General features: G+C 54.4%; 56 protein-coding genes (1 of these 56 only partly in view). 19 read left to right on the top strand and 37 right to left on the bottom strand.

Going from position 1 to position 56,829, the window contains the following annotated elements; all coding sequences use genetic code 11:
• The coding region (gene tssI / locus ACNQ6O_RS10355; RefSeq protein WP_418053136.1) for a type VI secretion system tip protein TssI/VgrG at nt 1-1,257 on the bottom strand (1,257 nt) is incomplete at its 3' end.
• Nucleotides 1,258-1,425: 168 nt separating this feature from the next.
• Between tssI and ACNQ6O_RS10360 the strand changes: the two genes are divergently transcribed.
• From ACNQ6O_RS10360 to ACNQ6O_RS10385, 6 genes are all read left to right on the top strand, one after another.
• The gene (locus tag ACNQ6O_RS10360; protein ID WP_418053137.1) at nt 1,426-1,854 is read left to right on the top strand and encodes an SRPBCC family protein; all 429 of its coding nucleotides are present in this window, start codon (nt 1,426-1,428) and stop codon (nt 1,852-1,854) included.
• A 69-nt stretch (nt 1,855-1,923) separates the two neighbouring features.
• Nucleotides 1,924-2,649 (top strand): YebC/PmpR family DNA-binding transcriptional regulator, encoded by a 726-nt coding sequence (locus ACNQ6O_RS10365; RefSeq protein ID WP_418053138.1) that lies wholly within the window; start codon nt 1,924-1,926, stop codon nt 2,647-2,649.
• A 56-nt stretch (nt 2,650-2,705) separates the two neighbouring features.
• Complete coding sequence (locus ACNQ6O_RS10370) at nt 2,706-3,431, top strand: glutamine amidotransferase (protein WP_418053139.1); 726 nt, start codon at nt 2,706-2,708, stop codon at nt 3,429-3,431.
• 40 nt (nt 3,432-3,471) lie between these two features.
• Entirely contained in the window at nt 3,472-4,917 is a 1,446-nt protein-coding gene (locus ACNQ6O_RS10375; RefSeq protein WP_418053140.1) for a phospholipase D-like domain-containing protein, read from the top strand.
• 96 nt (nt 4,918-5,013) lie between these two features.
• Entirely contained in the window at nt 5,014-5,415 is a 402-nt protein-coding gene (locus ACNQ6O_RS10380; protein ID WP_418053141.1) for a PA2779 family protein, read from the top strand.
• Complete coding sequence (locus ACNQ6O_RS10385; protein WP_418053142.1) at nt 5,403-6,422, top strand: PA2778 family cysteine peptidase; 1,020 nt, start codon at nt 5,403-5,405, stop codon at nt 6,420-6,422. Before ACNQ6O_RS10380 ends, ACNQ6O_RS10385 begins: the two co-directional genes overlap by 13 nt.
• Before the next feature lie 11 nt (nt 6,423-6,433).
• Here ACNQ6O_RS10385 and ACNQ6O_RS10390 read toward each other — a convergent pair whose 3' ends face one another.
• Nucleotides 6,434-7,111, bottom strand: a complete 678-nt coding sequence (locus ACNQ6O_RS10390; RefSeq protein ID WP_418053143.1) for a class I SAM-dependent methyltransferase — start codon at nt 7,109-7,111, stop codon at nt 6,434-6,436.
• A gap of 11 nt (nt 7,112-7,122) precedes the next feature.
• Nucleotides 7,123-7,656 (bottom strand): RNA 2',3'-cyclic phosphodiesterase, encoded by a 534-nt coding sequence (gene thpR / locus ACNQ6O_RS10395; protein WP_418053144.1) that lies wholly within the window; start codon nt 7,654-7,656, stop codon nt 7,123-7,125.
• Nucleotides 7,657-7,781: 125 nt separating this feature from the next.
• Between thpR and ACNQ6O_RS10400 the strand changes: the two genes are divergently transcribed.
• On the top strand, nt 7,782-8,837 hold the full coding sequence (locus ACNQ6O_RS10400; protein WP_418053145.1) for an alpha/beta hydrolase: 1,056 nt from the start codon (nt 7,782-7,784) through the stop codon (nt 8,835-8,837).
• Nucleotides 8,838-8,865: 28 nt separating this feature from the next.
• Here ACNQ6O_RS10400 and ACNQ6O_RS10405 read toward each other — a convergent pair whose 3' ends face one another.
• From ACNQ6O_RS10405 to ACNQ6O_RS10420, 4 genes are all read right to left on the bottom strand, one after another.
• Nucleotides 8,866-9,351, bottom strand: a complete 486-nt coding sequence (locus ACNQ6O_RS10405) for a DUF4442 domain-containing protein (RefSeq protein WP_418053146.1) — start codon at nt 9,349-9,351, stop codon at nt 8,866-8,868.
• A gap of 100 nt (nt 9,352-9,451) precedes the next feature.
• Entirely contained in the window at nt 9,452-10,060 is a 609-nt protein-coding gene (locus tag ACNQ6O_RS10410) for a LysE/ArgO family amino acid transporter (RefSeq protein ID WP_418053147.1), read from the bottom strand.
• 34 nt (nt 10,061-10,094) lie between these two features.
• Complete coding sequence (locus tag ACNQ6O_RS10415) at nt 10,095-10,679, bottom strand: CPBP family intramembrane glutamic endopeptidase (protein ID WP_418053148.1); 585 nt, start codon at nt 10,677-10,679, stop codon at nt 10,095-10,097.
• Between the two features lie 3 nt (nt 10,680-10,682).
• Complete coding sequence (locus tag ACNQ6O_RS10420) at nt 10,683-11,537, bottom strand: crotonase/enoyl-CoA hydratase family protein (RefSeq protein WP_418053149.1); 855 nt, start codon at nt 11,535-11,537, stop codon at nt 10,683-10,685.
• Nucleotides 11,538-11,793: 256 nt separating this feature from the next.
• Between ACNQ6O_RS10420 and ACNQ6O_RS10425 the strand changes: the two genes are divergently transcribed.
• Nucleotides 11,794-12,213, top strand: coding sequence for a universal stress protein (locus tag ACNQ6O_RS10425; RefSeq protein WP_418053150.1), 420 nt, complete (start codon nt 11,794-11,796; stop codon nt 12,211-12,213).
• A gap of 1 nt (nt 12,214) precedes the next feature.
• Here the strand turns inward: ACNQ6O_RS10425 and ACNQ6O_RS10430 are convergent, their stop codons facing one another.
• Nucleotides 12,215-12,442 (bottom strand): hypothetical protein, encoded by a 228-nt coding sequence (locus ACNQ6O_RS10430; protein WP_072677829.1) that lies wholly within the window; start codon nt 12,440-12,442, stop codon nt 12,215-12,217.
• A gap of 24 nt (nt 12,443-12,466) precedes the next feature.
• On the opposite strand from ACNQ6O_RS10430, the gene ACNQ6O_RS10435 reads away from it, so the two are divergent.
• Nucleotides 12,467-14,653: an OsmC domain/YcaO domain-containing protein gene (locus tag ACNQ6O_RS10435; protein WP_418053151.1), complete on the top strand. Its 2,187-nt coding sequence runs from the start codon at nt 12,467-12,469 to the stop codon at nt 14,651-14,653.
• 33 nt (nt 14,654-14,686) lie between these two features.
• Here the strand turns inward: ACNQ6O_RS10435 and ACNQ6O_RS10440 are convergent, their stop codons facing one another.
• A complete protein-coding gene (locus ACNQ6O_RS10440; RefSeq protein ID WP_418053152.1) occupies nt 14,687-15,571 on the bottom strand; it encodes a diacylglycerol/lipid kinase family protein in 885 nt (294 codons plus the stop codon).
• Nucleotides 15,572-15,650: 79 nt separating this feature from the next.
• Between ACNQ6O_RS10440 and ACNQ6O_RS10445 the strand changes: the two genes are divergently transcribed.
• On the top strand, nt 15,651-15,950 hold the full coding sequence (locus ACNQ6O_RS10445; RefSeq protein ID WP_418053153.1) for a SelT/SelW/SelH family protein: 300 nt from the start codon (nt 15,651-15,653) through the stop codon (nt 15,948-15,950).
• A 20-nt stretch (nt 15,951-15,970) separates the two neighbouring features.
• Here ACNQ6O_RS10445 and ACNQ6O_RS10450 read toward each other — a convergent pair whose 3' ends face one another.
• The 5 genes from ACNQ6O_RS10450 to ACNQ6O_RS10470 form a co-directional block, all read right to left on the bottom strand.
• Nucleotides 15,971-16,492, bottom strand: a complete 522-nt coding sequence (locus ACNQ6O_RS10450) for a copper chaperone PCu(A)C (RefSeq protein WP_418053154.1) — start codon at nt 16,490-16,492, stop codon at nt 15,971-15,973.
• 109 nt (nt 16,493-16,601) lie between these two features.
• Nucleotides 16,602-17,726: a dihydrolipoamide acetyltransferase family protein gene (locus ACNQ6O_RS10455; protein ID WP_418053155.1), complete on the bottom strand. Its 1,125-nt coding sequence runs from the start codon at nt 17,724-17,726 to the stop codon at nt 16,602-16,604.
• Nucleotides 17,727-17,737: 11 nt separating this feature from the next.
• Nucleotides 17,738-18,730, bottom strand: a complete 993-nt coding sequence (locus ACNQ6O_RS10460) for an alpha-ketoacid dehydrogenase subunit beta (RefSeq protein WP_418053156.1) — start codon at nt 18,728-18,730, stop codon at nt 17,738-17,740.
• Entirely contained in the window at nt 18,727-19,806 is a 1,080-nt protein-coding gene (pdhA, locus tag ACNQ6O_RS10465) for a pyruvate dehydrogenase (acetyl-transferring) E1 component subunit alpha (RefSeq protein WP_418053157.1), read from the bottom strand. The genes ACNQ6O_RS10460 and pdhA overlap by 4 nt, the downstream gene beginning before the upstream one ends.
• A 192-nt stretch (nt 19,807-19,998) precedes the next feature.
• Complete coding sequence (locus ACNQ6O_RS10470) at nt 19,999-20,337, bottom strand: zinc ribbon domain-containing protein YjdM (RefSeq protein WP_418053158.1); 339 nt, start codon at nt 20,335-20,337, stop codon at nt 19,999-20,001.
• A 119-nt stretch (nt 20,338-20,456) separates the two neighbouring features.
• Here ACNQ6O_RS10470 and ACNQ6O_RS10475 point away from each other — a divergent pair, with 119 nt between their 5' ends.
• Complete coding sequence (locus ACNQ6O_RS10475) at nt 20,457-20,915, top strand: YaiI/YqxD family protein (RefSeq protein ID WP_418053159.1); 459 nt, start codon at nt 20,457-20,459, stop codon at nt 20,913-20,915.
• Between the two features lie 175 nt (nt 20,916-21,090).
• Here ACNQ6O_RS10475 and ACNQ6O_RS10480 read toward each other — a convergent pair whose 3' ends face one another.
• Together ACNQ6O_RS10480 and ACNQ6O_RS10485 are read right to left on the bottom strand one after the other, a co-directional pair.
• On the bottom strand, nt 21,091-21,504 hold the full coding sequence (locus ACNQ6O_RS10480; protein WP_114333085.1) for a GFA family protein: 414 nt from the start codon (nt 21,502-21,504) through the stop codon (nt 21,091-21,093).
• A 90-nt stretch (nt 21,505-21,594) separates the two neighbouring features.
• Nucleotides 21,595-22,365 (bottom strand): glutathione S-transferase N-terminal domain-containing protein, encoded by a 771-nt coding sequence (locus ACNQ6O_RS10485; RefSeq protein ID WP_418053160.1) that lies wholly within the window; start codon nt 22,363-22,365, stop codon nt 21,595-21,597.
• 360 nt (nt 22,366-22,725) lie between these two features.
• On the opposite strand from ACNQ6O_RS10485, the gene dacB reads away from it, so the two are divergent.
• The gene (gene dacB / locus ACNQ6O_RS10490) at nt 22,726-24,171 is read left to right on the top strand and encodes a D-alanyl-D-alanine carboxypeptidase/D-alanyl-D-alanine-endopeptidase (RefSeq protein ID WP_418053380.1); all 1,446 of its coding nucleotides are present in this window, start codon (nt 22,726-22,728) and stop codon (nt 24,169-24,171) included.
• Nucleotides 24,172-24,178: 7 nt separating this feature from the next.
• Here the strand turns inward: dacB and ACNQ6O_RS10495 are convergent, their stop codons facing one another.
• From ACNQ6O_RS10495 to ACNQ6O_RS10520, 6 genes are all read right to left on the bottom strand, one after another.
• Nucleotides 24,179-24,337, bottom strand: a complete 159-nt coding sequence (locus ACNQ6O_RS10495; RefSeq protein ID WP_418053161.1) for a DUF2798 domain-containing protein — start codon at nt 24,335-24,337, stop codon at nt 24,179-24,181.
• A gap of 84 nt (nt 24,338-24,421) precedes the next feature.
• Nucleotides 24,422-25,192, bottom strand: coding sequence for an SDR family oxidoreductase (locus tag ACNQ6O_RS10500; protein WP_418053162.1), 771 nt, complete (start codon nt 25,190-25,192; stop codon nt 24,422-24,424).
• 15 nt (nt 25,193-25,207) lie between these two features.
• Complete coding sequence (locus tag ACNQ6O_RS10505) at nt 25,208-25,897, bottom strand: histidine phosphatase family protein (protein ID WP_418053163.1); 690 nt, start codon at nt 25,895-25,897, stop codon at nt 25,208-25,210.
• Nucleotides 25,897-26,961 carry a phosphotransferase family protein gene (locus tag ACNQ6O_RS10510; protein WP_418053164.1) on the bottom strand — a complete coding sequence of 355 codons (1,065 nt, stop codon included), beginning with the start codon at nt 26,959-26,961 and terminating at the stop codon, nt 25,897-25,899. The genes ACNQ6O_RS10505 and ACNQ6O_RS10510 overlap by 1 nt, the downstream gene beginning before the upstream one ends.
• 37 nt (nt 26,962-26,998) lie before the next feature.
• Entirely contained in the window at nt 26,999-27,820 is an 822-nt protein-coding gene (locus ACNQ6O_RS10515) for an SDR family oxidoreductase (protein WP_418053165.1), read from the bottom strand.
• Nucleotides 27,821-28,223: 403 nt separating this feature from the next.
• Nucleotides 28,224-29,432 (bottom strand): acyl-CoA dehydrogenase family protein, encoded by a 1,209-nt coding sequence (locus ACNQ6O_RS10520; protein ID WP_418053166.1) that lies wholly within the window; start codon nt 29,430-29,432, stop codon nt 28,224-28,226.
• A gap of 150 nt (nt 29,433-29,582) precedes the next feature.
• Here ACNQ6O_RS10520 and ACNQ6O_RS10525 point away from each other — a divergent pair, with 150 nt between their 5' ends.
• Entirely contained in the window at nt 29,583-30,482 is a 900-nt protein-coding gene (locus ACNQ6O_RS10525; RefSeq protein WP_418053167.1) for a LysR family transcriptional regulator, read from the top strand.
• Here the strand turns inward: ACNQ6O_RS10525 and ACNQ6O_RS10530 are convergent.
• Nucleotides 30,479-30,835, bottom strand: a complete 357-nt coding sequence (locus ACNQ6O_RS10530; RefSeq protein ID WP_418053168.1) for a hypothetical protein — start codon at nt 30,833-30,835, stop codon at nt 30,479-30,481. The two genes, ACNQ6O_RS10525 and ACNQ6O_RS10530, sit on opposite strands and share 4 nt — an antisense overlap.
• A gap of 188 nt (nt 30,836-31,023) precedes the next feature.
• Between ACNQ6O_RS10530 and ACNQ6O_RS10535 the strand changes: the two genes are divergently transcribed.
• Nucleotides 31,024-32,178: an isocitrate/isopropylmalate dehydrogenase family protein gene (locus ACNQ6O_RS10535; RefSeq protein WP_418053169.1), complete on the top strand. Its 1,155-nt coding sequence runs from the start codon at nt 31,024-31,026 to the stop codon at nt 32,176-32,178.
• Between the two features lie 44 nt (nt 32,179-32,222).
• A complete protein-coding gene (locus ACNQ6O_RS10540; RefSeq protein WP_418053170.1) occupies nt 32,223-33,482 on the top strand; it encodes an aspartate aminotransferase family protein in 1,260 nt (419 codons plus the stop codon).
• 83 nt (nt 33,483-33,565) lie between these two features.
• On the opposite strand, the gene ACNQ6O_RS10545 is transcribed toward ACNQ6O_RS10540, so the two are convergent.
• Together ACNQ6O_RS10545 and ACNQ6O_RS10550 are read right to left on the bottom strand one after the other, a co-directional pair.
• Nucleotides 33,566-34,135: a DUF1439 domain-containing protein gene (locus tag ACNQ6O_RS10545; RefSeq protein ID WP_418053171.1), complete on the bottom strand. Its 570-nt coding sequence runs from the start codon at nt 34,133-34,135 to the stop codon at nt 33,566-33,568.
• Between the two features lie 68 nt (nt 34,136-34,203).
• Complete coding sequence (locus ACNQ6O_RS10550; protein WP_418053172.1) at nt 34,204-35,430, bottom strand: pyridoxal phosphate-dependent aminotransferase; 1,227 nt, start codon at nt 35,428-35,430, stop codon at nt 34,204-34,206.
• Between the two features lie 157 nt (nt 35,431-35,587).
• Here ACNQ6O_RS10550 and ACNQ6O_RS10555 point away from each other — a divergent pair, with 157 nt between their 5' ends.
• A complete protein-coding gene (locus tag ACNQ6O_RS10555; RefSeq protein WP_418053173.1) occupies nt 35,588-36,565 on the top strand; it encodes a D-2-hydroxyacid dehydrogenase in 978 nt (325 codons plus the stop codon).
• Nucleotides 36,566-36,656: 91 nt separating this feature from the next.
• Here the strand turns inward: ACNQ6O_RS10555 and ACNQ6O_RS10560 are convergent, their stop codons facing one another.
• The 3 genes from ACNQ6O_RS10560 to ACNQ6O_RS10570 all read right to left on the bottom strand — a co-directional run bounded on the left by ACNQ6O_RS10560 (nt 36,657) and on the right by ACNQ6O_RS10570 (nt 41,069).
• Complete coding sequence (locus ACNQ6O_RS10560) at nt 36,657-37,322, bottom strand: LuxR C-terminal-related transcriptional regulator (protein ID WP_418053174.1); 666 nt, start codon at nt 37,320-37,322, stop codon at nt 36,657-36,659.
• A gap of 43 nt (nt 37,323-37,365) precedes the next feature.
• A complete protein-coding gene (acs, locus tag ACNQ6O_RS10565; protein WP_418053175.1) occupies nt 37,366-39,315 on the bottom strand; it encodes an acetate--CoA ligase in 1,950 nt (649 codons plus the stop codon).
• Nucleotides 39,316-39,530: 215 nt separating this feature from the next.
• Entirely contained in the window at nt 39,531-41,069 is a 1,539-nt protein-coding gene (locus ACNQ6O_RS10570; protein ID WP_418053176.1) for a fatty acyl-CoA reductase, read from the bottom strand.
• Nucleotides 41,070-41,511: 442 nt separating this feature from the next.
• On the opposite strand from ACNQ6O_RS10570, the gene ACNQ6O_RS10575 reads away from it, so the two are divergent.
• Entirely contained in the window at nt 41,512-42,165 is a 654-nt protein-coding gene (locus tag ACNQ6O_RS10575) for a class I SAM-dependent methyltransferase (RefSeq protein ID WP_418053177.1), read from the top strand.
• Nucleotides 42,166-42,209: 44 nt separating this feature from the next.
• Complete coding sequence (locus ACNQ6O_RS10580; RefSeq protein ID WP_418053178.1) at nt 42,210-43,217, top strand: DUF2156 domain-containing protein; 1,008 nt, start codon at nt 42,210-42,212, stop codon at nt 43,215-43,217.
• Here ACNQ6O_RS10580 and murI read toward each other — a convergent pair.
• Both murI and nudC read right to left on the bottom strand, forming a co-directional pair.
• Entirely contained in the window at nt 43,209-44,039 is an 831-nt protein-coding gene (gene murI / locus ACNQ6O_RS10585) for a glutamate racemase (RefSeq protein ID WP_418053179.1), read from the bottom strand. The genes ACNQ6O_RS10580 and murI overlap by 9 nt on opposite strands.
• Before the next feature lie 2 nt (nt 44,040-44,041).
• Nucleotides 44,042-44,869: an NAD(+) diphosphatase gene (nudC, locus tag ACNQ6O_RS10590; RefSeq protein WP_418053180.1), complete on the bottom strand. Its 828-nt coding sequence runs from the start codon at nt 44,867-44,869 to the stop codon at nt 44,042-44,044.
• Between the two features lie 136 nt (nt 44,870-45,005).
• Between nudC and plsB the strand changes: the two genes are divergently transcribed.
• Nucleotides 45,006-47,477, top strand: a complete 2,472-nt coding sequence (gene plsB / locus ACNQ6O_RS10595) for a glycerol-3-phosphate 1-O-acyltransferase PlsB (protein ID WP_418053181.1) — start codon at nt 45,006-45,008, stop codon at nt 47,475-47,477.
• A gap of 31 nt (nt 47,478-47,508) precedes the next feature.
• On the opposite strand, the gene ACNQ6O_RS10600 is transcribed toward plsB, so the two are convergent.
• The 7 genes from ACNQ6O_RS10600 to relA form a co-directional block, all read right to left on the bottom strand.
• Entirely contained in the window at nt 47,509-48,333 is an 825-nt protein-coding gene (locus ACNQ6O_RS10600; protein WP_418053182.1) for a class I SAM-dependent methyltransferase, read from the bottom strand.
• 18 nt (nt 48,334-48,351) lie between these two features.
• Complete coding sequence (gene tsaB / locus ACNQ6O_RS10605) at nt 48,352-49,059, bottom strand: tRNA (adenosine(37)-N6)-threonylcarbamoyltransferase complex dimerization subunit type 1 TsaB (protein ID WP_418053183.1); 708 nt, start codon at nt 49,057-49,059, stop codon at nt 48,352-48,354.
• Nucleotides 49,060-49,091: 32 nt separating this feature from the next.
• Complete coding sequence (gene adk / locus ACNQ6O_RS10610) at nt 49,092-49,745, bottom strand: adenylate kinase (protein WP_418053184.1); 654 nt, start codon at nt 49,743-49,745, stop codon at nt 49,092-49,094.
• Nucleotides 49,746-49,973: 228 nt separating this feature from the next.
• Entirely contained in the window at nt 49,974-51,344 is a 1,371-nt protein-coding gene (locus ACNQ6O_RS10615) for an HDOD domain-containing protein (RefSeq protein WP_418053185.1), read from the bottom strand.
• A 65-nt stretch (nt 51,345-51,409) separates the two neighbouring features.
• Nucleotides 51,410-54,055: a phosphoenolpyruvate carboxylase gene (gene ppc / locus ACNQ6O_RS10620; protein WP_418053186.1), complete on the bottom strand. Its 2,646-nt coding sequence runs from the start codon at nt 54,053-54,055 to the stop codon at nt 51,410-51,412.
• Between the two features lie 81 nt (nt 54,056-54,136).
• Nucleotides 54,137-54,976: a nucleoside triphosphate pyrophosphohydrolase gene (mazG, locus tag ACNQ6O_RS10625; protein WP_418053187.1), complete on the bottom strand. Its 840-nt coding sequence runs from the start codon at nt 54,974-54,976 to the stop codon at nt 54,137-54,139.
• On the bottom strand, nt 54,973-56,829 hold the 3' portion of the coding sequence (relA, locus tag ACNQ6O_RS10630; RefSeq protein WP_418053188.1) for a GTP diphosphokinase. The gene runs 381 nt beyond the window's last position; the window shows 1,857 of its 2,238 coding nt (coding positions 382-2,238); the start codon falls outside the window, past its right edge; the stop codon is at nt 54,973-54,975. The genes mazG and relA overlap by 4 nt, the downstream gene beginning before the upstream one ends.

The raw sequence follows: 56,829 nt of genomic DNA on the forward strand, positions 1-56,829 counted from the left end.
AGCCCAGCCTTGGGACACGCGGAGCCAAGCGCTGCTGTGTTCGTCATTCTTTGAATAGCGGTCCCACGAGAATCGCGCTTTCACACGGCCGTATTGGTCGCAGTGAATCTCTTCGCCTTCGGGGCCGGTCACGATGGCCATCTGGGGGCCGTCCATCATGGGCTTGTGTTCACAGATGGGGCACCAGGTTTTATCGGCGGGAATGGCGGTAAATTCGTTGGTATAGCTGGTCGGTTCGCTACCGCCTTCTTCTTCCAGCGCTTGTGGTTGTTTGCCAGTGTGGGTGATGGCGGTGAGCAACCATTCCCGGTTCAGGCTTTGGCTGTCGTGTTCTTGCAGTTCCACTTTGGCACCGGCGGTAAAATCCGGGCGGTTGCTTTTACCTTTGGCAACAGAAGCATCGTTTCTCAGTGCGTCTAATCGGGCGAGGGCAAACGGCTGGCCGCTGGCGTCGGCTTTGTAGCGGCCGGGGTAGTCGTAGTGCTGGTAGTCGTCGCGGTGGTTCACCCCACCGGCACTCTGTTCGTGCATCAGAGCGTAAGCCGGGTTCTTGAAGGTGTAATCTTTCATCGCAACCGATGAAGCCCGCACCCGTTCTTCGTAGGCGAAGCTGAATACACAGGCGTGCTGGGTGCTGCCGCCGGCTTTGGTGTTGCACTCTACGGGATCGAGTTTGGGCGCATCACCGTGATGGTCGGCCAGTACTAACGCCGGTTGTTCTTCGCCGTCCACGCTGCCGTGCTGGTAGCGGCAGTGCCAGCCTTCTTCCGCAGCGAGTCGTTCCAAGAATTTCAGGTCGCTTTCACGGTGCTGTACGCAATATTCCCGCTCTTCTGGCGAACGCTTCAGGTCGAACACCGTATCCACAATGCCCCGCTCTTCCAGTAGCGTGCGCACAATGGCATCGGGGGTCTGTGCCTGGAAAATCCGGCTGTTGTGCATCAAGCCCAAACGCCACACCGGGGGTTGGATCACCACTTCGTAATGGGTGCGGCGGTGGCCGGTGTTGCCCCGAACAAATTCGTTCACCACGCCAGTAAAGCGGCGCAGGGGCTGGCCGTCTTGCCGCACCACCAGATCAACCGGCTGTTCCAGTACATCCGCTGCTTGCACGTCCGGGTCGGTGCTGGCCAGTTTCAAACGGCCATGGGAAAGCGTTGATAAACCTTCGGTGAGCACAAAGCTGGCAACCACGAAGTGGTCTGAGGGGAATTCGCCAACTCGGGCGGTGAACTGCAATCCGCTTGCCTGGGGCATGACTTCGGTCCCTGAAGTGAGTGATTTTGATCCTGCTCATCCTGAGCGAGAGGGATTATAACGAGTGCAATCCACAAGACCAACCAGGTACCCACCCCACCGAGCACCTTTAGTTAAACAGTGTGAACCGTTACTCTTGGGCCAACACTTAAGAACAAGAGAAGCAAAATGGCTGTTTACACAATCGAGATTAATGAAACCTTCAACGTGCCCCGCAAAAAAGTGTTTGCCTTATTCGCAGACCACCATCGCTTCGGCAAAATGATTGGCGCACCGGTCAAGCGCATTAAAGACAGCGATCAAGCTGATCCAAACGGTGCGGGTTCGGTTCGGAAGATTGGCTTAGGGCCTTTAAGTATTGAAGAGACGGTCCTTGAGTTTGAACCCTATACCCTGATCGAATACGCAATCACCAGCGCAGGCCCGATCAAAAACCATCTGGGCCGCATTCATTTCAGCGACACCAGCGACGGTCAAACACGCCTTCGATACACCATCAGTTTTGAAGATATTGTTCCATTTTCCGGCAAGCTGATTCGCTCCTCACTGGAGTTGGGGCTTCGCCGCGGAATCCGACGAGTTCCCGAACTGGCGTAACAAAGCTGTTGTATTGTCCTCAGGTTCAGTAAAATCACGCTCTTTATAGCAAGCAAGGGGCATAGAAATATGGGCAGAGCCTATCAGAATCGCAAAGAGTCCATGGCCAAAACGGCTGCGGCAAAAACCAAGGTCTATAGCAAATACGGTCGGGAAATTTACATGTCGGCCAAGTCTGGCGGCGTTGACCCTCAGGCCAACCTATCTCTGCGAGGGCTGATTGAGCGCGCGAAGAAAGACCAGGTTCCCACTCACGTTATTGAAAAAGCTATTGATAAAGCCAAAGGCGGCGCGGGCGAAGACTATTCCACCGCTCGCTACGAAGGTTATGGTCCCGGCAACTGCATGGTCATCGTCGACTGCCTGACCGACAACCCGAACCGCACCTTCGGTGATGTTCGCCTGGCTTTCACCAAAACCAAGTGCAAAATCGGCACCCCCGGCGCCGTTGCCCACATGTTCGACCACTGCGCCATTTTTGTATTTAAAGGCCAAGACGAAGAATCCGTTCTTGAAGCCTTGATGGAAGCCGATGTCGACGTCACCGACATCGAGAATGAAGACGAAACCATCACCGTCTTCACCCCGAACACCGAGTACGCCAAAGCTAAGCAAGCCTTGGAAGATGCCTTCGATGGCATTGAGTTTGAGGTAGACGAAATCCAATTCCTGCCGAAAACCACCACGCCGGTAGAAGGCGATGACATCCCGATGTTCGAAAAGTTTATGGACATGCTGAACGACCTCGACGATGTTCAAAACGTTTTCCATAACGCTGAATTGCCGCAGGAATAATCTGCGCAAGGCTTTAGCTTCAGACGAGGTGACGCATGGCTGGTAAAGATGAGGGAATGAAACCTCGTGTCGTGATCCTGAAAACGGGCACAACCTACCCTCAAATCAGAGATCAGTTTGGAGATTTTGAAGACTGGTTTGTGAGCAAGCTGTCCAGCCAGCTTGACCTAACTGTCGCCGACGTTACTCAAGCGCCCCCACCCGGTCAGCCGGAGGATTGGCACGGCGTAGTCATCACGGGCTCTCCCGCTATGGTTAGCGACCGTGAACCTTGGAGTGAGCAAGCGTCAGATTGGTTAAAAGGTGCCGTACAGACAAACATTCCAACGTTTGGTGTCTGCTACGGCCACCAATTACTCGCCCACGCTATGGGCGGTAAAGTCGGCTACCATCCGAAGGGACGCGAGACCGGCACACACAACGTTACTCTGCTTGAAAGTGCAAAGTCTGACCCGCTGTTCCGCCACCTTCCGCAACAGTTTTCTGCTCAATTAACGCATAAACAGTCCGTTCTGGAGCTACCTCCAGGAGCGGTATTGCTCGGCGCGACGGATTTCGAACCACATCAAGCGTTCCGGGTTGGCGAGAATGCTTGGGGCGTCCAGTTCCACCCCGAGTTCACTGACGATGTGATGAAAAGCTACCTTCATGTCCAAAGCCCTGAATTGGAACAAGAAGGGCTGGAAACTGAGTCGCTCCTAAACTTGGTGAAGCCGGCTCCCCATGCCTCCCAGCTTCTTGAACTTTTCTCCGCGTGGGTTATCGACAAACAACGCGAGTAAACCGGCCCATCGTGGGCTGGTTCGACGGATCGAATTAACTATGACGATGAAGTTAGTAGCCTGTACGTTGCTGTTGGTATTGATCGGCCTGGGTGTCTGGCACTCTTACAAGCCTCTTCCGGAAGGCATCCGATATACTGGCAATCCGGCCCCCCTCGTTTCACCTCGCTTGTTGACCGACACCACTCGGCACTTTCCAAGTGGCGAAACATCACTAGAGCACGAAGTTTTCGATGAGGTTTTTAAACTCATTGCTCAAGCCGAGCAATTCATCCTTATCGATATGTTTCTTTATAACAGCACCGGTTCGGAAAACGTGGAGCTTCGTCCCCTCGCCAGCCAACTGACTCAGGCGCTGATCAAAAAGAAGCGCGCCACCCCCAACATCGATATTGTAGTGATATCCGACCCACTGAATACGTTTTACGGTGGCACACGCTCACCGGCCTTTGAAGCGTTGAAAGAAGTCGGCGTCGAATTGATTGTTACCAAACTCGAACCGCTTCGGGACAGCAACCCTACTTGGTCCGCCCTGTGGCGTGTGTGCTGCCAATGGCTCGGCAACAACCCGGACGGAGGCTGGTTGCCAAACGCTCTCGGCACAGAGAAAACCACGCTGCGCAGCTATCTGGCGCTCCCGAACTTCAAAGCCAACCATCGTAAAATTTTAGTCGCTGACGCAGGCGATCAGTTCCGCGCGCTCATCACCTCTGCCAATCCCCACGACGGCAGCAGCCGGCACAGCAACATCGGGCTCACCTTCAGCGGGCCGGCAGTGCAAGACGTGATTCAGAGCGAGCGCGCAGTCGCCCAAATGTCCGGTGCCAGCACGCAAACGTTTGACCGGTGGCTCAACAAAATGGCCACCTCTCAGCAGCCTGCCCCCGAAACATCAGGCACCATAAAGCTGCTCACCGAGTCCGCCATTCGCGATCAAGCGCAGGACATGATCGCGCGCAGTCAAACAGGCGAAACCATAAACATCGCCATGTTCTATTTCTCTCACCGGCCGATCATCGAAGCGCTGAAAGCTGCACAACAACGAGGTGTACATATCCACCTGTTGTTGGACGCGAACAAGGACGCCTTCGGCCATGAGAAGAACGGAATACCCAACCGCCCCGTGGGACACGAACTGCACCAAGCCGGCATTCCGGTTCGATGGTGCAATACTCAGGGCGAACAATGCCATAGCAAGTTGCTCAGCTACACCCGTCAAGACGGGCAACAAGAGCTGCTGCTGGGTTCTGCCAACTTTACCCGAAGAAATCTGGACGACCTCAATCTTGAGTCCAATGTTTGGCTGAGTGTAGCTACCGAAAGCCCTGTTGCCAGAAAAGCCTCAGAGTTCTTCAATAAGCACTGGGCAAGCGAACAAACAGACAGCGTGCCGCTCAGCTTGCCCTATTCCGACTGGGCTGATGACTCTCGATTGAAGTACTGGCAATACCGGCTTATGGAAGCCACCGGTCTTTCAACCTTTTGATAGTGATCCTTGTATCTATGAACGTTTTGTATGTTGAATCATAAGCCTGAGCGTTCTACGGTTAAGGAAACTAAACAAACGAGTAAGGAGTCTGCAATGAACGGCATTCGACGCTATGCCAAGCAGTTTTCGCTTGTAATGGCCATCCTGATGGCTTTTGCCACCACCTTCTCCGTCTCTGCCCATGCGGGCATGGTCGGGACAGGCGAGTTGATCCAGCAGCAACAGGTCAACCTTGATCGCCAACAGCTCCTGAACATGCTGGAGCAGCAGGAAGTGAAAGAAAAGCTCGCTGAGCTTGGTGTCAGTGAAGACCAAGTGGCTGAGCGCATCCAGAATCTGACCCCTGCCGAACTGGCAGACTTTGAACAGCAGTTGGCTGAAGCCCCCACCGGGGAAGGTGTTGTCGGGATCATCGTGTTATTCCTGTTGGTGTTCATCATCACCGACATGCTGTGTGCAACTAACCTGTTCTCCTTCATCAATTGTATTCGCTAACCCACTCCCTTTTTCAGACGGTAGTCGTTCGATGCAGCAGACTGGCAGCCCTTCTCGGGCTGCTTCTGCTGGCCGGCTGTGCAACCACCCCGCCTTGGCCCGATTCGTCCATCGCCGGGCAAGCTGACTTCCAAAGCCAGCAACTGTTGGGTGATGTTCCCTTTTTCCCGCAAGAAAAGTATCAGTGTGGCCCGGCGTCCTTGGCCACTATGCTGAACAGCCAAGGCCTTAACACCGATCCGGATATCCTGAAAGAACTGGTATACCTACCCGAGAGGGAAGGCTCGCTACAAATTGAGATGGTTGCCGGTGCGCGGTCACACAACATGGTGGTTTACCCGTTGCAACCAGACATCGAAACGCTGCTGGCAGAAGTCTCGGCCGGCAACCCGGTGCTCGTGATGCAGAATCTGGGATTCGATTGGTGGCCGCAGTGGCACTTTGCGGTGGTTGTTGGTTACGACCATCAGGACGAAACCCTGATACTCAATACCGACACCCGTAAACACCACCGCCAGCCTTACAAGGTGTTCCACTCTACTTGGAACCGAGCCGACCGTTGGGCCGTGGTGATCCTTCCACCAGACGAGCTACCCGCAACCGCCGAGGCCCTTCCGTGGTTGCGTGCTGCCCACGATCTGGAGACCACAGGCCACACATTCGCGGCAGAAACCGCGTATCAGACCGCAGCGCGTCAATGGACTGATGAGCCCGCGCCGCTTTTAGCGCTGGGCAATCTGGCGTACAGCCAAAACCGGTTTGACGCAGCCGCCAACCACCTGCGCCTTGCGACTGAGCGGTTTCCGGAGTTTGCTGAAGGCTGGAACAACCTAGCGTATGCGCTTTCGGCTGCTGGCTGCTATCAACAAGCCAATCAGGCAATGGCCTGCGCGGCCCATCTGGCCGGCGACCGCTTCCAAGTGGAAAATTTCCAACCCGGCACCACCTCGCCAGACACAACGCTCACATGCCCGAAACTTCCTGCCTGCGCGGCCGAGACCGACTAACACTCATCGAGTTAAAGCGGTTTGCGCAGCAGGACAACATCTTTAGCCGGAACCTCCAGTTGCCAACCATAGTGCCCCGCCAACCACTCAAAGGTGTCTTCCCGATAGAAAACCACGTGTGTCGGGTCGCGCCGATAGTGCCAGTTGTCGAACCGATCATCGTCCGTCTGAAAACAGGTCATGATGCCTAGCACGCCCCCGGGCTTCAGAAACTGATCAAACTGGGCAAATACCCTGGCCGGCTCGAACAAGTGCTCAACCACTTCAGTACAGGTGACGAAATCGTAGCGTTTCTCCAGCACAGACAACTCTGGATAGAAAAACAGATCGTAGAGCGCAACGGAAAAGCCCGCTTCTTCAAACATCCTAGCCAACGCTGGCCCCGGGCCGCACCCGAAATCAAGCCCTGCCGCGCCTTCTGGCAATATTGCCATCATAGGGTCCGCCAGTTTCGAGAGGAAACGCCGGTAACCGGCATCGTCCGGATCATTATCGTGCAGGTGATAAACCGCGCGTTCCTCGTCGGGTGTCAATCGGCATTCCGGTGCCATAACCGTCGCCTTACAGTTACCGCAACGAAGATAGCGCTTTCGCTCTATCTCTCGAAACGTCTCCAATTCAGCCAACTCGCACACCGGGCACATCAAGGCATCTTTATTCACCAGCACACCCCTTGAGCTTGATTCCATGTAACCCTCATTTATCCCAAAGGAAACCGCTTCAACACGGTGTAAACCGAACCAGATGACCCTTGGGTACTGTCATACAAAACGAATTCCCGGACAGCCATAACGCCATAGCTTTCCCTATCATGAGCATCGATCAAACGCCTGACCGAACCCGCGCCCCACCCAAACCGACTCAACGTAATGTGCGGTCGAAAGTTGCGGTGCTCAACGTTAAAGCCGGCCACCAACAGCTTATCCACCAATTGCCGGTGCAGATTAACTATCGTGGTCTCAGGAGAAACGCCCGCCCAGAAAATCTTTGGTCGCTCTGGTGAGCCAAAACACCCCAACCCGCCGACATCCAGCTCAAACGTCCTCTCCGATACCTTCTCCGCCGCCTCGCACAAAATCTGCACTGAGTCTTCAGCCACCTCCCCCATAAACACCAGGGTCAAATGCAGTTGCTCATAACGCTGCCAGCGCGCAGACTGGACCGGCGCTTGAATTTTCAACAAACGCTGTTTGATGTCCGGCGCAATCTCAACACCAAAAAACACCTTGGGCATGGACGGCCTCCTTTGGGCAGTTGAGCCAATGGCAACACATTGTCACTCTGAAATAGTTGCCGTGATAAGAACATAACGCCAGCATAATATGCACGCCAAAACGAGGCACTCAAAAAGGAACGCCCATGCTTTGGATTTTTCTCGCCATCGTTGTACTGCTTGTTGTCGCCACCTTTGTGCTGTTCCGGGTTCAGGACCTTTCGCACTTTGACGGCAACGAGTGGGCCACCACTGAAGTTAGCCCCCACCCCACTCATGACGAAGTACTCGCACGCATTAAAGAGATGGGCCGTGCATCTAAGGGGCTGAAAGGCAAAGCCCGGCTAACCGCTGTGCGTAACCACTTTGACCGATTGGGGGAAGAGGCCGAAATCGAGTCAGACATTCTCCCTTGCCAGCATCCTAAGGGGGAATGGGTCATTGCCCCAGGGGTAAACACCAAACGGCGGGTGCTCTACATTCATGGGGGTGCGTGGAGCGTTGGCAGCCCGAAAAGCCATCGTGCAGTAACCAACCGGTTCTCCCGACTTGCCAATGCCGCGGTGTTTGCGGTGGATTACCGGTTGATGCCAGAACATCGCTTCATGGACGGCATCATTGATTGCCGGGACGCGTATACCTGGCTTCTGGATCATGGACCCGAGGGCAAAGCGGAAGCTGAGTTTATGGTCGTGGCCGGGGATTCTGCCGGTGGCAGCCACACCCTGTCGTTGATCGCCTGGTTACGTGATAGCGGTGTTCGCCAGGCAGACGCTGCGGTCGCTCTGTCTCCATCGACAGACCTGACACTGACGGCCCCCAGCAATCGTGACAACATCCGAAGCGATGCCATGCTGGGGCCAATATTTGGCGGGCTTTCAAAAGTACCCCTGCCGGTTATCTGGTGGGGCACACTGGCTGCGTTCCGATTGTCTCCGACCAACCCGGTGGCGTCTCCGCTGCGAGGGAACCTTGCTAACCTGCCTCCTACCCTGATTCACGCCAGCACCACAGAAATGCTGCTGGATAATGCGGCTCGATACGCCGCCAAAGCAAAGGCGGAAGGGTCACTGGTGGAGCTGCATACCTGGCAGAACATGGTTCATGTCTGGCACATATTTACCCCGTTGTTACCCCAGGCCGAGGAAGCGTTCGAAGATATCGCACGCTTCCTGGAGCGGGTCGAAGCCAACTCTGACTAGCCAACCTTTAGTAACTGATAAGCCCGGATCAGCTATTGGCCCGGTTTTTTTTCTTCCGTACGTATAGAACTTTATTCACTTTGGCGACAACCTCACCGGCTTCATCAACAATATCCAGTGTCCACTCTGGCAGGTATTTATCACCGCCTGCGGTTGCCTGCCGGATTTCCTCCAGCCTCTCCTCTGTCAGTTCAAAATGAGCCGTGACACGCCCTTTACCCGGCCGTACGAATTCAATACTCGCCGCTTTGTCCCACACCACGTAGTCATTACCCAATCTGCGCATGAGCAGTAGCATGTACATGGGATCCACCATGCTGTACAGCGATCCGCCAAAGTGAGTCCCCACGTAATTGGTGTTGTACCAACGCTGCTTCATTTCGACCGTGGCTGTGGAGAAATCATCCGCAATATGGGTGGCCTTAATGCCGGCACCCAGGTATGGCGCAAAGGTATTCATCACGTGGCGCATCGAGCTGGCACTGGCAAACCAGCGGCGAATCGTTGAATTCATAGGGTTCCTCGACGTATTAGGAGTCTGGCGACATTTAAAAGCGCGCTATCTTCCTGCAAGATAATCGAAGACTCAACCTAATTTCATACAACCGTTTGAATTATTCCAAGCCGACGAGAGCAAGCTGCAGCGCAATGGCCAACATCATCAACCCGATCAAGCCATCAATAACACGCCACACCTTCGGGCGCGACAGCACCGGTGCCATCGATGACCCGAACCAGGCTAGCCCCCCAAACCACAAAACAGACGCACTGCTTGCCCCGAGCAGAAACCCGGTACTACTCGACTGCTGAGCACCCACCGCTGGAACCAGCAACAAGGTATCCAGATAGACTTGCGGATTCAGCAGGGTAACCGCCAGCGTGGTCAGCAAGACGCCTTTCAAACTACGCCGCTCTTGCTGCTTTGCCGTCAGCGCTCCCCGGCCCCAGATAACCCGAATAAATGCCTGAACCGCCAGCCAGCCTAAAAACACCACACCCAGCCAACGAAGAATTTCCAGCCCCTGTGGCATGGCCGTCAACGCTGCGGACACACCAAACATACCGAGTGTGAACAACACGATATCGGAGGCCATGCACACCCCAGCAGACCACCAATGGTGCTCTCGGCGAATAGACTGACTGAGCACATAAGCATTCTGGGCGCCAATGGCCACAATAAGGCCACCACCCACTAAAAAACCGGTCAGATAGCTTTCAAACACGCGTTATTCCAAAATTCGTGAGTATAAGGATGGGTTACCGGCGAACGCCGAACCATGAAGGAAAGTTCAAGAGAAAATACAGAGCTAAAAGGTCGTACACAGCGTGCCAGACCATCACCATCGTCAGACTACCGCTGAGTTGATAGGCAGTTCCCAAAACCAACCCTAGCCCTGTTGCCATAACAAAATAGGTAAAGGAGACATAGTGCACCAACCCAAATAGCAGAGAAGCCGCGATCACAGCGGTCCACGGGCCGGTATGCTGGAGCAGCCAACCTTGAATGGCGCCCCGGAAGAGTAGCTCCTCACCAACGCCCGCTAGCAGGGACAGCAGCAGAAGTACCGGCCAGCGGTAACTGGCCGCGAACTCGTACAACGCCTGCATTTGCTCACTGAGGTTATCCGGGAAGAGCCAAGTCAGCTTAGTGAGCTGCAGCAGAACCAAGTAGGTTGCTGCTGCCCCCAAAGTGCCGTAGACAAGCGCCTCGGTCACACCAAAAACGCCCGAGAGTACCGGGATTTCGAACAACCAGAGCGCAATAGCTCCGACCACACCAATACCACCCTGAAACAACAGGGCGGCGACTGTGGAGATTGAGGAGTCTTGGCGTTCCGTCATGAATCAGTTAGAGAACAGATCCTTGACTGGAAATAGATCATCGTAGGTCGGCGCCTGCTTCTGAGCCTTGGCTTGGAAGGTCTTCATCATGTCGGTCGGGCGGAACATACCTGCCTGCCACGTAGCCATGTACTTCAGGCTGTCCTCTACGCTGTGGTCACGACTGAAGTTCAACATTTCTTTACAGCCAGTCACTGCTAGCGGGGAGTTAACAGCAATTTGTGCAGCGATCGCCAGCACACCCTCGACCATCTCTTCCTGAGTGTCATACACATTATTCACAAACCCAAGACGCTGGGCTTCTTCCGCGCCAAACTTCCGGCCGGTATAGGCCAGTTCGCGCACCACACCTTCAGGCATCAACTTCGGCAAGCGCTGTAGCGTACCCACGTCTGCCGTCATGCCCAGCTCGGTTTCTTTAATGGTGAAATAGGCATCTTTGGTGCAATAACGGCTGTCCGCGGCACAGACCAAATCCAGCGCACCACCAATGCAACCACCGTGAACGGCCGCCAGCACGGGCAAACGCACTTTTTCCAGAGACGTCAGTGTGTCTTGCAGCTGTAGCACCACACGGCGCAGGTTCTCCGCCATACGGCCGGGGTCGCCGCTCATAGGTACAGATTTCGGATCAGAGAAAACCGCCAGATCCATACCGGCAGAGAAATGCTTACCAGTAGAGGAAATAACAATAACCCGGGCGTTGGTGTTGGCTTCAATATCCTGCACGCAGCGAGGCAGCTCCAACCAGAACGCTTTGTTCATGGAGTTCATGGCCTCAGGACGGCTGAACTGCACGTGCGCAACGTGGTCTTTGACTTCGACATTAAAGCTTTCGTAGTTGGCGAGTTCCGACACGGTGTATCTCCTTTAACTGTATGTCTCTTATGACGTTATTATCAGTAGCTAGTAAACAGCTCTATATTCGGTAGGACGCACATTACCTCGAAACGAGTTCCGAGGGAACGTCCTCGGCAACTCCTTGAGACTCCAGCTACGTTTTGCCAGCTCAAAGGTATCCGTCATTATTCTGCGCTCTAACTTGCAGATCATGATGATCATGGTCCAGACTCAGAAGAATTAGTTCATTTTTTGAACAATCGGAGTTTGAGCCATGTACCAGCATATTCTCGTGCCAGTAGACCTCGCCCACCTGAACAAGATGGCCAAAACGCTCAACACGGCCATCGACATGGCTAAGCACTATCACGCAACACTCTGCTACATCACAGTGACCAACAGCACCCCTGGCGCTGCAGCTCATAATCCCAAAGAACTGGCGAGCAAGCTTCAGGAATTTGCCGAGGAGCAGGGAAAGTCCCACGGCATTCAAACGGACGCCAAAGTGCTGGAATCTGTGGATACGGCGGTCGAGCTTGATGACAAGCTGCTGAAAGCGATTAAAGAGACCGGTACGGATCTTGTCGTCATGGCATCCCACCCGCCGGGGTTGGGAGACGCATTGCACCTGCTCCGCTCCAACGCAGCGGAAATTGTTAGGCACAGCAATATATCAGTCTTTGTAGTGCGCTGAATCAACGCCCATCGCCCTTAACACCCAGCCGATCCAAATACAGGTGCAACTCCTGCTCGCTGATGTTCACGTATTCCAGTACCCGGCCATAGAGCATCACGGTAGGCACGTTGCGCCCACCCAGTTCCTTTTGGGTTTCGCTGAGAACGTAGAGTATCGTCCTCTCTGTTTTTGTGAGACCATCCCGCGCATCGGGGATAACCTCGTCAATTCCGCGTAAACTGCTCATATTTCTGAATCCGGTAAGCTGCCCATGGAAATCAAAGTCAATTATCTCGACAACCTGAGGCTTGAGGCCAAGTTCGACGATTTCACCGTCGTCTCAGACCAACCCGTTCGCTACAAAGGGGATGGTTCGGCGCCCGGCCCGTTTGATTACTTTCTGGCTTCTTCAGCCATGTGTGCCGCTTACTTTGTAAAGGTTTACTGCAACACTCGGGACATTCCGACCGACAACATCCGTCTGTCCCAGAACAACATTGTAGACCCGGAAAACCGCTACAAACAGATCTTCAAGATCCAAGTGGAGTTGCCGGAAGATATTTCCGACAAAGACCGCCAAGGCATTATCCGTTCCATCGACCGCTGCACCGTGAAGAAAGTGGTGCAAACCGGCCCGGACTTCCAGATTGAAGTGGTGGAAAATCTGGATGAAGACGCTCAAGCCCTGCTTAACGTTGGCTCCAGCGACAACACAAGCACCTACATCGAAGGCAAGGATCTGCCGCTGGAGCAGACCATTGCTAACATGACCGGGATCCTTGCGGATCTGGGCATGAAGATCGAGATCGCTTCGTGGCGCAACATTGTGCCCCACGTCTGGTCACTGCATGTGCGCGATACCGCTGCGCACATGTGTTTCACCAACGGGAAAGGGGCCACCAAGGAAGCCGCGCTGGCTTCAGCTCTGGGTGAGTTCATCGAGCGTTTGAACTGCAACTTCTTCTATAACGATCAGTACTTCGGTCAGGACGTTGCCAACAGCGAGTTCGTGCATTACCCGAACGAGAAATGGTTCCAGCCGGGCCCCGAGGGCGAGCTGCCCGAAGGCATTCTGGACGACTACTGCCTGGACATCTACAACCCCGACGGCGAACTACTGGGCACGCACCTGTTCGACACCAACTCCGGCACCCCGGAGCGCGGCATCTGCAGCATTCCCTACGTGCGCCAGTCCGATGGGGAAACCGTTTACTTCCCATCTAACCTGATCGAAAACCTGTTCCTCAGCAACGGCATGAGTGCTGGCAATACCTTGCAGGAAGCTCAGGTTCAGTGCCTGTCAGAAATTCTCGAGCGCGCGGTCAAGAAAGAAATCATCGAGAACGAAATCGCACTTCCGGACGTACCGGACGAAGTTCTGGCCAAATACCCGGATATCGTGGAAGGCCTCAACGCACTGGAAGAACAGGGCTTCCCAGTTCTGGTGAAGGATGCCTCATTGGGCGGCCAGTTCCCGGTCATTTCGGTCACCGTGATGAACCCGAAAACCGGCGGCGTATTTGCCTGCTTTGGCGCTCACCCCAGTTTTCAGGTAGCGCTGGAGCGCAGCCTTACCGAGTTGATGCAGGGCCGCAGTTTTGAAGGTCTGAACGATCTGCCAGCGCCCACCTTCAACACCATGGCGGTGACAGAGCCCAACAACTATGTGGAGCACTTCATCGACTCCAGTGGTGTGGTGTCCTGGCGTTTCTTCAGTTCCAAATCCGACTATGACTTTGTGGAATGGGACTTCTCCGGCACCACAGAGGAAGAGGCCGAAGCCCTGTTTGGCATCATTTCGGACATGGGCAAAGAGTGCTATATGGCGGTCTTTGAAGACCTCGGCGCACCGGTTTGCCGGATTCTGGTACCCGGTTACTCTGAGGTGTACCCGGTGGAAGATCTCGTTTGGGACAACACCAATATGGCGCTGGCCTTCCGGGAAGACATCCTCAACCTGCACCGTTTGAATAAAGAACAGCTGGCGTCTCTGGTCGAACGTTTGGAAGAAGCTGAGCTGGATGTGTACATGACGATCGTTACGCTGATCGGCATTGAGTTTGATGAAAACACGGTGTGGGGCCAGCTCACTATTCTGGAGTTGAAACTGCTGATTTATCTGGCTCTGGGCGAGCTTGAAGAAGCTCTCGAGCTGGTCGAGATGTTCCGGCAGTTTAACGACAATACGGTTGAGCGCGGCTTGTTCTATCAGGCCATGCAGGCCTCTCTGGAAGCCACGCTGGACGAAGAACTGGAACTGGAAGATTACCTTTACAACTTCCGCCGGATGTTCGGAAACGAGGTTATGGATGCGGTTGTCGGCTCCATCGATGGTTCAGTTCGCTTCTTCGGGCTGGAAGAAACCAGCATGAATCTGGAAGGTTTGGACAGGCACCTGAAGATGATCGAGAGCTACAAAAAGCTCCATGCCGCTCGAGCGAAAGCAGCCGGCCTGTAATATCGAGGCCGAGCCTCAAGGCCGGAGGGCATGTCACATTGCCCTTCCGGCCCGCACCACTTCCCGTCCGATCACTCTCAACGCACCCTTCTTGCAGACCGCCTCAAAAGGCGTGGTGCCGGCCTCGTCACCATCAACCGTGACGGATTTAGATTGCTGGGTGTGCACCTGACACACCGGGCTTTTCACCTGAACCACCGTACTGGTACGCTGAGGTGTCTCGCCATTCAACCGCACCATCAGAAACGCAAACAGCAACTGCAGCAGCGGCCTCGGTTTCACGGCGATGAGGTTCAGTTGCCCATCGTCGGCTGAGGCTCCGGGAATTTCATGGCCTCCGCCAAAAAAAGCCCCTGAAGCGATCGCAATCGACAACCAGCGCCCCTTCATGGCCGACTTATCCGTTTGTATTTCAGCATGAAAACCTCGCTGCTCGCCTATCTGGCGAAACAGCGTGGCCACGTAACTGAATTTCCCAAGCCATTTCTTTGTTGGTGAATCCGCCTCACGGGCAGGCAAGGTTCCGAGCCCAATGTGGGCAACGTTCAAGAATATCCGTTTACCGGCTACCGCAACATCAATGTGTTGGATTGGCCCTTCCGCGACAAGCCGGGCGACCTGCTCTGGCTCTGCAGGTATATTCAGATTACGGGCGAAATCGTTGGCGGTTCCGGACGGTAGTATGGCCAGAACCGCACCGGTCTCTAAACATATTTCAGCAGCACCATTGACCGTGCCATCCCCACCAGCAGCCATTAGGCAATCGCCTTTCGATACCCTGTCGCGCCACTGGTTTTGCTCATCCAGGTGGCAAACCTCAACATCGCTTATCCCCTGTGCCTGCAAGTGCTCAAGCCAGAAATCTGCATTCCGGGTGCCGTCTCCAGACCCTGGGCTGTCCACAAGCCAGTGGGTCATCACGCCTCCTCCAAAAGAATTGACCATCTTTATTTGATAGCATGATTAACTCATTAATTCCTGCAGGAAGCATTACCGTATGGCAACTCGAATCACTCTACACTACTGCACCGGCTGCAACTGGCTATTGCGCTCCAGCTGGATGGCGCAGGAATTGTTGACCACCTTTAACGGCATGATCGACGAGCTAACCCTGAAACCGGGCAATGGCGGGATTTTCGAGGTGTACGTTAACAATACCCGGATATGGTCGCGCAAAGAACAAGGCGGTTTTCCTGAAATAAAACAACTTAAACAACTGGTTCGGGATCAGATTGCCCCTAATCATTCATTAGGGCACTCGGATTCCCACGCTCAGGAATCTGACCGCAATTCCTGAACCAGGGAATCCTCCGCGCTTCAATGATCCATTGTTGAATGGCCCATGTGATGCGAGTGGTCCATGCCATCCAGCGATTGAACGACCAGCTGGATCGTGATGTCTTCGGCACCGTCAAAATCCAGCCGGACCGGAATCATCTCGCCTTCCATCAGAGGCTTCGTGAGCTGTTCCAGCATCAGGTGATAACTGCGGGGCTTCAGCTCCACCGTACTTCCTGCCGGAATCGCCAAACCACCGTCTAGCGGCTGCATCCGCATCATCCCTTCATGCATCGAGGTTTCGTGGATCGAGACATGAGAAGCTCGCGGGCTTTCGACCGCTACCAGCGACACCTCTTCGGCTCCGTTATTGGTGATGGTCAGATAGCCCACTCCCATGGGAGCGCCCGGCGGTGTAGGCCGACTCCAGGCATTGTGGATGTGAACGGCACCGGTTGCATGGTGGTCGTTATGGTGTTGATGATCTGCCGCTAACACTGGGGTAACCAGAGTGGAGCAGGACAGCAAAAAAGCGGTTGTCAGGGTCTTCCGTTGATTCATAGTGTCTCGCGCAGTCAGGGGTGTCTGTCTTTGTGGCCCCTAGTGTTGTTGCCACACGATCATTTGGCAAGACGCTCAAGCAATCCGCGGGACTCAATCCGCCGGATTCTCAACTCGCTTTTTTCAATGCAGCGATTAACGCACCCAAGAACCGCGAGGCTTCCCCGCCCGTGGCAGCCCGGTGATCGAAGGTCAGCGACAAGGGTAAAATGCGACGAATAGTCGCAGCCCCCTCATAGGGAACAACCTTGTCCCGCATACGGCCAGCTCCGACAATCGCCACCTGTGGTGGGCTCACAATGGGGTTGGCGTATTGTCCCGTCATGGTGCCAAAATTGGACAAAGTGATGGTCGCGCCCTGCATTTCCTGTGGAGGAATTTTGCGCGAGGCAACCGACTCTCTTAGGTTTTCCAACCCTTGCCTCAAATCTTCTAAGCTTCGGTGCGTAATATCCCTGAGCACCGGCACAAACAAGCCCTCTGGCGTATCGACAGCAATCCCCACGTGAACTTCGTCGAGCAATTGACGACTGAGGTTATCGCCATCAAACCAACAATTAAGTTCTGGAACGGCAGCACAAGCTTTGCCAATGGCCTGAACCAGCCTCATGGTGGTGTCAGTCCCTTTTTTCCAGCCCCCCACATCCACATCCTCAAAAATAGACACGGGCACAACCTGAGCGTGTGAGAGCGTCATGTTCTTCGCCATGGTGCGTCGAGTGCCTCGCAACGCCTCCGCATCCCCCAACTGTTTCTGGTGGCTGGCTTGCTTGTATACGTCATCGTTCGTGATCAAACCGCCGGGGCCGCTGCCTTTGATGCTTTCTAGGTTAACCCCAAGCTGCTGAGCCAGCGCCCGAACCCCCGGGGTTGCACGGTTCGATCGCGCCCGCTTACTGGACGCGGCCGCACCGACAATGAAGGTATCTTGCTGGACGGCTTTACCCTCCCCCTTTCCAGACGATTCAAGCTTACCCACAACAGTTCCGGAATCTTCATCCTCGCCTTCATAAGCCAGCAAGGGCTCACCGGTGTGAATGATATCGCCCGCTTCACCATAGAGTTTGGCAATCACGCCTGCTTGCGGCGAAGGCACTTCGACAATGGCTTTGGCGGTTTCTACGCTGACCAACACCTGATCTACTTCTACGGTATCGCCCACCTTCACATGCCATTCAACGATTTCGGCTTCCGGTAGGCCTTCACCCAGATCTGGGAGTCTGAAATTTTTCATTATTGTGCCTCCTACAACCCAATAACCTGCTCCACGGCGTGTACGATGTCGCCTACTTGCGGCAGATAGCTCTGCTCATTCCGGTAGTACGGCATCACCGTGTCATACCCTGTCACTCTGATTACCGGGGCCTGTAAATCCAGAAATGCTGATTCAGCAATGGACGCAGCAATCTCGGCACCAACTCCGCCATTGCGGCAAGCTTCATGGACGATCACCGCCCTACCCGTTTTCGCAACGGAGCAAAGTAAGGTCTCCCGGTCCAGTGGGCTAACAGTGGCCACGTCAATCACCTCACACCCCACGCCTTGTTCTGCCAATGTATCCGCCGCTTTCAGAGTTTCCATGACGCAAGCGCCCCAGGTAATCAGGGTAACGTCGTCGCCTTCGCGTAAGGTAAAACAGGTGTCCAGAGGCAGCGCCTCGCCATTGTTTTCAACGCTTTGAGTAACGGCTCGATAGATTCGTTTCGGCTCAAGGAAGATAACCGGATCCGGATTGCGAATTGCCGCTAACAGCAGGCCGTAGGCGCGTTGCGGGGAGCTGGGAATGACCACCCTTACTCCCGGGATATGAGCAAACAAAGCTTCGGTACTTTCGGAATGATGCTCCGGCGCATGAATTCCACCGCCAAACGGGGCGCGGAACACCAGTGGACAATGCAAGCGGCCTCGTGTGCGATTGCGCATCCGCGATGCGTGACAAACAATCTGCTCCATCGCGGGATAAATAAACCCCATAAACTGAAATTCCGCTACCGGTTTCAAGCCTTGGGTCGACATGCCGATCGCGGTGCCGGCAATCAGATTTTCCGCCAACGGCGTGTCCATCACCCGCTTGAACCCGAAGGCGTCTTTCAGGCCCAAGGTTGCTCGAAATACCCCACCATTAGTCGCAATGTCTTCGCCCAACACCACCACGTTGTCGTCTTGCGCCATCTCCCAGTGCAGGGCCATGTTGACCGCTTCTACCAAAGTCACATCACAAACATCTGACTGACTCATGCCGGACCTCCACGATACTTTTTGGCGATCTGATCGCGCTGTCCCTGCAGCACAGCGGGGAGGGTTTCAAACAGATAGTCGAGCATGGCGGTGGGTGGTTCCGCCTCTGTCGCCAAATAGACTTCTACGGCCTCATCGACCGTCTTCTTGGCGTCCGCTTGCAAGGTCTTTTCCTGCTCAGGGCTCCAGAGGTCGTTATTGTACAGCCAGTTTTGCAGGCGCTTTACCCCGTCCTTTTCCCAGGCCTGTTTGAGTTCTTCAGCGGAGCGGTAGCGGGTAGCGTCATCGGCGGTGGTATGGTCTCCAAGCCGGTATGTTACCGCTTCAATGACCGTTGCTCCTTTGCCGTCGTGGGCGCGCTTGAGCGCATGGTCCAGGGCTTCGGCGCAGGCGAAATAATCGTTACCGTCGACAACGTGGCCGGGCAAACCAGCACCGATCGCTTTCTGAGCAATGGTTTCTGCAGCACTTTGCAGGCTACGAGGGGTGGAGATGGCCCATTGGTTATTGATGACCACGAACACCACTGGTAAATGCCAAGCACCTGCAAGGTTCAGGCTTTCCATAAAGTCGCCTTTTGAGGTACCGCCATCACCTATGCAGCAAACAACGGCCCTTTCCTCACCTCGAATCCGGAACGCCGATGCGACCCCTACCGCATGACCGCACTGGGTGGCGATGGGGACGGCGATTGGCAGGTCTTCGGGGCAATGTTGCCACGCACAACCTCGCTCATCACCACCCCAATACAGCAGCAACTCCGTCAATGATACGCCTCGAAGAATATGAGCGGCCTGATCGCGATAATAAGGAACAAAAACATCGGTTTTGGCCATGCTCTGGCCAATGGCCGTGCCGACCACTTCGTGACCCAATACAGACGGGTAAGTACCACATTTCCCGGTGCGTTGGAGTGCGATGGCTTTGGAATCTAAGGTACGAGCGAGGACCATATTGCGGTAGGCGGCCAGAACCCGGTCGGTGTTCTCGGCTTGGCGCGGCAATTCACCCAGCGGTTTGCCGCCATCATCCAGATAGCAGGTGCTATCCACATGAAACTCATGGATTTCTCTCATCCCATCCTCCTGCCCCCGGCTGTGCGATATAAGCCTAGCTGAGGTATTACCTGCTTGTGGCGGGCATAACCAGCGTTGGGGTGTTCGTCTTATTGTTAGCGTAGGTTGCACGCTGCGGGATTAAACAGAGTGCCAGCTGACACTCTGTTTAATATTTAGACGATGGGGGGCAATAGATCAAATGGGGGGCTATCAGGCTTTCTTAACGAACTCGGATTTCAACTTCATGGGGCCGATGCCGTCAATCTTGCAGTCGATATCGTGATCGCCATCAACCAGACGGATGTTTTTCACCTTGGTGCCCACCTTCACAATGGAGCTGGAACCTTTCACTTTCAGGTCTTTGATCACTGTAACGGTATCACCATCCTGAAGCTCATTACCGTTGGCATCCCGAATCACCTTTCCGGCTTCAGCTTCCGCTTGCTCCGCTTCAGTCCATTCGTGAGCGCACTCTGGGCAAACCAGCTGAACGCCGTCTTCATAGGTAAACTCAGAGTTACACTTGGGGCACGGTGGCAATTGCGACATTATCATTTCCTGTTAATTGAATGAGATCTGCATTATAACACTACGCCCAAAGTTGTTCTCACAGCCGCTGCAAGAACAGGTAAACTGCCACTTTAGCCAATGAACGAAAGGACACTGACATGCCTATCTGGGTCGATGCCGATGCTTGCCCCGTACCCGTCAAGGAAATCATCTGTCGTGCAGCCACTCGCTGGAAGGTACAGACCACCTTCATCGCCAACCACGCCATTACTTTGCCGCCAAGCCCGTTCATCAGCCGCCGTCAGGTGCCTCAAGGCTTCGATGTTGCCGATAATGAGATTATGGATCAGATGACAAAAGGGGATTTGGTCATCACGCAAGACATCCCCCTGGCTGCAGAAGCCATCGAAAAAGGAGCAACCGTATTTAATCCCCGTGGGCAGGCATTTACAAAAGAGAACATTCGCCAGCGCTTGGCAATGCGGAATTTTATGGAAGAAATGCGAAGTGCGGGACAAGTCACCGGTGGCCCGGCACCGTTCGGCCAAACAGACCGTAAGGAGTTTGCCAACCAACTGGACCGTTGGTTACAGCGAAACGCTCGAAAAACAAATTAGAGGAACGCCATAACAGCAACGGCGAACACGGCCAACGCCACAGCGCACGCGGCCAGCTTGATACCTTCTAACGCTTCTTGCTGCATATAGCCCCCTTAATTAATCTCCAGCTTACGAGCCAAATGATAATCAATATCATTTCTAGGCACAAGAGGATCTTTAGAGGGCACCACGGTCAGAACGGATCGTTCGTGCGTTCCGTTTTTTCGTACTGGGGCAGCTCGTCAGTAATATCGAACCACTCTGCTTTTGAGCCGACATAGATATGCCGAGCCGGCTTGGCCGCAATCGGTTCGTTGATCACACCGATCCTCAGACGAAGAATCCCCGAAATGGCATCCAGCCTGCTGTAAAGGTGACTGCCGCAACGGCTACAGAAAGCACGATATTTGCCCGGCCGGGATTCATACTCTGTAACCTGCTCCTCGCCGGCCACATACCGAAAACGTACTTTTTGTACCGGCGCACTGGCCGAGAAAGCACTGCCATGGGCCCTCCGGCATTGACTGCAATGGCACAAGGATATCGGGCCAAGGGCGCCTTCATACTCGAACCGCACATCGCCACACAAGCATCGACCTGTATACATCACATTCTCCGAAAGCAGCTGAAATAACCGGCGAAGATCATACCGGCTCGGGGCGGAAATACTACCCCGCAGCCAGCTTAATCTAGGGGCTTACAGGGCGTATTCTTTTTCTAAATAATCGACGATCTGCTTAGACTCGAACAATTTCACTCCGGTGTTCGGATCTTCCAGATACGGCACCTGAACCCGACCGTGTTCTTGGAAAAAAGCGTCGCGCTTACCACCGGGCTGCGGCTTGTATGGGCCCGGTTTGATGCGCTGGAATGCAGGGCCGAATTCTGTCCAGTGTTCTTTGCCCAGATTGTGCAGGGTATACGGAAGCTCGAACTCACACAGCTTTTCACGAACCAGTCGCGAAAACGGACTACCTTCGAAACTCCACAGGTGCAGGCCCTGCTCCGGACGCTTGGCACGCTCAACGCGCATACCTCTCAGCTCACTGCTCGCTGAAGCAGCCGCCCCCCAAAAGAACTGCCCCGCTTTTGCCTCATAGTAGCCGGGCACTGAACGGCCACCGTACTGACTAAATAGGTACTCGATAATCTGTTCTGACTCGTACATCACTTGGTCTGTATTCGGATCTACCAGCAATGGAAATTGCTGCTTTCCGCCCAGCATCTCGGCCTCACTCCGGAACACCTCGCCGCCTTTCGGACAAGGCCGGATGTCCACATCCAAATGAAGGGCAGTGAATACTTCACGCACCTTTCGGCAGTAGGGACAGGCTTCGATGTCGTATAAAACCAAGGACTTCTCCGGCTGAACAGCCGGTTTCACGACTAAGCACCCACGCCACGCTGAGAATGAAGACGTTGCAACAGATTCCAAGACGTTAACGGAATGTTTGAGAGCTCGAAGCATGGTGTATTCCTATAGAAAACGAAGATTTTTGCCATTGTCACACAATTGTCCCAGGAACCATTGGCCCGTGAGGCCACCGTCCAATTCCACTGTAACCCACTGATTCACAAAACCTTGCCAGCCAACACAACAAAAACCTTCAGAAACAATACACATAACGTCATTTTTTAACGTCATACGTAATGTTTCTGCATAGTAGAAATACATGGAATCAGCTATGGTTAGAAAAAACACTACTCACGGGTTCAAGGTATGCAGCGGCTGCATTCACAGGCTAGGATTCGCCTGCAAAGGATACTATCCACACCAAAAAACCTGCTTGCGGCGGTGGCTGTGCTCAGTTCTCTGGCTACACCGATCATGGCGCAAGAGGGCAGCAACTTCGCCAACGCTCGCCTGTGGACGTCAGAGATCCGCGCGTATGCCGAAAAATCCCTGAACAATGATGAAGCACTAAGCGTCGCCGCCGTCCCCCTAAACGGGCCGGGCATTGAACAGTATGTAAACGCTGACCAACTCATGAGCCCCGGCTCCATCATGAAGCTGGTGACCACCTATGCGGCTTTGGAATTGCTGGGGCCCACCCATCACTGGAACACCGATTTTCTGACCGATGGGGATATGGTTGGGGACACGCTTGAAGGCGACTTGTACGTTCGCTTTGGCGGCGACCCAAAGCTGAACCTTGAACGTCTGTGGAGCACACTCCGCGAGCTCAAGGATATGGGTATCCGACAAATCGCGGGTGACCTTGTTCTGGATGGTAGCCATTTCCGGATCGATGGCGGGCTTCCTGTCTTTCACGACAACGGCAACAACCCATACGCGCCGTTTCTGGTGGAGCCTTCAGGCTACCTAACCAACTTCAACCTGTTACACATGCAGGTAAGAGCCGACGAACGCGGCACTCAGGCCTGGACGACACCAAATTTAAGCGAAGTCACCATTGATAACCGGATAACCGCTGTGGCGGAAGGCCCCTGCCCTTCCCGGAAAAACTTCAAGTGGCAACCGGTGTTTCACGGTGATCAGAAAGTTACCGTAAAGGTAACAGGCGAACTGCCCCAAGGGTGCCGAGCGACGAGCTATATGTCACTGTTACCCCATGACCGTTACTCTGCATCCACCATTCGCTCTTTGCTGTCTGAGCTGGGCGTTGCCATCCGTGGTGTAAACCGGTTTGAAAAGACGCCTGAGCATGCCCACCTTGTGATGCGCACAACGTCACCGGACTTAGTAACCATGGTGCGCGACATCAATAAATGGAGCAGCAACGTGATGGCGCGGCAAATGCTGCTCAGCATTGGCTCAAAGCTGCACAAAGACGATGAACGTGACGATCGCGTAGCAGGTATTCGAGCCATCTATGAATGGCTCGAGGAAAAAGGCATAAACACCAACGGTATGGTGATCGACAATGGCGCTGGCCTCACCCGCCATGGTCGCCTTTCTGCGCGGCAAGGTGCCCTGATTCTGCAGCACGCCTGGGAAAGCCCTTACGCCTCAGACTTAATGACGTCCATGCCAATCATTGCGATGGACGGCACCATGGCCCGCAGACTCAGAAATACCGGTTTGAGAGGCGAAGGCCGTATCAAAACCGGCTACCTGCAAGATGTTCGCTCTATTGCCGGTTTTACCCGCGATGAAAACAACACTACCTGGGCGATTGTAGGGATGGTTAATAACGATCCCGCATGGAATGGCCAAGCGGTTCTGGATAAGGTGCTGCATTCTCTGCACTACAAACCACCAACGGCTACCACCTTGTCGCAGTCCAAGGCTGCCAACCGCTCAATACAATAACGGCTCCCTAACCATCGACCGGAGCTGTCCTCACCGGAGAGCTGATGGATTGTTGCATCCGCCTGCCTGCAAGCGGAGCGATAAAAATCACCAGCGGAAACCCCACAGCCCACGCCACCACAAAAGCACTGCCCCGGCGCGCGCGGCTAACGTTAAATTTTGACATCAGAACTTCCCGGCTCGTTTCCCCTAAAACAAAAAGGCCGGAAGAGCTTTAACCCTTCCGACCTTGTCATCATACCTCGCCTGATTAGATAGTCAGGTAACCACCATCTGCGTTGATGCACGCGCCGGTGGTGTAGCTGGAGGCGTTCGACACCAGATACAGCACCGTACCGGCCATCTCGTCCGGATCCGCCACGCGCTTCATCGGAATGTGAGCCATGGCTTGTTTCTTGATGGCTTCGTTGGTGGTCAGGGCGCTGGCGAACTTGGTGTCCGTCAGGCCGGGCAGCAAGGCGTTAACTCGCACATTCTGCTGCCCCAGCTCCATCGCGAAGGATTTGGTCATCGAGATGACCGCTGCTTTGGTTACTGAGTAAATGCCTTGGAAATGCCCTGGATTCACACCGTTCACAGACGCTACGTTAACGATGGAGCCACCGCCGTTTTTCTTCATCAACTGGGCACCGCGGGCGCACATGAAGAAGTAGCCGCGAATGTTTACGTCAACGGTCTTCTGGAAGGCACCAAGGTCGGTGTCTTCAACCGGGCCAAAGTAGGGATTGGCCGCCGCGTTGTTCACCAGAATATCCAGCTTGCCGTGGGTCTTGGTGATGTGTTCCCAAGTGGCTTCGATCTGGTCCATTTCACCAATATGACAGGCCACAGCTTCGGCACTGCCGCCAGCGTCGCGAATACTGCTGGCAACCTTTTCGCAGTCATCCACTTTACGGCTACTGACAATCACGTGAGCACCGTAGGTCGCCAAAGTACGGGCAATGCTTTCGCCGATGCCACGGCTAGCGCCGGTTACCAGGGCGACTTTGCCAGTCAAATCAAACAGGTTCGCGTTGCTCATAGTTGTTCCTCAGTGTTATCGGAAGGTCACCAGAGCGGGGTTCTCCGCTTCTAGGTGGCTATAGTTATTGAATACGGCCAGGCTGCGCCGTGAGCCGGAGTAAAGAATTCGGGAAACGCTGGTATTGGCAATCACACTGTTTACTTCCAGCGTTTTTTGGTCGGACAGCTCCAGCAAGTTTTGGGCAATCACGGCAATAGGACCACCCGAGGTGGAGACAACCACATCCGCGCCATCGGCCATTTCGGTCAGCTGATCCAGTGCGTGGTTCACCCGTTGTTTGAAGCCTTGCCAGGTTTCAGCGTACTCGTCATCGTAGTCACCGCTGACCCAGCGTTTCACGGCCTTTTCAAAAGCCATCTGAAACGCCCGGGCCGGCTTTGGAAAGCTCGCCAGATCCCGCGCCATCGTTTGTTTATCCGCCCATTCCGGGCGCAGGCGTTCGACCACTTCAACGTGGTCAAACTCGTTCAGGCCTTCTAGCACCTGCATATCCGGCAAGGCAGTGCCATAGCCGGTCGCCAGCGCTTCAACGGTCTCCCGATGGCGCTGTAGGTTGCCACCGAAGATGGCCCCTAGCTCCACTTTGTCCGCCAGCCAACGGCCGAGCACCTTGCCCTGCTCCCAACCGCGTTTGGAAAGCTGGTCGTAATTTTCTTTCCCAAAACTCGCTTGGCCGTGGCGCACCAAATAAATCGTTGCCATTACAGACTGCTCTCACTGATCAGGCGCAGACAACGCTTCTCGAGATAGTTCGCAGCGTGGCCAAAGGCGGCAAAGCGCTTGTCTTTGGTTTGGCCGTTGTAGAAGCGGTAATAGATTTGCTGGACAATAACCGCCAACCGGAACAGACCATAGATTTCATAGAAATCGAAGTTATCAGCCCGGAACCCGGATTTTTCCATGTAGTACTCCACCACTTCCTTACGGGTCAGCATGCCCGGCTGATGGGTGGGCTGACGGCGCAGCATCTGGAACGGCCCTTCGTCATCGGCCTCAATCCAGTAGGCCAATGTATTGCCCAAATCCATCAGTGGGTCGCCAATAGTGGCCATCTCCCAATCCAGCACACCGATCACTTCGAACGGGTTGTCGGGGTTGAGCACCACGTTATCAAAGCGGTAATCGTTGTGGATAACCACTTGCGCAATATCGTATGGCATCTTGTCGTTCAGCCAGCTCATCACGGCTTCAAAATCACCCACGTCTTCGGTGCGCGCTTTGCGGAATCGATCGCTCCAGCCACCAATCTGACGCTGCACATAACCGGCACCTTTACCCAACGTGTCCAAGCCTGCAGCTTTCGCATCAACGGTGTGAAGGTCAACCAGCTTGTCGATCACGTTCAAACACAGTTTGCGGGTGTCTGCTTCACTTAGTTCCAGGTCACTGGGGAAATCCTGACGCAGAATGATGCCTTTGAGCCGCTCCATCACGTAGAAGTCGCAGCCCAGAACGCTGTGATCATCACAGATGGCGACAATGTTCGGCACGTACGGGTAAACCGGCTTCAGCGCCTCCATCACCCGTGCTTCCCGCAGCATGTCGTGGGCAGATTTGGCGATCTTCCCGAACGGCGGCCGGCGCAGTACGTAGGACTGGTCACCGTAGTCCACCTGATAGGTCAGATTCGATGCGCCGCCCGGGTACTGTTTGATGGTTGGCTGGCCTTCCAAACCGGAAATGGCCTGTTTCATGAACTGGTCTACCGCTTGGACATCCAGTTCTTCACCTTCCCGGATGTCTACGGCCTGATCAATCTGTGTCATTCATTCTCTCCTGTGATCCTCGAGCAAGCTCGGCCATTCAGGCGTTGCTTTTTTTACCCATCTTGCCCATCCAGCGTTTGGTTTCCTGGTGCATCAACCAGTCAAACGCTTTCGGCGCATGGCGCTTGAGCATCCACATACGGCGCTCTTTAACGTGGGGCAGCACCCAGAAATCTTTGCCTTTCACGCTGCGGTAGATATCGTCTGCAACGTCTTCTGCGGTAATGCTGGAACGCTTCATCAGTTTGTTCACGTTCTGCTGGATGCCTGGGATATCCGAGCGCATTCCGTTTGTCAGGTTGGTCTGGAAAAACGCTGGGCATACGCAACTCACGTGTATTCCGGAATCCCGAAGTTCTTGGCTCAGGGTTTCAGACAGTGCGATCACGCCGGCTTTGGAGACGTTGTAGCTGTTCATCAAAGGCGCAAGCATGAGTCCGGCCATGGAGGCGATGTTAACGAACGCGCCGGAACCTTGTTCTTTAAACAAGGGAGTAAAGGCCTTACAACCGCGAACTACGCCCAGTACGTTGATATCGAGGATCCATTCCCAGTCACCGATGGTGGTGTCTTCAATAGCCCCTGCGGAGGCCACGCCGGCGTTGTTGACCACAACGTCTACACCGCCCCACCTTTCCACCAGGTCGTCCCTGACTTTCTCGAAATCGCTCAGGCGGCGAACATCGCACTCCACGAAGTAACCTTCGCCACCGGCATTGTTCAGTTCTTTCTCAACCGCGATTCCCTGCTCCGGGTTAATGTCCCCAATGCAGACCTTGGCACCTTCTTTCGCGTACCGCAATGCAATCGCCCGGCCCAAGCCACTAGCTCCGCCGGTTATGAATACTCGCTGTGTCATTCGTATTTTTCTCCGTTTAGTTTGGAGTTTGTTATCTTCATTCGAGTAAGAGCTGGTGCCGGATAGAGCTTTCCAAAAACCGCTACGAGCACATCCATGTGCGCTTCTCTCCGGCCATCCATGGCCTACGACATTTTTGGAAAGCTCTATCCGGCACCAACTCCCAAACTTTTCAGTAAGCTGCTCAAAAGCCATCACTGAAACATCATGGGTTTTCTTGGCATCCCACAAAAGTCCGATAGGGGACGGCGGGGTGATGCTTCTGAAAATGTGCGTAGCCATGGATGGCGAAGCAGAAGCGTCACACGGACGTGCCGAAGGAGCGGTTTTCAGAAGCATCACCCCGCCGGCACCCAGCACCCCAACCTTCAGGCTAGGATGCCCCAATCACCCAAGTTAGAACTTACTTATACTTCCGAAGCTCAAGGCGGGCCACCATCGCCCGATGGACCTCATCAGGACCATCCGCCAACCGAAGAACCCGAGCATAGGCAAACAGTGCTGTCAGCGGGAAATCATCATCGCTGACACCACCACCACCGTGCATCTGAATCGCATCATCCACAATCTGCTGCAACATCGCAGGCACCACCGCCTTGATCATGGAAACCTCCTGCAACGCCCCCATGATGCCCTTGGTATCCAGCGCCCAGGCACACTTCAGCGTCAACAAACGCGCCTGCTCGATGTTCATACGGGCATTGGCGATCACATCCGGGTTGCCACCGAGTTTCGCCAGCGGACGACCGAACGCCTCGCGGCTCATGGAACGTTTAACCATCAACTCCAGAGTACGTTCAGCAGCGCCGATTGCACGCATGCAGTGGTGTACACGGCCCGGCCCTAAACGACCTTGGGCGATTTCGAATCCACGGCCCGGGCCGGCAATGATGGCGCTCTTCGGCAAGCGGACGTTTTCGAACAATACCTGACCGTGACCATAAGGCTCATCATACGCACCGAAAACCGGCAGCATGCGCTCGATGGTGATGCCCGGAGTGTCCATTGGCACCAACACCATAGAATGGCGGCGGTGTTTTTGGGCGTCGGGATCGGTGACGCCCATAAAGATACCGACTTTGCAGTCGGGATGACCAACGCCGGTGCTCCACCACTTGCGGCCGTTCAGGACCACTTCGTCGCCATCAACAACCGCAGAGGCTTCCATATTGGTGGCGTCAGAGGAGGCAACGGCCGGCTCGGTCATGAAAAACGCCGAGCGGGCTTCACCGCTCATCAGCCGGGGTAGCCATTCCGCTTTCTGTTCGTCTGAGCCGTAGTGGATCAGCACTTCCATATTGCCGGTGTCGGGCGCGTTGCAGTTGAAGATCTCCGGAGCAATGAAGCTGCGGCCGGTTTCTTCGGCAATCAAGGCGTAATCGGAGTTCAGCAGACCACAACCGTGCTTTTCATCCGGGAAAAACATGTTCCACAGGCCTTGAGCCTTGGCCTTTTCTTTCAATTCTTTGATGATCGGCAGGACGACCCAGCGGTTTTCCTGGGCAGCCAGGTCTTTATGGTATTGCTCTTCAATCGGGTAGATCTCATCACGCATGAACGCTTTCACGCGCTTCAGGTAATCTTGGCCTTTCTCGGAAATATTGAAATCCATGGTGCAGCTCCTCGCGCTTACCGGCCCCATTTTCCGGGGCGCACTTTCGATCAGATGGCAAACAGTCTAGGAGGCAATACGCTATTACGCGACTGAATTGTTCTTATCGTTTATCATTAGTCTGACTTATTCTCAAAGTGGACGCTCATTATGGCCCTGAATCGACTCGACCTTAACTTGCTGCACGTGTTCGACACGATTTACCGGGAAGGCAGCCTGACTCGCGCGGCCAAGTCCTTGCACCTGACTCAGCCGGCGGTGAGCCACTCTCTTGCCCGGCTCCGGGACCATTTCGACGACCCACTCTTCACCCGCCAAGGCAATCAAATGGTGCCGACCCCGCTGGCGCGGCGTTTTCTGGAGTCCATGCGGCCCGGGCTGAATCAAGTTCAAAGTGCCGTGAATCAATTCCACGCATTTGATCCCGCCAGCCAACGCAAGACCTACGCCCTCGGGTTGAGGGACGTTTTGGAGTCCACGTTTCTGCCGAAACTTATGAACCGGTTGGCGCCCTACCCGGACATGGAGATTTCCAGCCAACGCGTGGCAAGGCGAGAAATGGAAACTCAATTGGCGGCCGGCAAGCTGGATTTTGCCATTGATGTGTTGCTGCCCGTCAGCAACCAGACCAGTCATGAACTGCTGCGGCAAGACAGATTTGTGGTGATGGCCCGTAAGCAGCACCCGGCAATTCGGAAGGGGCTGACCATGGACGCCTACCTGAGCGCCAAGCACGTGCTGGTATCGTCTCGGAGCGAAGGCCCCGGTCTGGAAGACTTTGCTCTGTCTCGTCAGGGTGCGCAACGTGATATCCGACTACGCTGCCAGCACTACTATGCAGCTTGTCGTGTGGTGGAAGCTTCGGACCTACTGCTGACCATGCCTGAGACTTACGCCAAAATCATTGCCGAGCGCGCAGAGGTACAAGTAATGGCCCCACCCGCAGACATGCCATCCATTGATGTTCATCTTTACTGGCACAAAGCCTACGAAAGAGAGCCAGCACTGATGTGGTTCCGCGAGTTGCTTCGCGACCTGCCGGCGGGTTAGTAGGCCCCGACCAGCATCAGGAACCCCATAAAGCTCGCGGCCGTGATGCCCAACGACAACACAACAATGCCAAAACCCCACCAGACAGCTGCCCCGCTGGATATGTTCACACCGTGGCCCAAGAGCGTGCGGTAGAACGCCCAGGGCCCCAGAACAAACGCCCCCACCACGGCAAACACAAGGCCGACGGCAATGCCGGCGAAGGTCCAGGTTGCCAGTGCCGTGGCCCGTTCTGATACCTGATCCTGCACGCCATGATGCTCAAGGAACTTCTTGCAGAAGAACCAAATCAAGCCAAACAGAGCAACCACAAATACGAGCGCGCCTATAAGCGTGACAATCCGGTAGAGCACTTGGAGATCCTGTTTTCGGGAAGTTGATCGAAGCCTAAGCCATGTGCCGATCACTATAACCAGCATCCATCATACGGCACAACAAGCCCTTTTCTCCGTTGCCGGAGCGAACTGGCATCTATCCGCTTCAGGGCTACACTAGGGTTGTTGAATTCGCTTACCCCACACCGCATCCAGGAGGTTCGGGAATGGCCCAAACCACTCGCATTGCAGTCACCCCCGGCGATGGCATTGGCCCGGAAGTTGTTTCTGCTGCTATCCACTGTCTGGAAACCCTGCGCACAAAACACCAACTGGCTCTGGAATGGACACGATTCCCCTGGCCTTCACACGCCTGGCACGAAGAGCACGCCGAAAGTTGGCCGGCCGACGCCTTAGCGCAACTCAAACCCTACGATGCGATTTTGCTGGGCGCGCTTGGCGACCCCGGCCCGATAAACGACCCTAAACGTTATTTGCTGTCGGACAGCGTTTCGCTCTCGCCTCTTCTTGAAATGCGCAAAGGCTTTGATCAATGGGTTTGCGAGCGCCCCGCCAGGCTCTTGCCCGGCGCACGCCAGTATCTGAAAGATGATCGAGCCAAAGACATCGACATGCTGGTGATCCGGGAGAACAGTGAAGGCGAATACGTCAGCCAAGGGGGCCGCCTGCGACAGGGGACCACGGACGAAGTCGCCACCCAGATGGAAGTGTTCACCCACCACGCCACCGAACGCATCATTCGATACGGCTTCGAGCAAGCGAGAAAGCGTGCGTCTGAACGCGCCGAACACGGGCGCGTCAGAACCTTCAAAACATTGGATGGGCGCACCTGTGAAAGTCAGGTGTGTGTAATCACCAAGCGCAACGCATTAAAACATTGGGGTGATTTGTATACGGAAGTCTTTGAGGAAGTCAGCAAAGACTATCCCGATGTCGCGACTCATCACGAACTCGTTGATGCAGCCTGCATGAAGTTCGTGCAGTGTCCTTGGGCGTTCGACGTAGTGGTTGCCAGTAATTTACAGGGCGACATTCTGACCGATCTGGCCGCAGTGCTTTCCGGCGGTATGGGCGTCGCCCCTTCCTGCAACCTGAACCCAACAAACCCCGACATGCCATCGATGTTCGAACCAACTCACGGCAGCGCACCCGACATTGCAGGCAAAGGCATTGCAGACCCCACCGCCATGCTGTTCACCACAGCTCGGATGCTGGAATGGCTGGGGCAAAAAGACCCGAAACTCACGGCTGCCGGCAAAGAATTGTTTGATGCTGTGGCCGCCGATCTTGCCGAAAAAGGTACCGAACAACGGGACACACAGGAAATCAGAGATGCCATTTGTAAACGGCTTACCCCGTGACTAGGCTGCTAGTGAGTTTTCAAATTCATTCCGGGAGGTAATCAATGACCGACCATAAGGGCAAGCTATCCCCTTTGCTGAAACAAGCCACAGGTGTCACTGCCGCCAAAGGCGAAGGTGCTTACATTATTGACCCGGAAGGTCGTCGATATCTGGACTTCACTTCCGGAATCGGGGTAACCAGTACCGGCCACTGCCACCCGAAAGTGGTGGAGGCTGCCCAGAAACAAGTAGCCACCATGGTTCATGCTCAAGCCACTACGGTCATGAACCCGAGGCTGCCTGAATTAGCGGAGAAGCTGGGCGAACTCACGCCCGATCCGCTGAATGCCTTTTTCTTCTCCAATGCCGGTACCGAGGCTGTCGAAGGTGCCATTCGCTTAGTGCGTCAAGCCACGGAGCGCCCGAACATCATCGTATTCCACGGCGGGTTTCATGGCCGTACGATGGGGTCTCTTTCATTAACCACCTCCAGTGTTGGTTTGCGGGCCGGTGTCAGCCCGATGATGAGCGGTGTGGTCGTTGCCCCGTTCCCACACGCGTTTCACTATGGTTGGAGCGAAGAAGAAGCAACGGACTTCTGTTTGCGAGAGCTGGACCGAATTTTTGTCACCTACTCGGCTCCCAAAGAAACCGCTGCCATGTTTATCGAGCCTGTCCAGGGTGAAGGCGGCTATGTACCGGCGAACACGCGGTTCATGCAAGGATTACGAGAACGTTGCGACAAACACGGCATCATGCTGGTGTTTGATGAGGTTCAAGCAGGCTTCGGCCGCAGCGGTAAGTTCTGGGCTCACGATCACTTCGGGGTCACCCCCGATGCCATCCTGATCGCTAAAGGCTTGGCCAGCGGCTTCCCTATCTCCGCATTGGCCGCATCAGAAGAAACCATGGCGAAAGGCTGGCCCGGCTCTCAGGGCGGCACCTACGGCGGCAATGCGGTTTCAGCGGCAGCCGCCATCGCCACCATTGACGTGATCCGCGAAGAAGGTCTCGTCGAGAATGCAGACCGGATGGGCAAACGCCTACGCAGCAATCTGGAAACTCTGAAAAAAGATTATCCAGATATGGCGGACATTCGGGGCATGGGCTTGATGCTGGGCGTGGAAATGCGCCGTGGCGATACGCCGGATGGAGAACGGGCCGGTAACATTCTCAAAGAGTGTGAAAAGCGCGGCCTGCTGATGTTGCGCTGTGGCCCGTATCAGGAAATCGTCCGCTGGCTGCCACCCCTGATCGTAAATCAGGAGCAAATTGACGAAGCCACCCGAATCTTTGAGGAAGCGCTGCAAGCCACCGCTTGACCAAGCTTTCGAAGCAGCAACAAAAAGGCCGGATGAAACACCTTCATCCGGCCTTTTTACTAGCTAATGACTAAGACTGAGTTCTATTCTGCCATCACAAGTTCCAATCGACCGCGGGCAACCCGGATATCCATCGGCACGACACCTAGCAGGCGCTGAGCTGTATTTGTCTCATCCAACCGATACACCGGCATGGTTTCCAGCATCTGGGCCACCACCCGCATGACCGAGTCGGTCACCGGCCCCAGATCGCCCTTAAAGAACGGCGAATCAATCGAGCTTTCCAGCAGTTGTAGGCGTCGAATGTAGATTGCCTTTTCCTGACTGTCATAGACCGGTGCACCTTCTACTTTCAGAGCCAGATCGACAGGCAACTTGGCCAGAAGTGCATTCAGAGCCACCTGCCCTTTCAGATCAATCACCGCCACATCACGACCATCCGGGCCTAGGGTGATGTCGGCATCGGTCAAGCTAAGACTAAGCGGCGAGCCGGTTTGAAGCTGTTCGCGATCGTATTTGGCCACCGAGTTCTTCAGGTACTGCTCTACTTCGCCTTCGGTAATGGAATACGGGGAAAAGCTGGCACACCCGCTGGCTAGAACAACCGCAAACATTAATGCCAGACGTACAATTGGTTTTAGCATTTCACTCATGTAGCACTCTCCTCGGAAGAACCCTATAGTGCGGCATCTCCCTGGAGCTGACAACTTACATTCCTGTATCAGAATTTCTGCTTGGCCATCCACGGAATAATCCGGCTGAAGGCTTCGTCCATTCGTTCACAGCTCAATGCAAAGCTGAACCGGAGTGCGTTGGTGCAGCTGTCTCCGAAGGCATCGCCCGGTACAGCACAGACACCGGTTTCTTTCAGCAACCGTAATGCCACGTCCGAGCCGTCTACGTGGGGCGGCAAATTCGGGAACGAGTAAAATGCGCCGCCCGGCTTATAGCCGGTCAGGTGTGGAGTTTGTTCGATCAGTTTCACAATATTGTCTCGTCGCTCCCGGTAGGTGCTCACCATGTCGCGTACGCACTGCTGGTCACCGGTCAGCGCCGCTACGCCCGCAAATTGTGCAGGCGTGTTGGCCACCGAGGTGGTGAACATGTGGTAGCGCCGCAGAGATTTGATGGCTGCCTGGCTCGAAATCACCCAACCTACACGCAACCCCGCCATACTGTAGGTTTTCGAAAAACTGCTGATGCACATGATGTTATCGAGATCCACGGCACAACTGAGCACACTGGCGAAGTCATCGTCATCAAATAGCATGTGGTCATACACTTCGTCGGCGTACACCTGAATACCCCGATATGCACATTCTTCAAGAATCGTCTCGACTGTACTTCTGGGGTAGACCGCGCCTGTCGGGTTGTTCGGGTTGTTCAATACCAAAGCGAAGGTACGAGAACCCATCGCACGAATCACGTCGTCGGGATCAAGTTGATGATCATTCTCAGCGTAGGTCGGAATGTACTTCACCTCGCCACCGTTCATCCGGATTAACGGCGCATAGAGAAGAAAGGACGGATCGGTAACCAGAAACTGTCTTCCGGGGGCCGAAGTGGCCGAAATCGCGAGGTACATGGCCTCGGTGGCGCCACTGGTCACGAGAATGTTGTCACGGGTCAGCTTTCGGTTATAACGCTTGCCATAATAATCGCGCAGAGCCACCAACAGCTCGGGCAAGCCGGCGTCCATGGTATAACCGGTCTGCCCCGCATTGAGCGCTTCCACATAGGCGTCAATAATGTGAGGAGGAGTTGGCAGGTCAGGCTGCCCAATCGACAGGTGGATGACATCCTTCATCGTGGACGCCATATTCACCAGCTTCCTGATCCCTGACACGGGGACCGCCTGCATCGCAGGATTCCAACTGGCCTTTGCTTTCCGGTACTTCATTTTGCGAGACGTTGCCTGGCCCAAATTCTTGTTCAACGGTTCCGGCATGTCCACCTCCTTGCACGTCAGGGGAATAAAGGCTTACCTCGAGCGTAGCACGAAGCCCCGGGGGTACAAGTAAAGCCGTTGATTTGACCGCAGCCTTGATGACAACCAGACTGTGTAATCATCAATAAACAGACTGCCAACCCCTTCCGGAGCTGACATGACAGAGTCCCGAAAACCGGTTGTAACCGTGCTCACCGCCCCCAATGATCCCACGCCACCGGGTATTGAGCCGCTCAAGGAGCACGCAGAGGTTCGCTTCGCCTGCGACGAGCAATCACTCCGCGACACACTGCCCGGCACCGATGTGATGATGGTGACAGACTTCCGCACGGCAGCGCTCGAAGCGGCCTGGCCCGTTGCCGATCGTTTGCAGTGGATTCATGCCACCAGTGCCGGTGTCGACGCGCTAATGTTTCCTGCCTTGATCGACAGTGACGTAACGGTGACAAACGCTCGTGGCATTTTTGACCGCACCATTGCCGAGTATGTGTTGTGCACCATTTTGATGTTTGCCAAAGACTTTCCCGAATCGCTCAGGCTTCAAGCCAAGCGCCAGTGGAAGCACCGTGACACGGAACGCGCTGAAGGCAAACAGGTGCTCGTGGTTGGGGCTGGATCTATCGGCCGTCAAATCGGCCGTCTGGTCAAAGCCATCGGCATGAACCCTCACGGGATTGCCAGAACGGCCCGGGAATCAGACCCTGATTTCGACGCGGTGCACAGCAATGAGGCTCTGTATGAGCAACTCAAGCTGGCTGACTTTGTGGTGGTTGCCGCACCGCTAACGCCTCAAACCGAAGGGCTATTTGACGCTAAAGCATTTTCGGCGATGAAAAACTCGGCCAGACTGATCAATATCGGGCGCGGGCCTATTGTGGTTACGGAAGCTCTGATCAAAGCACTGGATGACGGAGAAATTGCCGGAGCGGCGCTCGATGTGTTCGAGGAGGAACCGCTACCGGAAGATCATCCGCTTTGGGCTCGGGAGAATGTCATTATGACGGCCCATATGGCGGGGGATTTCATTGGTTGGAATCAAGCGTTAACGGAACAGTTTCTGAAGAATTTCGAGCAATGGTCACAAGGTGGTGAGTTGTTCAACCTGGTGAACAAAAAGCTGGGTTACGCAGGCTAAGAAGCCCCCCTAGCGTTCATCCTCCGGGCCTGAAAAAAGTAACGGGAGCCAACAGGCTCCCGTTTTTTATACGGCTATCACCAACCGACCATCATCCTCCGGACAGCGACTGCTCGGCAGGATCCAGCTCCATCTGCTGGATCGCGATCACCGCCTGAGTCCGATTTCGCACGCCAAGCTTGCGAAACACGGCTGTGATATGAGCCTTGATAGTCGCTTCCGACACATCCAGATCGTAGGCGATCTGCTTGTTCAGAAGCCCTTCAGCCAGCATGCCGAGCACTCGGAACTGCTGAGGCGTCAGGGATGCCAGGCGCTCCGAGAAGTCCGTAGATTCGGACTGCATCCGCTCGATCTTGTCCGCGACGCCTTCCGGCAGCCATACATCCCCCTCAAGAACCGCCTGGATTCCTTCGGTAATGCTCGGCAGAGGCGCGCTTTTCGGGATAAAACCGGATGCACCATAGTCCACAGACCGACGCATCACCTGCAAGTCTTCGGAACCTGACACAACCACCACGGGTAATCCCGGATACTGGCCTCGCATGAAGACCAACCCCGAATAGCCATGAGCACCCGGCATATTCAGATCCAGCAAAATCAGGTCAGCATCGGGGTTGGCCTCTACCGCCGCCTGTAATGCCTTGATGCTGTCCACTTCTACTGTGTTTACATCCGGCACTGCTTGGTTGACCGCCTGTTTCAAGGCTGCTCGAAACAAAGGATGGTCATCAGCGACGATAATTGTTTGTGTCATTCCACACATTCCTCACAGGTTATTGGTTGGCAAATGCCGGCGTTTATTTCAACGCTCGACTACCAATCAGTTCGTCCACAACGCTCGGATCGGCCAACGTGGAGGTATCCCCCAGCTGATCGTGTTCATTGGCTGCAATCTTACGCAAGATTCTGCGCATAATCTTGCCGGATCTTGTTTTCGGAAGGCCGGGCGCCCACTGAATCACATCAGGGGATGCAATCGGCCCGATTTCCTTACGTACCCACTGAACCAATTCTTTTTTCAACTCGTCAGAAGGTTCTTCGCCCTGCATCAGGGTAACGTACACATAAATGCCTTGGCCTTTAATTTCATGGGGATATCCTACCACCGCAGCCTCGGCAACTTTCTCATGAGCAACCAAAGCACTTTCCACTTCCGCGGTACCCAAACGGTGGCCAGAGACGTTCAGCACGTCATCCACACGACCGGTAATCCAGTAGTCGCCATCCTCATCCCGGCGTGCGCCATCACCGGTAAAGTACATGCCTTTATAGGTGCTGAAATACGTCTGGATGAAGCGCTCATGATCGCCATAAATGGTCCTCATCTGTCCAGGCCAGCTATCCAGAATCACCAGATTGCCCTCGGTGGCGCCCTCCAACAGATTACCTTCGTTATCCACCAGTGCCGGCTGAACACCAAAGAACGGCCGGGTAGCGGAACCGGGCTTCAAATCAACAGCGCCCGGCAGCGGCGCGATGAGAATACCGCCGGTTTCTGTTTGCCACCAGGTGTCCACAATCGGGCACTTACTGTTACCAATGACCCGGTGGTACCACTCCCACGCCTCAGGGTTAATGGGCTCACCTACCGAGCCCAACACACGTAAGCTGTCGCGGGTTGTACCATCCATGCACGATGCGCCTTCGGCCATCAGTGCACGAATCGCGGTAGGTGCCGTATATAGAATATTAACTTTATGCTTATCGACGATCTGCCCCATCCGTGAACTGTCTGGATAGTTAGGCACACCTTCAAACAGCAGGGTAATCGCACCGTTCGCCAACGGGCCGTATAGGATATAGCTGTGGCCCGTTACCCAGCCAAAGTCAGCCGTACACCAATAGACATCGCCATCATGATAATCAAATACGTACTGATGGGTCATGGAGGCGTACACCATGTACCCGCCAGTGGTATGCAACACACCTTTCGGCGCACCGGTTGATCCGGAGGTATACAGCATGAACAGCGGGTCTTCCGCATTCATCGGCTCCGGGTCGCATTCAGCGGAAGCATGCGCCATCAAGTCCTCGTAACAAACGTCCCGGCCCTCGGTCCAGGGCACCTGATCGTTGCCCGTGCGCTTCACCACGATCACACAATCAACGTTGGCTTCGCTTTCATGCTTAAGGGCGGCATCGACATTCTTCTTCAAAGGAATGGCCCGACCACCGCGCAGGCCTTCATCGGCCGTGACAACAAAGCGGGACTTGCCGTTAACAATACGCGCGGCGACAGCTTCGGGAGAGAAACCGCCGAAAACCACCGAGTGAATTGCACCAATGCGGGCACATGCCAGCATTGCAACGGCAGTCTCAACGATCATCGGCATGTAAATAGTGACCACATCGCCTTTCTTGACGCCCTGCTCTTTCAGCACGTTGGCAAACTTACACACCTCTTCGTGCAGTTCGCGGTAGGTCACATTCCGTGAAACCGAGGGATCGTCGCCTTCAAAAATAATCGCAGTCTGGTCGCCGCGGTCAGCAAGGTGACGATCCAGGCAGTTAGCTGAAGCGTTTAAAACGCCATCTTCGAACCATTTAATAGAAAGGTTATTGTAATCGTAGGTGCTGTTTTTCACCTTAGTAAACGGCTTTATCCAATCAATACGTTTACCATGCTCGCCCCAAAATTCGTTCGGGTTTTCAACCGACTGACGATACATATGCTCGTATTGCTCGGCAGTCACCAACGCATTTTTCGCTATATCGGGTTGAACCGGATACACCTTTTTATCTGTCATCGTCTTCCCCTTGCTAAGAGTTGTTATCTTTATCGAATGTCGTTTCAAGGCGGGTGGAACGCTGTGCCGCGTTCAAAAATATGGTTACACGTAGTTCAACACGTGAATCACTACACATTGAATTAGACGAACGTCCAAAATAAATTAGACGAACGTCCTGCGTACGAATAGAAGGGGAATAAACGTTCGAGCAGCACTCAAACGTTCAAGGGCATTCAAGCTGCACGTTTTGCTTGCTGTTTCGCCCGCACCCGTTGGCTTTTTCGGGGTTTCAGGGCGTATCGGTTGAGCCCGGCCAAATGAATTTTCCGCAGGTAGGATTCCCAGTCAATGGCGCGGGCATCAACGGGAAACAAACTCTGGTCAACATCACCCGAACGCTTGGCCAATGCAAGCAGCTCGTCATTTCGAAAAATATAATCCGGTGTAGTGTAAAACCCGAAGATCGTCGCCAGCGACTGAGTGGTATCCAGATTTCTCAGCCACTTTAGATCCGTCCGACTCCCCAAGCGCTTAAGAACCCCGTTGGTCAAACTCAGAGGCAAACGCACACCACTCACTACCAGATCGAACAAGGTTCTGTTTACCGCAACAAAGGGCTTGGTGGGTTTTCGGTAAAACAGATGATCGTAGGCGGCATAGTTCACTTTTGCTTCGGCAAGCAGATGATCGATGAACTCGCCGATGGTGATTGGGTTCGAGCTGCCACTGCAACACTGGTAGATTCTGTGGGTATCCGGCTCGGCCACAGCCTCTGCCAGTGCAAGAATGATGGAATTAGCGACAAGATCCACGGGAATGACATCGATAACCCCCGAGCGGTCCCCCGGAAACAACGACACTTTCTCACGGGCATAAGCGAGAATAATCGCATCGGCGACCTTGACCCCCTCAATCCAGCCAGCCGCCGGCTCCTCCAAAGCGCTTTCAATAATAGACGGCCGAACAAGCGTCAGGCTTCGACCCTGCAACGCCTTCATCAATAACTGTTCACCCAGCCATTTGGTAAACGTGTAGGTGTCACTCCAGCCGTAGCGCCGAGCTTCCCGAAGCCCCAGTTCGACCAATCTTTTTTCCAGAGCTTTCCCATTATAGCGGACACGTTCATCGTCAATTTTACTCTGCAGATCCTCGACTAGGGATTCCACCTCGTAATATCCGTGCCCAGAACGCGGTATCGACTTCTTCGCTGGCTTTATGATGGCCTCGTCTACCTGCCCGCTATTCATACCATTCACATAGCAAGTAGATACCTGCAATACCGACAGCTCAGAATTTAATCGCGCAAGCTCGGCGATGTTTTCCAGGCAGAGGGTGTTGATGTTCAGAGCTTGATCGAGCGCTTCCTGAAAGTTCACGCTGGCCGCAGAGTTGATCACGGCATCCAGATCACCGGCTAACTTGTGAAAATGTTCACGTCCAATTCCGAACGACGGTTCGGTGACCTCACCGGTGATGCAGTGAATCTTTTCGGCAATAAACGACTCAAAAGCCTCTGGATCGCTTTCACGCATGCGATCAAATACCGACGAGGTCGCAACCTCTTCGAGAAACCGACTGCGGGCATCCGCATGCTTTCGGTTAGCTCGAATCAACAGATAAACGCCACCAATATCTGGCACGGCTCTCATCAGTTTTTCCAGCACCACCTTGCCTAAAAAACCAGAGGTGCCTGTAATCAGCACCCGCTTACCCTTAAGCCGCTCCAATACCTGAGATGTCGCCGTACACGCTACTGCCTGCTGATTCGCCATTTTCTGAACTCCGTCTCTTACACCCGTTTACCGGATCAAGCACCCCAGTTGCTGGGCAATGCCTCGTTCTTATTTTCGCTCAATGTTTGCACACCCAGTATGACAAGTGGGTGACGAACTGCATACTTAACGAACAAACCTTCCCCACATTATGTTTGATCACATCCGAAGTCAGCAAAATCCTTAATTCGAGAGTCCGTTACCTCGCTTACACACACTAACCGCCAGGATTGTCTGACACTCTGAAGAGAAAGGTTGACGGGGTTTGCAAAGCATTGCAGCTCGTTACTTTTTGTATCCTGAAATGCGTGCTACTGCACATATTTCGCACACCGCCTTCTCTAATCTAGTTCTTGCACGCACGCCACCGAAGCAACCATTTAAACGGTTAACAACGACAAAAAGGTGGTGGCAAACAGAGACCAAGAAGAAGGCAGCCATCATGCGCGACAAGTACAAATATATCGGTCCCGTCTACGATTTCCTCAGCAACCTTTACAGCGGCAAAAACATTCATCACTGCAAAACCGCCATGCTGGATGTTGAAACTGTGCAAAAGGGCGACCGAATTTTATTTGCCGGTGTCGGCCATGGTCGTGACGCCATTCGCGCAGCAGAGCTCGGGGCCGATGTAACGGTGGTCGATCTATCTGAAACCATGCTTCGCAAGTTCGGTGAAGCCCAACGTGAAGAAGCCCCTCACCTGACGATTCGCCGCATTCACAGCGATATCATGAAAGTGGATGAGGTAGGCCAATACGACATGGTCGTCGCCAACTTTTTCCTGAACGTGTTCGATGAAGACATGATGGTTAAAGTGCTGGAACACCTTATCAGCCTAGGTAAGTCGGACGCCAAAATCGTCGTTGGCGATTTCTGCTACCCGACCGGGAACATATTCTCTCGCGCGTTCAAAAAGCTGTATTGGTATATGGCGGTTTTTGTCTTCTGGCTGTTCGCCAACAACGCCTTCCACAAGATCTACAACTATCCCGAACACATGCAGCGCCTAGGCTTGCAGGTGCGAGAGAAGAAACACTTCAAGCTTCTTAACATGGATTGCTACTGGTCAATTCTTGGCCAGAAAAACACCTAAAACCTAGCAACCAGCACAATAAAAAGGGTTACGGGAGCTTTACTATGTCAGACCAAATTCTCGCACTCGATGGCGTCAAAGAGAGCGCTGCTAGTCAGTTTACCTTTTCTGAACGGGTGAACTACCTGAAGCAACACGGCACGCACTCCCAGTCGTTCTCCACGCTACAACCGGGCATGCAGTATTTTGATCTACCGGGTGTGGGCTACATTGCCTACATGCGAAAGTGGGGAGGCACCTTCGTATTGTCCGACCCGGTCACTGCGCCGGCTGACTTCCCCGTGATTCTTGAGCAGTTCCAGCAGACATTCCCGAACGCCTCATACGTTCAGGTGTCCAAGGCTGTTGTGGACTTTCTCCACCTGCGCTTCGGACTGTACGGCACTCAGTTTGGTTGCGAGTCCCGGATCAATCTTCAAAAATGGTCACTGACAGGGAAAAAGAAACAAATCCTGCGCACCGCTCTGAACCAGGCAGAGAAGCATGGGATTATCGTAAAAGAACGCTACAGCGACGACCATACCCGAGAAATATCCGAAGCATGGATTCGCACCCGCAAGTGCAAGAGCAATGAAATCCGGTTTCTTATTCGGCCGATGGAAATGGATTACCGGGAGAACGAACGCCACTTCTATGCTTACCAAGACGGCAAGGCCGTTGGCTTTATCTATTTTGATCCGATTTATCACAACAATGAGATTATCAGCTACGTGCCGAATATCTCGCGGGCAAATGCTGACTTTCGCCAAGGCATTTTCTACACCTTGATGGCCCATGCCATGGAGGTCTTTAAGGAAGAAGGGGTTCCGTTCATTGATCTCGGCCTGATTCCATTGTCGCTGGACAAGGCCACGGAACATCAGGAAAGCCGGCTGTTGAAGAAACTGATGCACGGCATTTATGAAAAAGGAAACTTCTTATACAACTTCAAAGGCTTGGAGTTCACGAAGTCTCGTTTCCGGGGCGAAAACTTCAAAACCTACTGTTGCCACAAACGGGCCATTCCGGCTCTAGAATTCTTCGCGATGTTCAAGCTGACCCGGCTACTTTAAGCTGGGCCAGTGGCTCTTCACCTCGGCGGCAGGGATCCCCATCCCCGCCAGAAAGCGTGCAATATCGACGGGTGCCGGGCCGGTAAAACAGGCGGCTATCACCACCGCGTCGGATAGCCCGTTGGGGGGCTCCGCAACAGTCAGCCGATCAGCTTGCTTGAGCCAATGGCCAACGCGCCGTGCAATCGCCTCCCCTGAATCTACCCAAAACACTACGTCTGGTAGACTTTTCCGAAGCCAAGGCAACAACAGTGGGTAATGGGTGCACCCCAATACCACGGTGTCCACGCCACGATGATGTAACGGAAGCATCACCTCATCCAATTGAGCTTGTGCCGGCGCCTTACCGGACACCAACTCTTCGGCCCAGCGCACCAGATTCGGATCGCCTAATCGCGTAACCTCACAGTTGCCCGCAAAATCCCTGATGAGTTCGTCCAGATAGGGACGCTTGACGGTAGCGGGGGTTGCCAGCACACCAATCTTTCGATTCACGGAGCACGACGATGCGGGTTTTATCGCCGGTACCACGCCCACCACCGGGATGTCGGTTCGAGCTCTCAGATGAGGCAATACAACCGTGCTGGCCGTGTTACAGGCAATAACGATGACATCGCATGAAACTTCCTGCAGGCATTTTTCAATCAGCGTGCAGCAGCGTTCGATCACCACCTGCTCGTGCTGATCGCCGTAGGGAAAACCCGCGTTATCAGCCAGGTACAGCAATTCTGCACCGGGCAAGGCCCGATGAATGCAGGCGGCTACACTGAAGCCACCAACACCGGAATCGAACACCAGTACTCGAGGGTTACGCTCGCCCATCGTCAGGATGACTCTCCGCCGATAGCAATGGCGTCTTTCATCGCCTGAATCAATTGCCCTGAAATAGTGCTCACAGGAGGGATAGGAGGATGATCATCTGGGGTGTACCAACCGGCATCCGCCAGCTCATCTTCCTGAAGCACGAGGTCTCCGCCCTGATAGTCCGCAAAAAAGCCCATCATCATTTGGTGAGGGAATGGCCAGGCTTGGGAGGACTGGTAGCGGACATTCCCCACATCCAGCCCGGTCTCTTCTTTCACTTCTCGGATAACGGCTTGTTCGAGGCTCTCACCGGGTTCAACAAAGCCAGCGACCAAGCTGTAAAAGTTTCGGGCAACACGTGACGACTTGGCCAACAAAAACCGGTCATCGCGGCGAATAACCACAATGACACACGGTGAAATTCTTGGATACCAAGGAACATTGCAACGGCCACACCAGCGCGCACGCTCTCTCGGGTGGGCTTGCGTAGGTTCACCACAACGGCCGCAGAAGCGGTGATCTTGCCACCACTGCCAAACTTGAAATCCGGTGCTAAGAAGCTCCACAGGAGCTTCTGGCATCTGTAATATCGCATCTCTAAGGGAGACGGTACTTAAACCCGGCAACCCTGTGTCGGGCAAGGTGCTGACAAAGAGCCTATGTCCGCACCAGGTTCCCAGGGTCAAAGCTTCCGGTCGGCTATCACCCATTTCCGGACCGCCCCAGCGCAAAAACCACCCATTACCGGGCTTCAGAATGCTGTTACCGCAAAACGCCAACAACAGATCACCCTCTTTTGGCGCCTCGTCGCTCCAACCGGGCACCCACTGCGCGCTGTGATTCACCATACCCAGACCCTATTTATCGAACGCTGGAAAGCAATGTAACACATCAATTTTACCGGCCAGAATGACTATACGACTTTTCGCCCTCGCGACAACCCGTTAAACTTGGCCACTGTTTCCAGGTCCGGAGTTACACCTTATGCGATTTTATCAGGGCGTTCGCAGCCTGATCCTGTGTTTTTTCCGCAAGATTCTGTTTTTATGGGTTCGCACAGACGTCAGCGGCAACACGCTGGAAGATCTCGGGCTCGATCCCGAAAAGCCGGTATGTTACGTGCTCCAGTACAGCTCATTATCCAGTCGCTTGGTTCTGGAACAGGAGGTGATCCGTGCCAATCTAGCAGGCCCTGCCCCTGAACTACCGGTCAAAAACAACTCCACACACTCGTTCTTCTTCCTTTACCAACGGGTGGGCGGGCTCTTCCGAGGCCGCAGGCAGAAGCCGGTGCCCACCAAGGAATTCAGTGAACTCGTTAAGTTTGGAGTAAACCATCCGGACAAGGATGTACAAATTGTCCCGGTTTCTTTGTTCTGGGGACGCTCACCCGACAAAGAGAAGTCTTTGGTCAAGCTCCTGCTTTCTGACACTTGGTCCGTTGCTGGACGACTGCAGAAGTTGTTGTTAATCCTGGTTCACGGTCGTAATACCTACGTACAGTTCAACCAGCCTTTGTCGCTTAAGTTGGTGGTTGATGAGTACCGTAACAACGAAGAAAAAGCCAGACGCAAACTTGGCCGCATTCTGCGCACACACTTCCGTCGAGTACGTCAGGCGGTCCTGGGGCCTGACCTATCTCACCGCAGAACGCTGGTTGAAGGCCTGCTGCGCACTCAAGCTGTAAAAGAAGCCATTCGCGAGACGTCAGCCAAAGAAGGCATAGCTCCGGAGAAAGTTCGCGCCCGGGCCTACAAGTACGCAGATGAAATTGCCGCCAGCATGTCCATCGTCACCATCCGCTTTATGGAGCGGGTACTTGCGTGGCTCTGGAATCGCATCTACAACGGCATTGCGGTCAGTAACATTCAGGTCGCGAAGGAAGCCGCGCAAGACAGCACCGTCGTTTACGTGCCCTGCCACCGTTCCCACATCGATTACCTGCTGCTGTCCTATGTGCTCTATAAAAACGGCCTTATGCCGCCCCATATCGCAGCCGGTATTAACCTGAACATGCCGATTGTCGGCCCTATCCTTCGCCGTGGCGGTGCCTTCTTCATGCGCCGCAGCTTCAAGGATAACCCGCTGTACGCCACAGTATTCAATGAATACATGCACGTGATGTTCACTCGAGGCTATTCGGTCGAATATTTCGTTGAAGGCGGCCGCTCCCGAACAGGTCGAATGCTGCCACCCCGTCCGGGTATGCTTGCGATGACGGTCCGCAGCTTCCTGAGAGACCACCGCAAACCCATCGTATTCGTGCCGGTGTATGTCGGCTACGAGAAGGTAATGGAAGGCCGTTCCTATCTCGGAGAGCTGCGCGGCAAGAAAAAACAGAAGGAAAGCGTATTCGGGCTAGCCAAAACTGTCCGGAAACTCAGCAACTCTTTCGGTCGCGTCTCTTTGAACTTCGGTGACCCTATCCCGTTAGCCAATGTGCTTGATGACGTTCGGAGTACTTGGCGCGAGGAAGCCTATGACGCAGAATTCCGGCCCGATTGGCTCAATGACGCAGTATCAGAACTGTCTCAGCGGGTGGCTGGCAACATCAATGCCGCGGTGGCGGTCAACCCTATTGGCATCACTGCAACAGTACTGCTCGGTACTGAGCGCATGGCTATGGACGAGGGTCAATTAGTGCGTCTGATGGACCAATTCGCCAGTATGCTCAAGGCCTACCCCTATGCCGACACCGTTACGCTTCCAGAAGGCGACGGGAAAGACTGGCTTGCCTACTGTGAAGGCATGGGCTTGGTCAATCGCCTGCCGCAAAAGTTGGGGGACATCATCTCACTGGAAGGCTCCAATGCCATTTTGATGACCTACTATCGCAACAACATTCAGCACCTGTTTGCCCTGCCAGCGCTGGTTGTGAGCCTGTTTGAAAACAAGGCCTGCCTGCGCCGGGAAAAAATCATCTTCCTGACCAGCGTTGCTTATCCTTACCTGCAGTCAGAGCTTTTCCTTCGTTACTCCCAGGACGAGATCGAAAACGTCATCAATCAATGGATCGATGTACTGATTCAACAGGGGCTCCTCGTGACCCTCGAAGAAGACAAACTAGGCCGGCCAGAAGAAGGCACTGAAGCGATGCTGCGGGCACGCATTCTCTCGCGCTTTGTTATCCAGACCCTCGAGCGTTATCACATCGCGCTGGGTATTCTGCGAAAGTACGGCTCCGGCAAACTGACCGCGGCTGAACTGGAAGAACAAAGCACCTTGCTGGCCGAACGAATGTCGATTCTGTTTGGTCTGAACGCGCCGGAGTTTTTCGACAAAACCCTATTCCGCAGCTTCATTTCCAACATGCAGAAAAACGACGTTCTCATTGCCGACGAAGAAGGCCGACTGTGTTACGGCGAAGGGTTGGATGAAGTAGCAGAAGATGCCCGACTGGTGTTGAGCGTTGAGAAACGACAGGCCATTCAGCAGATCACCATGATGAACGCCTGAACCCGTAATGCTCTGCCGAGTTAAATGTTTTTCAGCTCGGCAGAGCCTTCAGTGGATAGATATCGTAACGACTGCTTTTTCCCTCAACCTGAGTGGCAGGCTCCAGCCCTGTCACCGAGGGTGCTTTGCGGGGCCGCTTGACCACTACCCGGTAGCGAGCAGCTGCCAACGCCGCTTCCAGTAATTGTTCCGAGTCGTCGTCATCTCCAACCACCTGCCGGAACACCTGCATTTCCTTCTTCACCAGGGCCGATTTGTCGCGGTGGGGAAACATCGGGTCCAGATACACCACATCCGCAACCTCCGTGCCGGCTTTTCTCAGCCAGTCGACGGAATTGCCGGTTAGCAAGGTCATTCGCTGCACTACAGCGGCGCATTCTGCGTTTAAGGCAGCCCGAGCCAAGCCGTCAGCCAATAACGCATGAATAACCGGGTTACGCTCGAACAGCGTAACTTTGCATCCCAACCCCGCCAACACGAACGCGTCTTGCCCCAAACCAGCCGTGGCATCGAGAACGTGTAACTCGGCTTTGGTTTTCTGCAAACCCACAGCACGGGCTACCAGCTGCCCGGTGCCGCCACCATGTTCGCGCCTATAGCCCATCTTTCCGGTCACAAACTCGGCCCTGACAGGCCCGGGAGCGCCTTTTCCGGTTAGCTGCAGGGCTAGCCCCTGGTCATCCATCATCAGCAGCACAGGAAAATCTCTGACCAGCTTTGGCTTCACCAAACCTAACCAGGTTAACCCTAGCTCATCGGCAAGACTTTTAGCTGCATAGCTATCTCCCAAAGGAGCACAACCAACGGCAACAACTTGTTCAAGAGGGATAGAATTTACGGGTGAGTGATCAGGCATGGCGGTGGTCTCCCGAGACTATTCCCGCCCCGGGAGTTTCTTCCAGGTAACTTCATCACGAACGTAAACCGGCTGAGCCTGCGCCGCAGGAACCGCCTCGCCCGCATGAAATCTGGGGATCGCCAAGCGCGCGACATGAGCAGCCCTTGGCACCAGAGAACTATCAACTGAGACCATTCGAGTTGGAACAGCCTCCGGCATGTCGCTTTGAAACTTCCAGCCTTGACCTGCACCAAACCAGGTGCCGGTTATATCGCCCGACTCGGGCAGGCTGACGTTTTCCGGATGACACACACGTTCGTCACCCAGCATCACAGGCAAGCCATCACGGCAGGCAAAGGTCGCCCAATAGACCTCACTCATGCGCGCGTCGAACGCGACAGCCACGCCACTACCCTCGGGTAACTGGCGTTCTTCAATGGCGTTGAGCGCAACAGCGGCCAAAGACGACACCGGCACGACCGGCAGATCCAAGCCCCAAGCCAGGCCTTGAATCACACCGGTCGCTATACGCACACCGGTGAACGAGCCGGGACCACGAGCAAAGGCTAAGACATCCAGATCGGAAGGTTTCAGGCCCTGCTCAGCAAGCAGCTCGCGAACCATGGGCATTAAAAGGCGAGTATGGCCTCTCGGGGCCAGTTCAAACCGCTCGGTAATCTGGCCATCCAGCCACAAAGCGGCGGAGCAGCCTTCGGAAGACGTATCCAGTGCTAACAACTTCACAGATCAGGCCTCCGCGGCTACCCCGGTTTCAGTTACTTAAGTTGCGACAGGATCTGGTCGCGAATGCTGTCCAGGCTACCAACACCTTCAACGCGAACGTACTTAGGCGCGTCTGCAGGTGCCTTCTCGGCCCAACCCTGGTAGAAATCAATCAGCGGTGCTGTCTGGTCATGATAAATACCCAGGCGCTTACGTACCGTTTCTTCTTTATCGTCTTCACGCTGAACCAGATCTTCACCGGTTTCGTCGTCTTTGCCGGCAACCTTCGGTGCGTCGTACTTCACGTGATAGATGCGACCACTGCCTTCGTGTACACGACGACCAGATAGACGGCTAACAATTTCTTCGTCATCTACGGCGATTTCGACAACATAATCGATATCAATACCCTGATCCTTCAGCGCTTCAGCCTGAGGAATCGTGCGCGGGAAACCGTCCAGCAGGTAGCCGTTTTTGCAGTCTGGCTGCTGAATACGCTCTTCAATCAAGGCAATAATGATGTCGTCAGACACCAAACCACCGGAAGCCATCACCTCTTTCACCTGCTTGCCCAGCTCAGATTCCGCTTTAACGGCAGCGCGCAGCATGTCACCGGTCGAGATCTGAGGGATATCGAACTGGCTGGTGATAAATTGGGCTTGAGTGCCCTTGCCCGCACCTGGCGCGCCTAGCATGATGATTTTCATAACGTTGTACTCCCGTTGTCTTAAATTGTCGTTCGAAAAGTTGTTGCAAAAACCCGCGTTTTTGCGACAACCTCTCTCAAATCACGAGGGGGCTTCAGTGGTCCCCGACGAGAATCGAGGCCGCATTATACGAACTCAGCCCCTGCAGAGAAAGTCGACCTCTGTATCATCGCGTATTTTAAATAGATGCAAACTGTATGTAGCAGGACTGAGCAAGCGCTAGTTGGCTCAAGAAGACAAGGAGGATGCGAGCACATCCAGATCAGAAGATACTTGTTCGACGTCTTGCTTAACCAATTCCAATTCCGATAAATCCAACCCTAGCGCTTCGGCCAGAGCAGGCACATCGTCGGGATTAAATTCATCCCCGATGCCCTGCTCTTTCAAAACGGCATTGGCCAGTTGAACCATGGCGACATATTCTTCATGATCGCCGTGGTAACCGATATGCTGATGCATACCCGCCGCTTTGATCACAGGCTCAGGCAATTGCCAAAGTCGATGAAGGATACCACCGATAGCACCGTGACCGACCGAAAGAATGCCTTCTTGTTCACTGTGCCCGAGCACTTCCTGCTCTAACGCTTGCAGACTGGCTTTCGGATTCATTTCTCTGAGCGCGTTCAGCTCATCGAATTCCGTCGGGAACAAATGCCCTACCAGCAATAAGCCAAAGTTATGTAGCAAACCACAGAGATACGCCAAACCTTTATCGTGGCCTGCACGAGCAGCCAAGCTCTGACACAGGAAAGCACAGTAAAGCGAGTGACGCCAGAAGTTGTCCATTCCCAAGGGCCCTTTACGCGGCACATCAAAGGCTTGGGCAGACGCAATTCCCAGCGCTATATGAGCAACGCGATCAAAGCCCAGCACTCGGGTAACCGCTTCCTGAACCGAATTGATCTGACCGGGGTAGGCAAACAAAGCTGAACGAGCATAACGCATGATCTGTGCCGTCATGCTGGGATCGAATTCGATCAGTTCTGACAATTCCTTGGCCGAAGCCTCTGGATTCCCTCTCAGCCGGAGAATACGCAACGCCAAAGCGGGCATCGGCGGCAAGCGATAAAGTTTCTGAAGCTTGTCAGCGACTTGCTCCAGTGTCAACGCTTCTCGCTGCCCAACACCTTGTCCGTGAATAACCAGACGCCCTTCCCTTGCCCCCGCCAACGCAAGCCGCAGCGAACGTCCATCCATTTCCAACAATGAATGGTCAGTGCCAGCGGTAAAGGCGACCGTATCGGCAGAACTCACGTCTTCGTCCAACAGCACGGGAACGCCCCAAGCTGCGCCCACAGGCGGAACAAAGCCCGGTGCACAATCACTGAATAAGCGCGAAATCTGGCGGGCAGTCAAAGGCTGCAGGCGACGACCGGTCAGCTGTTGCACCGAATCCAGATCAAGGGTGCTGTCGAAACGGTGCACGGCCATCACCACACCGGTAATGTCGATCAGCATGGTGGCCTGAATAAAGTCATGCTGTGGTCGCCCTGAAGCGAGCACCAAGGCGTCCATGCTGTTGGCTACGTCGATTTCAACTTGCCGATAGGCAATGCCTTCCCGGCTCAGAAAGTGCGCCAGTTTCTCTGCCACTGCCAACAGTGCATACTCCTTTTATCATGACGTCTGGAATGCGGCGACAACCCCGCCGCACCCACTGGAGGTTACCCCGTGTTACGCATACCGGCGGATATCCCGGCCATGGTCACCTTAAGAGCCCGTTCGACCAGTTCGGGCACGTCGGTTTTACCCTCACACTCCCGATCTCGACGCAGCAACTCAGCCTGCAAATAATGCAAAGGGTCGGTATACGGATTCCGCACTCGCATGGAGTGGGCAAAGACCGGCTCATCCTCCAGCAAGCGCTCCTGCTCTTTCAGCTCGAGCAAGCGATCAATACACCCTTGCAAGCGTTCCCGAAGGTTAGCTCCCAGCGTTTTCAGCGTGTCATCTTGCACCAAGGTTTGCTCATAGTAGGTGGCAATTCTCAGATCTGCCTTGGCCAACACCATTTCGAGCATATCTACGTAGGTTTGAAAGAACGGCCAGCCCTTCATCATTTCCCGCAATTCTGGCAACCGATTTTGTCGCGCGGCTTCTTCCAGCGCCACGTCGCTTCCTAGCCAGCTCGGCAGCATCAAGCGCATCTGAGTCCAGGCGAAGATCCACGGAATCGCCCTTAGACTTTCCACACCTCCTGTCGGTTTACGCCGTGCAGGTCGACTACCCAGCGCCAACTTGCCCAGCGCCGTCTCCGGTGTAACTTGCCGGAAATAAGGCACAAAGTCCGGGTTCTCCCGAACTACGTCGCGATAAGACTTGAGCGAAATATCCGTGAGCCAATCCATCACTTTCCGCCAACTGTCCTTGGGCACGGGTGGTGGCGCTAGAGTCGCTTCAACGACTGCGGTGGTATAAAGCGTCAAACTTTGAACTGCCAGCTTCGGTAAACCGAATTTAAACCGGATCATCTCGCCTTGCTCGGTTATCCGGAAACTGCCGTTCACGGATCCCGGAGGCTGCGACAGGATTGCCCGATTGGCCGGGCCGCCGCCACGACCAACGGTGCCACCACGGCCATGGAACAAGGTCAGATGCACGCCATATTGGCTGGCCACTTCGGTCAATTTTTCCTGCGCTTGGTACTGCGCCCAAGCAGCCATCATTTGGCCGGCATCTTTGGATGAATCCGAGTAACCGATCATCACTTCCTGACGGCCCCGGCAATACTCGCGGTACCAATCCACCTGATACAGGGCGGCCATAGCCTCCGGAGCGCCTTGCAGGTCGCTGAGGGTTTCAAACAGCGGCACCACCCGCATAGGGAATTTCATTCCGGCTTCGCGTAACAGCAGGATGACGCTCAGAACGTCCGACGGCTGACTGGCCATCGAGATTACATATGAACCCAACGCTTCTGGCGTCTGCTGGGCCACTACTTCGCAGGTTGCCAGTACTTCCCGAACGGCCTCAGAGGGCTCCCAGCCACGGGGAACCAGTGGCCGACGCCCCTGCAACTCACGCAACAGAAATGCCTGCCGCTCGGACTCTGTCCAGGATGCGTAATCACCCATACCCACATAGTCCACGATTTCGGCCACCGCCTCGGCATGGCGAGCCGCTTCCTGGCGAATATCCAGACGAATTAACGGCAGCCCGAACGTATGGGCCCGGCGAACGATATCCAGCAACGGACCATTGGCAATATGCTCCAACCCACAGTCCACCAGAGATCGGTAACACAGCTCTAAAGGTGCCGTCAGGTCTTCGTTTTCGAACAAGATATCCGTGGCATCGGCGACTTCGCCTTTGGCTCGGGCTGCAGCCCAATCACGGGTTTTGATCAGGCGATCCCGCAACTGCCCCAAGATAACCCGATAAGGCTCTCGAGAATCACCAGTTTGAGCTTTCAGCTCCTCACTGGCCTGCCACATGGACAGTTCGGCACGTAATGCTTTGATATCTCGAAGATAAAGGTCCGCCGCCATCCAACGACCAAGAAAAAAGACTTCTTGGGTCACTGCATGGGTCACATTGGGGTTACCGTCACGATCCCCACCCATCCAGGAGGCAATTTGAACGGGCGTGGCTGCAAGGGGGAGGCCTTTGCCCGATGCGTCTATCAGCGATTTGTCCAAATTACGCAAGAATCGCGGCAGCGCCTCCCAGAGACTGTTCTCAATAACCGCAAACCCCCACTTGGCCTCGTCAACAGCTGTGGGCCGCTCGTAGCGGATTTCGTCGGTATGCCACGCTTCTGTGATCAACTGCGAGAGACGGCTAACGATGTCGTCCCGTTCATCGGGAAGCAGATCGCTGTGATCCAGTTTCTCAAGGCAATCCGACATCTCGTCATACTTCATAATCAAAGTACGGCGAGCCACTTCGGTTGGATGCGCGGTCAACACGAACTCTATGTGCAGGTCCGCCACTCTCCGGTGCAACTCTTCAGGCGCAACACCGCGAGCCTTCAGGCGCTCAAACACCTCGGTAAGAGATTCCACCGTCAAATCCGACGCATGTCCCTGTTTGCGGCGAATGCCATGATACTGCTCAGCGAGGTTAGCGAGATTCAAAAACTGGTTGAAGGCGCGGGTAACCGGAAGGAGTTCATCGTCACTCAACTGTCCGAGCATGGTGACCAGGCGCTGGCCAGAACCGCTTTCTTGCAATCGATCGGCCTTGGCTGCGGCCCGAAGCTCCTCGATTCGATCGTAACAATCTTGCCCGGGAAACCGTTGGATGCTTTGGCCCAACAGCTCACCCAATAAACGTACGTTTTCTCGCAAGTCAGGATGCAGTTCAGTCACGTTGAGTTCCTTTTGAATGAACAGAAACAATCTGAACTTACGATACTAAGGATTCGCCAAGAACGCCATCAGGCCTTAAGGTTAGCCCTTTTCAACGCCTTTGACTTGCTGCCAGATCGCATCAAGGGCTTCGAGACTTTCACTATCCAGATCCCGCCCTTGTTCACGCAGAAGCCGCTCAATCGCACGGAACCTGGCGTCAAACTTGTGGTTGGTTCGCTCCAAAGCCTGCTCAGGGTTCACTTTCATGAATCTGGCCAAATTCACGCACACAAACATCAGGTCACCCAGCTCATCCTCTACCGCATCCCGGTCGCCGGTGCCCGCTTCCGCTGCTTGCCAAGCCTCTTTCAGCTCATCAATTTCTTCGTGGAGCTTGTCGAAAACGGGCGCTATGTCAGGCCAGTCAAAGCCATGATTGGAGGCACGCTTTTGCAGTTTTTCAGCCCTCGCGATGGCCGGAAGGCTTCGGGCTATTCCATCAAGCCGGCTTACCGGCTCCTCGGTAGCTGGCTTGCTTGCCCGCTCTTCCGCTTTAATACGCTCCCAACTGGCTTTGATCCAAGCCTCATCCGGGCGATTGTTCGGGTCAATCCGACTGCCCAGAGTACCCTCCGGAAACACATGCGGATGCCGTCGGATCAACTTGCGGACCAAGTGATCTACGATGGCGTCGAAGTCGAAATGGCCGTCTTCTTTACCAATTTGGCCGTAGAAAATCACCTGGAATAGCAAATCCCCAAGTTCATCTTTCAAGTGCGGGAAATCCTCCCGGGCGATGGCATCTGCCACCTCGTAGGCTTCCTCAATGGTATGGGGCACAATCGTGCTGTACGTCTGCTTGGTGTCCCATGGACATCCGGTTTCCGGTTCACGCAGGCGCGCCATGAGGGTTTTCAAATCTTCGATCGAATAGCTCATGTGCGCTTTCGCCTTACGTCGATGATGTTCGGCAAGTTACGTACCTGCGCCAACAGTCGAGCCAGCTGTTCGAGGCTGGAAATCTCGACCGTCACCCGCATGGTGGCGGTATTTTCGTCTTTGTTGGTCTGCGTTTGGAGCGACAGCACGTCACACTTCGAGTTCGAGAATACCTGGGTGATGTCCCGCAACAGGCCAGAACGGTCATAGGCTTCAATTTCAATTTCAACCGGATAAACCGCCGCCGGCTGACCACCCCAATTGACCTCAATGATACGATTCGGCTCCACTTCCCGAAGGTTCAGGAATGTCAGGCAGTCCTGCCGGTGCACGGTAACACCGCGTCCAACGGTGATGTAGCCACCAATAGGATCACCGGGCAACGGTTTGCAACAGTTAGCGACTTGCGTTTTAAGCTTGCCTACACCACGAATCTGGATATCGGAGTCTGTGCTGTAACCGCTTTTCCGGGCCGGGCTCAGCTTCAGATCCAGCTGTTCAGTTTTCGGCTCCAGCATCTGCTGGGCCACGTTCGCCACGTGAGCAGGCCTCAGGTCACCGGCACCGATGGCCGCAAACATATCGTCAGCGGAATGGTAGTTAACCCGCGTGGCCAGCTCGGTCAGGTTCAGGTCGTAAAGCGACAGACGTTTGAATTCATCTTCGAGGATGGCTCTTCCATCGACGATATTGCGGCCACGATCTTGCTGCTTAAACCAGCTCGTTACTTTCGCTCGGGCACGGGAGGTCTGTATGTAGCCCAAACTGGGATTCAACCAATCACGACTGGGCGCCGGATTGTTGGAGGTCAGAATAAAGACCTGATCGCCGGTTTTCAGCGGATAGGTCAGCGGCACGATTCGGCTGTTGACGCGAGCGCCACGGCAAGCGTGACCGATTTCAGTATGCACCCGATACGCAAAATCTACCGCCGTTGCACCCTGCGGCAAATCCACCACATGGCCTTCTGGTGTGAACACGTAGATTCGATCGGGCACGAAATCCGATTTCAGGTGGTCGGCCAAACCAGACAGGTCGCCCAACTCTTCCTGCCACTCCAGAACTTGGCGTAACCAGTTAATCTTAGCGTCGTAGCCGCTAGACTTGTTGTTTGTATCCGTGCCTTTGTATAACCAGTGGGCGCAAACGCCCAGCTCGGCCTCTTCATGCATGGCGTGGGTACGAATCTGGACTTCCATCACCTGCCCTTCGGCACCCACAACGGCTGTATGCAGCGATTGATAGCCGTTCTCTTTCGGATTGGCAATGTAGTCATCAAACTCATTCGGTATGTGGCGCCAAAGCGCATGCACAATGCCCAGTACTGCGTAGCAATCCCGCACTTCCGGCACCAGAATACGCACGGCTCGAATATCGTATACCTGAGAAAAATCGATGCCCTTCCGGCGCATTTTTCGCCAAATGCTGTAAATGTGTTTGGCGCGCCCACTCAGTTCGGCGTTTATGCCCGAAGCTTTCAGTTCAGTCTGCAGGGTCTCGAGGACGCGGCGAATGTAGCTTTCCCGGTCCAGGCGTTTTTCATCCAGCAGTTTGGCGATTTTTTTGTAGGCCGTGGCGTGCAGGTAACGGAAGGACAAGTCCTCCAGCTCCCATTTGATGTGTCCAATACCAAGCCGGTGCGCCAAGGGGGCGTAGATATCAAACACCTCCCGGGCAACCTTCATGCGCTTTTCATCGGAGGTATCTTTAATCGCCCGGATAGCACAGGTTCGCTCGGCCAGCTTGATCAACGCCACACGGACATCATCAATCATGGTCACCAGCATCTTGCGCACGTTATCGAGCTGTCCTTCGCTCTGTCCCAGCACATTACCCTTGAGGGGATGGTGAAT

It is taken from the genome of Marinobacter sp. SBS5, assembly GCF_048285575.1.
In the GTDB taxonomy this organism is placed as follows: domain Bacteria; phylum Pseudomonadota; class Gammaproteobacteria; order Pseudomonadales; family Oleiphilaceae; genus Marinobacter.

What these genes read in the sequence shown, in the direction of transcription:
- ACNQ6O_RS10360 (WP_418053137.1), top strand. Translation starts at nt 1,426, where the DNA reads ATGGCTGTTTACACAATCGAGATTAATGAAACCTTCAACGTGCCCCGC.
- ACNQ6O_RS10365 (WP_418053138.1), top strand. Translation starts at nt 1,924, where the DNA reads ATGGGCAGAGCCTATCAGAATCGCAAAGAGTCCATGGCCAAAACGGCT.
- ACNQ6O_RS10370 (WP_418053139.1), top strand. Translation starts at nt 2,706, where the DNA reads ATGAAACCTCGTGTCGTGATCCTGAAAACGGGCACAACCTACCCTCAA.
- ACNQ6O_RS10375 (WP_418053140.1), top strand. Translation starts at nt 3,472, where the DNA reads ATGACGATGAAGTTAGTAGCCTGTACGTTGCTGTTGGTATTGATCGGC.
- ACNQ6O_RS10380 (WP_418053141.1), top strand. Translation starts at nt 5,014, where the DNA reads ATGAACGGCATTCGACGCTATGCCAAGCAGTTTTCGCTTGTAATGGCC.
- ACNQ6O_RS10390 (WP_418053143.1), bottom strand. Translation starts at nt 7,111, where the DNA reads ATGGAATCAAGCTCAAGGGGTGTGCTGGTGAATAAAGATGCCTTGATG.
- thpR (WP_418053144.1), bottom strand. Translation starts at nt 7,656, where the DNA reads ATGCCCAAGGTGTTTTTTGGTGTTGAGATTGCGCCGGACATCAAACAG.
- ACNQ6O_RS10400 (WP_418053145.1), top strand. Translation starts at nt 7,782, where the DNA reads ATGCTTTGGATTTTTCTCGCCATCGTTGTACTGCTTGTTGTCGCCACC.
- ACNQ6O_RS10405 (WP_418053146.1), bottom strand. Translation starts at nt 9,351, where the DNA reads ATGAATTCAACGATTCGCCGCTGGTTTGCCAGTGCCAGCTCGATGCGC.
- ACNQ6O_RS10415 (WP_418053148.1), bottom strand. Translation starts at nt 10,679, where the DNA reads ATGACGGAACGCCAAGACTCCTCAATCTCCACAGTCGCCGCCCTGTTG.
- ACNQ6O_RS10425 (WP_418053150.1), top strand. Translation starts at nt 11,794, where the DNA reads ATGTACCAGCATATTCTCGTGCCAGTAGACCTCGCCCACCTGAACAAG.
- ACNQ6O_RS10430 (WP_072677829.1), bottom strand. Translation starts at nt 12,442, where the DNA reads ATGAGCAGTTTACGCGGAATTGACGAGGTTATCCCCGATGCGCGGGAT.
- ACNQ6O_RS10435 (WP_418053151.1), top strand. Translation starts at nt 12,467, where the DNA reads ATGGAAATCAAAGTCAATTATCTCGACAACCTGAGGCTTGAGGCCAAG.
- ACNQ6O_RS10440 (WP_418053152.1), bottom strand. Translation starts at nt 15,571, where the DNA reads ATGACCCACTGGCTTGTGGACAGCCCAGGGTCTGGAGACGGCACCCGG.
- ACNQ6O_RS10445 (WP_418053153.1), top strand. Translation starts at nt 15,651, where the DNA reads ATGGCAACTCGAATCACTCTACACTACTGCACCGGCTGCAACTGGCTA.
- ACNQ6O_RS10450 (WP_418053154.1), bottom strand. Translation starts at nt 16,492, where the DNA reads ATGAATCAACGGAAGACCCTGACAACCGCTTTTTTGCTGTCCTGCTCC.
- ACNQ6O_RS10455 (WP_418053155.1), bottom strand. Translation starts at nt 17,726, where the DNA reads ATGAAAAATTTCAGACTCCCAGATCTGGGTGAAGGCCTACCGGAAGCC.
- ACNQ6O_RS10460 (WP_418053156.1), bottom strand. Translation starts at nt 18,730, where the DNA reads ATGAGTCAGTCAGATGTTTGTGATGTGACTTTGGTAGAAGCGGTCAAC.
- pdhA (WP_418053157.1), bottom strand. Translation starts at nt 19,806, where the DNA reads ATGAGAGAAATCCATGAGTTTCATGTGGATAGCACCTGCTATCTGGAT.
- ACNQ6O_RS10470 (WP_418053158.1), bottom strand. Translation starts at nt 20,337, where the DNA reads ATGTCGCAATTGCCACCGTGCCCCAAGTGTAACTCTGAGTTTACCTAT.
- ACNQ6O_RS10475 (WP_418053159.1), top strand. Translation starts at nt 20,457, where the DNA reads ATGCCTATCTGGGTCGATGCCGATGCTTGCCCCGTACCCGTCAAGGAA.
- ACNQ6O_RS10480 (WP_114333085.1), bottom strand. Translation starts at nt 21,504, where the DNA reads ATGTATACAGGTCGATGCTTGTGTGGCGATGTGCGGTTCGAGTATGAA.
- ACNQ6O_RS10485 (WP_418053160.1), bottom strand. Translation starts at nt 22,365, where the DNA reads ATGCTTCGAGCTCTCAAACATTCCGTTAACGTCTTGGAATCTGTTGCA.
- dacB (WP_418053380.1), top strand. Translation starts at nt 22,726, where the DNA reads ATGGCGCAAGAGGGCAGCAACTTCGCCAACGCTCGCCTGTGGACGTCA.
- ACNQ6O_RS10495 (WP_418053161.1), bottom strand. Translation starts at nt 24,337, where the DNA reads ATGTCAAAATTTAACGTTAGCCGCGCGCGCCGGGGCAGTGCTTTTGTG.
- ACNQ6O_RS10500 (WP_418053162.1), bottom strand. Translation starts at nt 25,192, where the DNA reads ATGAGCAACGCGAACCTGTTTGATTTGACTGGCAAAGTCGCCCTGGTA.
- ACNQ6O_RS10505 (WP_418053163.1), bottom strand. Translation starts at nt 25,897, where the DNA reads ATGGCAACGATTTATTTGGTGCGCCACGGCCAAGCGAGTTTTGGGAAA.
- ACNQ6O_RS10510 (WP_418053164.1), bottom strand. Translation starts at nt 26,961, where the DNA reads ATGACACAGATTGATCAGGCCGTAGACATCCGGGAAGGTGAAGAACTG.
- ACNQ6O_RS10515 (WP_418053165.1), bottom strand. Translation starts at nt 27,820, where the DNA reads ATGACACAGCGAGTATTCATAACCGGCGGAGCTAGTGGCTTGGGCCGG.
- ACNQ6O_RS10520 (WP_418053166.1), bottom strand. Translation starts at nt 29,432, where the DNA reads ATGGATTTCAATATTTCCGAGAAAGGCCAAGATTACCTGAAGCGCGTG.
- ACNQ6O_RS10525 (WP_418053167.1), top strand. Translation starts at nt 29,583, where the DNA reads ATGGCCCTGAATCGACTCGACCTTAACTTGCTGCACGTGTTCGACACG.
- ACNQ6O_RS10535 (WP_418053169.1), top strand. Translation starts at nt 31,024, where the DNA reads ATGGCCCAAACCACTCGCATTGCAGTCACCCCCGGCGATGGCATTGGC.
- ACNQ6O_RS10540 (WP_418053170.1), top strand. Translation starts at nt 32,223, where the DNA reads ATGACCGACCATAAGGGCAAGCTATCCCCTTTGCTGAAACAAGCCACA.
- ACNQ6O_RS10545 (WP_418053171.1), bottom strand. Translation starts at nt 34,135, where the DNA reads ATGAGTGAAATGCTAAAACCAATTGTACGTCTGGCATTAATGTTTGCG.
- ACNQ6O_RS10550 (WP_418053172.1), bottom strand. Translation starts at nt 35,430, where the DNA reads ATGCCGGAACCGTTGAACAAGAATTTGGGCCAGGCAACGTCTCGCAAA.
- ACNQ6O_RS10555 (WP_418053173.1), top strand. Translation starts at nt 35,588, where the DNA reads ATGACAGAGTCCCGAAAACCGGTTGTAACCGTGCTCACCGCCCCCAAT.
- ACNQ6O_RS10560 (WP_418053174.1), bottom strand. Translation starts at nt 37,322, where the DNA reads ATGACACAAACAATTATCGTCGCTGATGACCATCCTTTGTTTCGAGCA.
- acs (WP_418053175.1), bottom strand. Translation starts at nt 39,315, where the DNA reads ATGACAGATAAAAAGGTGTATCCGGTTCAACCCGATATAGCGAAAAAT.
- ACNQ6O_RS10570 (WP_418053176.1), bottom strand. Translation starts at nt 41,069, where the DNA reads ATGGCGAATCAGCAGGCAGTAGCGTGTACGGCGACATCTCAGGTATTG.
- ACNQ6O_RS10575 (WP_418053177.1), top strand. Translation starts at nt 41,512, where the DNA reads ATGCGCGACAAGTACAAATATATCGGTCCCGTCTACGATTTCCTCAGC.
- ACNQ6O_RS10580 (WP_418053178.1), top strand. Translation starts at nt 42,210, where the DNA reads ATGTCAGACCAAATTCTCGCACTCGATGGCGTCAAAGAGAGCGCTGCT.
- murI (WP_418053179.1), bottom strand. Translation starts at nt 44,039, where the DNA reads ATGGGCGAGCGTAACCCTCGAGTACTGGTGTTCGATTCCGGTGTTGGT.
- nudC (WP_418053180.1), bottom strand. Translation starts at nt 44,869, where the DNA reads ATGGTGAATCACAGCGCGCAGTGGGTGCCCGGTTGGAGCGACGAGGCG.
- plsB (WP_418053181.1), top strand. Translation starts at nt 45,006, where the DNA reads ATGCGATTTTATCAGGGCGTTCGCAGCCTGATCCTGTGTTTTTTCCGC.
- ACNQ6O_RS10600 (WP_418053182.1), bottom strand. Translation starts at nt 48,333, where the DNA reads ATGCCTGATCACTCACCCGTAAATTCTATCCCTCTTGAACAAGTTGTT.
- adk (WP_418053184.1), bottom strand. Translation starts at nt 49,745, where the DNA reads ATGAAAATCATCATGCTAGGCGCGCCAGGTGCGGGCAAGGGCACTCAA.
- mazG (WP_418053187.1), bottom strand. Translation starts at nt 54,976, where the DNA reads ATGAGCTATTCGATCGAAGATTTGAAAACCCTCATGGCGCGCCTGCGT.